The sequence below is a fragment of the Synechococcus sp. R55.4 genome, assembly GCF_047461935.1.
Classification (GTDB): Bacteria; Cyanobacteriota; Cyanobacteriia; order Thermostichales; family Thermostichaceae; genus Thermostichus.
The window spans coordinates 1-56,697 of sequence record NZ_JANSIF010000012.1; the positions used below are offsets into that span (position 1 = coordinate 1).

The 56,697-nt window shown below is 58.4% G+C and carries 51 protein-coding genes, 1 tRNA gene, 1 other RNA gene, 1 pseudogene and 1 CRISPR repeat array (1 of these 55 only partly in view); of the genes and pseudogenes, 29 read left to right on the forward strand and 25 right to left on the reverse strand.

Annotated elements, in window-relative coordinates:
• Positions 1-554 precede the first annotated feature (554 nt).
• The 6 genes from NW842_RS04425 (at position 555) to NW842_RS04450 (ending at position 5,009) form a co-directional block, all read left to right on the forward strand.
• On the forward strand, positions 555-662 hold the full coding sequence (locus tag NW842_RS04425; protein ID WP_414329137.1) for a PetM family cytochrome b6-f complex subunit 7: 108 nt from the start codon (positions 555-557) through the stop codon (positions 660-662).
• Between the two features lie 113 nt (positions 663-775).
• Positions 776-1,750 (forward strand): ketopantoate reductase family protein, encoded by a 975-nt coding sequence (locus tag NW842_RS04430; RefSeq protein WP_414357946.1) that lies wholly within the window; start codon positions 776-778, stop codon positions 1,748-1,750.
• A gap of 199 nt (positions 1,751-1,949) precedes the next feature.
• Complete coding sequence (locus tag NW842_RS04435) at positions 1,950-2,717, forward strand: SDR family oxidoreductase (protein WP_011432494.1); 768 nt, start codon at positions 1,950-1,952, stop codon at positions 2,715-2,717.
• 72 nt (positions 2,718-2,789) lie between these two features.
• Positions 2,790-4,049 (forward strand): sensor histidine kinase, encoded by a 1,260-nt coding sequence (locus tag NW842_RS04440; RefSeq protein WP_414357944.1) that lies wholly within the window; start codon positions 2,790-2,792, stop codon positions 4,047-4,049.
• Positions 4,050-4,203: 154 nt separating this feature from the next.
• Positions 4,204-4,467 (forward strand): helix-turn-helix domain-containing protein, encoded by a 264-nt coding sequence (locus NW842_RS04445; protein ID WP_011432496.1) that lies wholly within the window; start codon positions 4,204-4,206, stop codon positions 4,465-4,467.
• Between the two features lie 281 nt (positions 4,468-4,748).
• A complete protein-coding gene (locus tag NW842_RS04450; RefSeq protein WP_414417554.1) occupies positions 4,749-5,009 on the forward strand; it encodes a hypothetical protein in 261 nt (86 codons plus the stop codon).
• Between the two features lie 79 nt (positions 5,010-5,088).
• On the opposite strand, the gene NW842_RS04455 is transcribed toward NW842_RS04450, so the two are convergent.
• Positions 5,089-5,973 carry an acyl-CoA desaturase gene (locus tag NW842_RS04455; RefSeq protein ID WP_414374769.1) on the reverse strand — a complete coding sequence of 295 codons (885 nt, stop codon included), beginning with the start codon at positions 5,971-5,973 and terminating at the stop codon, positions 5,089-5,091.
• A gap of 310 nt (positions 5,974-6,283) precedes the next feature.
• Here NW842_RS04455 and NW842_RS04460 point away from each other — a divergent pair.
• Positions 6,284-6,439: pseudogene (locus NW842_RS04460) on the forward strand (helix-turn-helix domain-containing protein); the annotation flags it as partial.
• A gap of 539 nt (positions 6,440-6,978) precedes the next feature.
• On the opposite strand, the gene rnpB reads toward NW842_RS04460, so the two are convergent.
• From rnpB to NW842_RS04475, 3 genes are all read right to left on the reverse strand, one after another.
• Positions 6,979-7,409, reverse strand: an RNA gene (rnpB, locus tag NW842_RS04465) — RNase P RNA component class A.
• 32 nt (positions 7,410-7,441) lie between these two features.
• Positions 7,442-8,665, reverse strand: coding sequence for a C45 family autoproteolytic acyltransferase/hydolase (locus NW842_RS04470; protein WP_414417555.1), 1,224 nt, complete (start codon positions 8,663-8,665; stop codon positions 7,442-7,444).
• Between the two features lie 21 nt (positions 8,666-8,686).
• Positions 8,687-9,040 (reverse strand): rhodanese-like domain-containing protein, encoded by a 354-nt coding sequence (locus NW842_RS04475; RefSeq protein ID WP_414357937.1) that lies wholly within the window; start codon positions 9,038-9,040, stop codon positions 8,687-8,689.
• A 111-nt stretch (positions 9,041-9,151) separates the two neighbouring features.
• Between NW842_RS04475 and NW842_RS04480 the strand changes: the two genes are divergently transcribed.
• From NW842_RS04480 to NW842_RS04490, 3 genes are all read left to right on the forward strand, one after another.
• On the forward strand, positions 9,152-10,099 hold the full coding sequence (locus tag NW842_RS04480) for a nucleoside hydrolase (protein WP_414357935.1): 948 nt from the start codon (positions 9,152-9,154) through the stop codon (positions 10,097-10,099).
• A 9-nt stretch (positions 10,100-10,108) separates the two neighbouring features.
• Positions 10,109-11,251, forward strand: a complete 1,143-nt coding sequence (locus NW842_RS04485; RefSeq protein ID WP_414374766.1) for a BMP family lipoprotein — start codon at positions 10,109-10,111, stop codon at positions 11,249-11,251.
• Between the two features lie 242 nt (positions 11,252-11,493).
• Positions 11,494-13,032 carry a right-handed parallel beta-helix repeat-containing protein gene (locus NW842_RS04490; protein ID WP_414374765.1) on the forward strand — a complete coding sequence of 513 codons (1,539 nt, stop codon included), beginning with the start codon at positions 11,494-11,496 and terminating at the stop codon, positions 13,030-13,032.
• Positions 13,033-13,365: 333 nt separating this feature from the next.
• Here NW842_RS04490 and ndhI read toward each other — a convergent pair whose 3' ends face one another.
• The 4 genes from ndhI to NW842_RS04510 are packed head-to-tail and all read right to left on the reverse strand — an operon-like array spanning position 13,366 to position 16,637.
• A complete protein-coding gene (gene ndhI / locus NW842_RS04495) occupies positions 13,366-13,998 on the reverse strand; it encodes an NAD(P)H-quinone oxidoreductase subunit I (protein WP_414374764.1) in 633 nt (210 codons plus the stop codon).
• Positions 13,999-14,036: 38 nt separating this feature from the next.
• On the reverse strand, positions 14,037-15,158 hold the full coding sequence (nuoH, locus tag NW842_RS04500) for an NADH-quinone oxidoreductase subunit NuoH (RefSeq protein ID WP_414331864.1): 1,122 nt from the start codon (positions 15,156-15,158) through the stop codon (positions 14,037-14,039).
• Positions 15,159-15,214: 56 nt separating this feature from the next.
• Positions 15,215-15,418, reverse strand: coding sequence for a hypothetical protein (locus NW842_RS04505; RefSeq protein ID WP_414417556.1), 204 nt, complete (start codon positions 15,416-15,418; stop codon positions 15,215-15,217).
• Between the two features lie 34 nt (positions 15,419-15,452).
• Positions 15,453-16,637, reverse strand: coding sequence for an NAD(P)H-quinone oxidoreductase subunit H (locus tag NW842_RS04510; RefSeq protein WP_041437160.1), 1,185 nt, complete (start codon positions 16,635-16,637; stop codon positions 15,453-15,455).
• 170 nt (positions 16,638-16,807) lie between these two features.
• Here NW842_RS04510 and NW842_RS04515 point away from each other — a divergent pair, with 170 nt between their 5' ends.
• Positions 16,808-17,131, forward strand: coding sequence for a DUF3288 family protein (locus tag NW842_RS04515; protein WP_414374760.1), 324 nt, complete (start codon positions 16,808-16,810; stop codon positions 17,129-17,131).
• 70 nt (positions 17,132-17,201) lie between these two features.
• Here NW842_RS04515 and NW842_RS04520 read toward each other — a convergent pair whose 3' ends face one another.
• Both NW842_RS04520 and NW842_RS04525 read right to left on the reverse strand, forming a co-directional pair.
• The gene (locus NW842_RS04520) at positions 17,202-17,759 is read right to left on the reverse strand and encodes a carboxymuconolactone decarboxylase family protein (RefSeq protein ID WP_414374758.1); all 558 of its coding nucleotides are present in this window, start codon (positions 17,757-17,759) and stop codon (positions 17,202-17,204) included.
• A gap of 143 nt (positions 17,760-17,902) precedes the next feature.
• Positions 17,903-18,157 carry a hypothetical protein gene (locus NW842_RS04525; RefSeq protein ID WP_414331870.1) on the reverse strand — a complete coding sequence of 85 codons (255 nt, stop codon included), beginning with the start codon at positions 18,155-18,157 and terminating at the stop codon, positions 17,903-17,905.
• Positions 18,158-18,217: 60 nt separating this feature from the next.
• On the opposite strand from NW842_RS04525, the gene ureG reads away from it, so the two are divergent.
• The 5 genes from ureG to NW842_RS04550 all read left to right on the forward strand — a co-directional run bounded on the left by ureG (position 18,218) and on the right by NW842_RS04550 (position 22,212).
• Positions 18,218-18,880, forward strand: coding sequence for an urease accessory protein UreG (gene ureG, locus NW842_RS04530; protein WP_414352217.1), 663 nt, complete (start codon positions 18,218-18,220; stop codon positions 18,878-18,880).
• On the forward strand, positions 18,877-19,680 hold the full coding sequence (locus tag NW842_RS04535; RefSeq protein WP_414352216.1) for an urease accessory protein UreD: 804 nt from the start codon (positions 18,877-18,879) through the stop codon (positions 19,678-19,680). Before ureG ends, NW842_RS04535 begins: the two co-directional genes overlap by 4 nt.
• Before the next feature lie 51 nt (positions 19,681-19,731).
• The gene (locus NW842_RS04540) at positions 19,732-21,246 is read left to right on the forward strand and encodes a hypothetical protein (protein WP_414356074.1); all 1,515 of its coding nucleotides are present in this window, start codon (positions 19,732-19,734) and stop codon (positions 21,244-21,246) included.
• Positions 21,247-21,304: 58 nt separating this feature from the next.
• Positions 21,305-21,384: transfer RNA gene (locus tag NW842_RS04545), tRNA-Leu, on the forward strand.
• 216 nt (positions 21,385-21,600) lie between these two features.
• On the forward strand, positions 21,601-22,212 hold the full coding sequence (locus NW842_RS04550; RefSeq protein ID WP_414343408.1) for a Ycf51 family protein: 612 nt from the start codon (positions 21,601-21,603) through the stop codon (positions 22,210-22,212).
• On the opposite strand, the gene NW842_RS04555 is transcribed toward NW842_RS04550, so the two are convergent.
• Entirely contained in the window at positions 22,140-23,021 is an 882-nt protein-coding gene (locus NW842_RS04555; RefSeq protein ID WP_414356071.1) for an alpha/beta fold hydrolase, read from the reverse strand. The genes NW842_RS04550 and NW842_RS04555 overlap by 73 nt on opposite strands.
• A 400-nt stretch (positions 23,022-23,421) precedes the next feature.
• Here NW842_RS04555 and NW842_RS04560 point away from each other — a divergent pair, with 400 nt between their 5' ends.
• Together NW842_RS04560 and NW842_RS04565 are read left to right on the forward strand one after the other, a co-directional pair.
• Positions 23,422-24,174, forward strand: coding sequence for a hypothetical protein (locus tag NW842_RS04560; RefSeq protein ID WP_414417557.1), 753 nt, complete (start codon positions 23,422-23,424; stop codon positions 24,172-24,174).
• Between the two features lie 172 nt (positions 24,175-24,346).
• Positions 24,347-25,096: a YebC/PmpR family DNA-binding transcriptional regulator gene (locus NW842_RS04565; RefSeq protein ID WP_414350786.1), complete on the forward strand. Its 750-nt coding sequence runs from the start codon at positions 24,347-24,349 to the stop codon at positions 25,094-25,096.
• Positions 25,097-25,101: 5 nt separating this feature from the next.
• Here the strand turns inward: NW842_RS04565 and NW842_RS04570 are convergent, their stop codons facing one another.
• The gene (locus tag NW842_RS04570) at positions 25,102-25,413 is read right to left on the reverse strand and encodes a YbjQ family protein (RefSeq protein WP_011431068.1); all 312 of its coding nucleotides are present in this window, start codon (positions 25,411-25,413) and stop codon (positions 25,102-25,104) included.
• Between the two features lie 388 nt (positions 25,414-25,801).
• On the opposite strand from NW842_RS04570, the gene rbsK reads away from it, so the two are divergent.
• Both rbsK and NW842_RS04580 read left to right on the forward strand, forming a co-directional pair.
• On the forward strand, positions 25,802-26,719 hold the full coding sequence (rbsK, locus tag NW842_RS04575; protein WP_414356065.1) for a ribokinase: 918 nt from the start codon (positions 25,802-25,804) through the stop codon (positions 26,717-26,719).
• 254 nt (positions 26,720-26,973) lie between these two features.
• Positions 26,974-27,717, forward strand: coding sequence for a response regulator (locus NW842_RS04580; RefSeq protein ID WP_414356063.1), 744 nt, complete (start codon positions 26,974-26,976; stop codon positions 27,715-27,717).
• A 166-nt stretch (positions 27,718-27,883) separates the two neighbouring features.
• Here NW842_RS04580 and NW842_RS04585 read toward each other — a convergent pair whose 3' ends face one another.
• Complete coding sequence (locus NW842_RS04585) at positions 27,884-29,704, reverse strand: DUF1565 domain-containing protein (protein WP_414374752.1); 1,821 nt, start codon at positions 29,702-29,704, stop codon at positions 27,884-27,886.
• Positions 29,705-29,869: 165 nt separating this feature from the next.
• Between NW842_RS04585 and NW842_RS04590 the strand changes: the two genes are divergently transcribed.
• From NW842_RS04590 to ald, 3 genes are all read left to right on the forward strand, one after another.
• Positions 29,870-31,093 (forward strand): pentapeptide repeat-containing protein, encoded by a 1,224-nt coding sequence (locus NW842_RS04590; protein WP_414417558.1) that lies wholly within the window; start codon positions 29,870-29,872, stop codon positions 31,091-31,093.
• Between the two features lie 108 nt (positions 31,094-31,201).
• On the forward strand, positions 31,202-32,314 hold the full coding sequence (locus NW842_RS04595) for an LptF/LptG family permease (RefSeq protein WP_414417559.1): 1,113 nt from the start codon (positions 31,202-31,204) through the stop codon (positions 32,312-32,314).
• A gap of 100 nt (positions 32,315-32,414) precedes the next feature.
• Positions 32,415-34,879: a CRISPR direct-repeat array (repeat unit 37 nt; unit sequence GTTTCCGTCCCCTTGCGGGGAAAAGGTAGGGATCAAC).
• Between the two features lie 335 nt (positions 34,880-35,214).
• Positions 35,215-36,303, forward strand: coding sequence for an alanine dehydrogenase (gene ald, locus NW842_RS04600; RefSeq protein ID WP_414417560.1), 1,089 nt, complete (start codon positions 35,215-35,217; stop codon positions 36,301-36,303).
• Between the two features lie 37 nt (positions 36,304-36,340).
• Here the strand turns inward: ald and NW842_RS04605 are convergent, their stop codons facing one another.
• The 4 genes from NW842_RS04605 to rpsN all read right to left on the reverse strand — a co-directional run bounded on the left by NW842_RS04605 (position 36,341) and on the right by rpsN (position 39,450).
• Positions 36,341-37,114: an ABC transporter permease gene (locus NW842_RS04605; protein ID WP_414417561.1), complete on the reverse strand. Its 774-nt coding sequence runs from the start codon at positions 37,112-37,114 to the stop codon at positions 36,341-36,343.
• Between the two features lie 65 nt (positions 37,115-37,179).
• Entirely contained in the window at positions 37,180-38,016 is an 837-nt protein-coding gene (locus NW842_RS04610; RefSeq protein WP_414409222.1) for an ABC transporter ATP-binding protein, read from the reverse strand.
• 438 nt (positions 38,017-38,454) lie between these two features.
• On the reverse strand, positions 38,455-39,087 hold the full coding sequence (locus tag NW842_RS04615; protein ID WP_414344670.1) for a ribonuclease D: 633 nt from the start codon (positions 39,085-39,087) through the stop codon (positions 38,455-38,457).
• Between the two features lie 57 nt (positions 39,088-39,144).
• Positions 39,145-39,450, reverse strand: coding sequence for a 30S ribosomal protein S14 (gene rpsN, locus NW842_RS04620; protein WP_011432985.1), 306 nt, complete (start codon positions 39,448-39,450; stop codon positions 39,145-39,147).
• 186 nt (positions 39,451-39,636) lie between these two features.
• On the opposite strand from rpsN, the gene NW842_RS04625 reads away from it, so the two are divergent.
• Positions 39,637-39,951: a hypothetical protein gene (locus NW842_RS04625; protein WP_414417562.1), complete on the forward strand. Its 315-nt coding sequence runs from the start codon at positions 39,637-39,639 to the stop codon at positions 39,949-39,951.
• On the opposite strand, the gene NW842_RS04630 is transcribed toward NW842_RS04625, so the two are convergent.
• Both NW842_RS04630 and NW842_RS04635 read right to left on the reverse strand, forming a co-directional pair.
• On the reverse strand, positions 39,948-41,495 hold the full coding sequence (locus NW842_RS04630) for a YcjF family protein (protein WP_414417563.1): 1,548 nt from the start codon (positions 41,493-41,495) through the stop codon (positions 39,948-39,950). The genes NW842_RS04625 and NW842_RS04630 overlap by 4 nt on opposite strands.
• Positions 41,496-41,575: 80 nt before the next feature.
• Positions 41,576-42,067 (reverse strand): cytochrome c oxidase assembly factor Coa1 family protein, encoded by a 492-nt coding sequence (locus tag NW842_RS04635; protein WP_414356050.1) that lies wholly within the window; start codon positions 42,065-42,067, stop codon positions 41,576-41,578.
• 524 nt (positions 42,068-42,591) lie between these two features.
• On the opposite strand from NW842_RS04635, the gene NW842_RS04640 reads away from it, so the two are divergent.
• A complete protein-coding gene (locus tag NW842_RS04640) occupies positions 42,592-42,912 on the forward strand; it encodes a hypothetical protein (protein ID WP_414356049.1) in 321 nt (106 codons plus the stop codon).
• Positions 42,913-42,954: 42 nt separating this feature from the next.
• Here the strand turns inward: NW842_RS04640 and NW842_RS04645 are convergent, their stop codons facing one another.
• From NW842_RS04645 to pcrA, 3 genes are all read right to left on the reverse strand, one after another.
• Positions 42,955-46,152, reverse strand: a complete 3,198-nt coding sequence (locus tag NW842_RS04645; protein ID WP_414375250.1) for an efflux RND transporter permease subunit — start codon at positions 46,150-46,152, stop codon at positions 42,955-42,957.
• 62 nt (positions 46,153-46,214) lie between these two features.
• Positions 46,215-47,486: an efflux RND transporter periplasmic adaptor subunit gene (locus NW842_RS04650; protein ID WP_414375249.1), complete on the reverse strand. Its 1,272-nt coding sequence runs from the start codon at positions 47,484-47,486 to the stop codon at positions 46,215-46,217.
• A 269-nt stretch (positions 47,487-47,755) separates the two neighbouring features.
• On the reverse strand, positions 47,756-50,116 hold the full coding sequence (pcrA, locus tag NW842_RS04655; protein ID WP_414375248.1) for a DNA helicase PcrA: 2,361 nt from the start codon (positions 50,114-50,116) through the stop codon (positions 47,756-47,758).
• A 312-nt stretch (positions 50,117-50,428) separates the two neighbouring features.
• On the opposite strand from pcrA, the gene NW842_RS04660 reads away from it, so the two are divergent.
• A complete protein-coding gene (locus NW842_RS04660) occupies positions 50,429-50,881 on the forward strand; it encodes a hypothetical protein (protein ID WP_414417564.1) in 453 nt (150 codons plus the stop codon).
• A gap of 130 nt (positions 50,882-51,011) precedes the next feature.
• Entirely contained in the window at positions 51,012-51,656 is a 645-nt protein-coding gene (locus NW842_RS04665; protein ID WP_414417565.1) for a hypothetical protein, read from the forward strand.
• Positions 51,657-51,659: 3 nt separating this feature from the next.
• Here the strand turns inward: NW842_RS04665 and dapF are convergent, their stop codons facing one another.
• Together dapF and psbN are read right to left on the reverse strand one after the other, a co-directional pair.
• Positions 51,660-52,529, reverse strand: a complete 870-nt coding sequence (dapF, locus tag NW842_RS04670; protein ID WP_414356040.1) for a diaminopimelate epimerase — start codon at positions 52,527-52,529, stop codon at positions 51,660-51,662.
• A 26-nt stretch (positions 52,530-52,555) separates the two neighbouring features.
• Positions 52,556-52,687: a photosystem II reaction center protein PsbN gene (psbN, locus tag NW842_RS04675; RefSeq protein WP_011432995.1), complete on the reverse strand. Its 132-nt coding sequence runs from the start codon at positions 52,685-52,687 to the stop codon at positions 52,556-52,558.
• 217 nt (positions 52,688-52,904) lie between these two features.
• Here psbN and psbH point away from each other — a divergent pair, with 217 nt between their 5' ends.
• Positions 52,905-53,108: a photosystem II reaction center phosphoprotein PsbH gene (gene psbH, locus NW842_RS04680; RefSeq protein WP_011432996.1), complete on the forward strand. Its 204-nt coding sequence runs from the start codon at positions 52,905-52,907 to the stop codon at positions 53,106-53,108.
• 94 nt (positions 53,109-53,202) lie between these two features.
• On the opposite strand, the gene NW842_RS04685 is transcribed toward psbH, so the two are convergent.
• The gene (locus NW842_RS04685) at positions 53,203-54,399 is read right to left on the reverse strand and encodes a PQQ-dependent sugar dehydrogenase (protein ID WP_414417566.1); all 1,197 of its coding nucleotides are present in this window, start codon (positions 54,397-54,399) and stop codon (positions 53,203-53,205) included.
• A 172-nt stretch (positions 54,400-54,571) separates the two neighbouring features.
• Between NW842_RS04685 and NW842_RS04690 the strand changes: the two genes are divergently transcribed.
• Positions 54,572-56,697: the 5' portion of a glycoside hydrolase family 31 protein gene (locus NW842_RS04690; protein WP_414417567.1), read on the forward strand. It continues 271 nt past the right edge of the window; 2,126 of the gene's 2,397 nt are visible here — the first part of the coding sequence; its start codon is at positions 54,572-54,574; its stop codon lies beyond the right edge, outside the window.

Genomic DNA, 56,697 nt, shown 5'->3' on the forward strand with positions numbered 1-56,697 from the left:
CTGTCGCGCTTGAGCCAGTCATCGACGATGTCGAACCATCCTCGCTCCTGACGCACGCGCCCTACCGCTATGGTCATCTGAACTACTCCTTAAAGACATCTAAATGAATGAGGACGTTAATGAAACTACAAAGTTTGCCTCTTCGAAGCAAGAGCGGAGCCTAGGTATAAAGACTCAACCCTCGGGTCTTTTGCCTCAGTTTCTTTGAACGGCTCTTTGGCGAGAACTGCCTGGGAACTTTCCAGTGGGTTAGAATTCCCAGCGCTCCAAGACCCTATCGAGAACCGTTTCCAGGGCTCACGAGGCCCAACAGAGCATTCGAGAGCCACCGGACAAGTTTTACGGCTGTAGGCATTACAATTTAGCCTATGCCGGTAAAGACTTGTAAATTGCTTTCATTATAGAGGTGGATAGCCGGATCTTATCAAGTCCAAGAGAACGCCTGTTTTTCCAGGAGCTAGGTTTGGGTCGCTACACCGCTGGAGTGAAGGCCAGGGCTGGGGATCCGATATCCTGAGAAGGCGATGTATCCCATTTGCGAGGAAGCTGAATCTATGGCTGGCGAGATCTTCACCATTGCTGGACTCTGCATTGTGCTGACCCTGGTGGGCGTGGCACTTGGATATGGGATCCTAAGGGTGACCCAAGGGGGGGCAGAGTAAAGCTGTCGAGGATTTCTCCCGGGCCCGGTATCGGGCCTTGTTACAGCTCCATGTCAATTCCATGTCAATTGGCCACCTGGATATGAGGTGGGTGGCGGAAAGATGATAAACTCATGAAGATTTGTATCGTTGGTGCTGGGGCGGTGGGAAGTCACTTGGCCATATGCCTGGCTCGGTCTGGCTTTCCCGTCAGTGTCGTGGCCCGTGGAGCTCACCTGCAGGCCATCCGCACCCAAGGTCTAAAGCTGATCCGGCAGGGGGATCCCTCCCAAACCTGGGTGGAGCACTTGACGGCCACCGACGATCCGGCTGCCCTGGGCCCACAGGACTGGCTGATAGTGACGGTCAAGGCCCACAGCTTGCCGCAGCTTGCCCCTCGACTGGGATCCCTGTGTGGCCCCGACACCCCCATTGTGATTGCCCAGAATGGTATCCCCTGGTGGTACTTCTACCGGCATGGGGGCGAGTTTGAGGGGCATTCCCTGACTTCCGTGGATCCAGAAGGGGTTATCGCTGCCCATCTGCCGATAGAGCGGGTGATCGGCTGTGTGGTGTATATCGCCGTGCAGTTGGCAGAGCCAGGAGTGGTCTTGCACACAGGGGGTGGGCGCTACATTCTGGGGGAGCCGGATGGATCCCTGTCAGGACGGCTGCAGTCCTTGGCCGCCATCTTTGAACAGGCGCAGCTTTCCACCACCCTCACCTCGCAGATTCGGGCCGAGATCTGGCAGAAACTGTGGGGCAATGCCGCCTTCAATCCCATCAGCGCCCTCACCCGGGCTGCTCAAGATGAAATTGCCCAATACCCACCCACCCGTGCTTTGGTTCGGTCGGTGATGCAGGAAGTTGAGGCTGTGGCCCAAGCTCTGGGGATCCGGCTGCCGGTCTCTTTGGAAGAGCGGCTAGAAGATGCAGCCCGCGTGGGATCCCATCGCACCTCGATGCTGCAGGATATTGAGCTGGGGCGACGGACGGAGATCGAGGCCATTGTGGGAGCCATCACCGAGCTGGGGCGTTTAGTGGGCGTGCCCACTCCCCATTTGGATACCCTGTACGCTTGTGTCAAGCTGCTGGAGCGCTCTCTTTAAGGAGCTTTTGCAGGAAGCGGTAGCGTCGCTACCGAACAGCAGCGAAACGATTCGTTTGCTGGATCCCAGGCTCCCCCCTGGGGAAGTGGCTCGAACTCTAGAATGGCTGTAGCCTCGAACTGACGAGGAAGCTGAAGGTGGCTGTCCATTTTTCTCCGACTCAACCCAACTGAAATCACAGCATTTGAATTAGCAAATAATGATGCTTGAAAACTCCATCGTGCTCATCACCGGAGCCAGTAGCGGCATTGGGGCCGCTTGTGCCACCCTTTTTGCCCGTTCTGGAGCCCGCCTGATTCTGGTGGCCCGCCGTCAGGATCGGCTGCAGGAACTGGCTGGGGAATTGCAGCAGGCTTACGGCACTCCTTCCTACCTGCTGGCTTTGGATGTGCGGGATGGGGCAGCCGTGCAGCAGGCGCTTCAATCTTTGCCCTCGCCGTGGGCCAACATCGACATCTTGGTCAACAATGCCGGTTTAAGTCGTGGCTTGGACAAGCTCCACATGGGGGCCTTGCAAGACTGGGAAGAGATGATCGATACCAACCTCAAGGGTCTGCTCTATGTTACCCGCGCCGTTTTGCCCGGCATGGTGGAGCGAGGTCGAGGCCATGTGGTGAACATCGGCTCCATTGCCGGTCGGCAGACCTACCCAGGTGGCGCTGTGTATTGCGCTTCCAAGGCCGCTGTGCGAGCCATCTCTGAGGGGCTGAAGCTGGATTTACTGGGCACCCCCATTCGCGTCACCGAGATTCAGCCGGGCCTGGTGGAAACCGAGTTCAGCCAAGTGCGCTTCCGTGGGGATCGCGCCCGCGCGGCAGCAGTGTATCAGGGCCTCACCCCCTTGACGGCGATGGATGTGGCTGAAGTGGTGGTGTTTGCGGCAACCCGTCCCCCCCACGTGAACATCAGCGAGATCTTGCTTGTGCCCACCGACCAAGCCAGTACCACCCTCGTACATCGTCGATAAGAGGCCGGCAACCGGGCTTTCGCCTCCACTCTTGCTTCCCTGAGCGACAATGGCAGCAAAGGTGGTGGGAACATGGGACTGGAAGCCGGGATCCTGATCGGGTTGGGAATCGGTTTGCTTTGCACGTTGCTCCTGCTGTGGCAAAGTCGGCGTCGTTTCAGCCGCGAATTGCAACGGTTGGGATCCCTGGTGCATCTGGCCATGCCCCTCCACTCCCTGGAACAGATGCTCAGCTTGCTCAGCCGTTATCTTCGCCAACAAGATCTGGATTGGGCCAACCAAAAACAGCAACTGCAAAACTGGCAATACCTGAGTCAGCGGCTCCCTTGGGGATATCTGCGGGTAGACGAAAACAACGTGGTGCTGGAGTGCAATCCTGCCGCCCAGCGCCTGCTGCGCATCAGCCAATGGCAGCCGGGCATCAAGCTCTTGCTGGAATGGGTGCGCTCCTATGAGTTGGATCAGCTCATCGAGGCTACCCGCCGACAGGAGACCGCTGCTCCTGTCCAAAGTCGCGAATGGATTTTCTACCCTTCCGGTGGGGATGGCAAACCGATTCCGCTGCGGGCTTGGGGGTTGCTCCTGCCGCAAGCGCACGTGGCCATTTTTTTGGAAGACCGGCTGGAAGCAAAAATGCTGGCCCAACAGCGGGATCGCTGGGCTTCGGATGTGGCTCACGAGCTGAAAACCCCCCTCACCTCCATTCGCTTGCTGGCCGAAACTTTACAAAGCCGGGTCGATGCCGCTCAGGCAGTCTGGGTAGAACGATTGCTAAATGAAACTCTGCGCCTGAGCCGTTTGGTTCAAGACTTGCTCGAACTCAGTGCCCTCAATCTGGGAGCCGCATCCCGCTCTCAGTGGCGCTGGGTGGATCTGGCAAGTCTGGTGCAGGAAGCCTGGCAAAGTTTGGAGCCGTTGGCCAAACCCCGCCACCAGGAACTGCACCTGAGCGGATTGTCCCAGATTTACCTCTGGGGAGATGAGCAACGCCTATACCGCCTCATCCTCAATCTCTTGGACAACGCCGTCAAGTATGGCAAGCCCGACTCTCCTATCCATGTGGTGCTTTCGGAGCAGGGATCCCAGGTGCAGTTAGAGGTGTATGATCACGGCCCCGGCCTGCCAGAGGATCAATTTGAGTTGGTCTTCCAGCCCTTTTACCGCACCGACACTGCGCGGGCCCGCAGCAAAGGCGGAACCGGCCTAGGGCTGGCAATTGTGCGGCAGATTGTCGAGGTTCATGGGGGCACCATCCAATTGCGCAATCACCCACAAACCGGTGGGCTGTGGGTTCAGGTGGAACTGCCCCGGAAGCACTTGGATCCCTTGTGAAGCCTATCCGAAAACGCTCGCATCAGTGGCCTGCAGCCGGAGTCTGGCCGAGAATCGCTCAAGATTTCCCTGCTGCAGGGCTATCCATCTCAGGGGTGATCCCCTAGAATTGGGGTAGGTAATCTTTACAGTTCATCTTAAGCAGGCATTCGGAATGGGTACTGACTATCATTCCGCAGACTTGTTGTCCGAACGGGAGCTGCAGGTCATTGAGTTGATTGCAGCAGGACTGACCAATCAGGACATCGCGGAACGCCTAGAGATCAGCAAGCGCACCGTTGACAATCACATCAGCAATATTTTGAGCAAGACCCGAACGGCAAATCGGGTGGCCTTAGTACGCTGGGCCTTGCAATGGGGAAAGATTTGCCTGGATCAGGTAAACTGCTGCACTTTGGTCGATGACAAAATTGCTTAGTCCCATCCCATTTTGCCGGTCAAGTGTCCAGCAAAGAGTGTTGAGCGGGGGGGTTTTGGTGACTGTATTGCCCAGAAGTTATAGTCATTTCAATGAGGAATGAAACTGTTCCGTTGCAGTGCTTCCTAGCTCTTCTCTCTCTTAGGGAGAGGGATTGGGGGGCTCGCGGAAGTGATGCGGAGCATTTGGGCGACACCGCGGAGTAGTTAGGAAGCGTCTTAATCTAACTTGAAGTGACTATACTTGAGTTGTTTTGAGCTACGTTGATCGGGCTGTCATTCGTGAGCACTCCCAAAATGAAGCGCTACGCTATTCGCTACGATTCTATGCCCCTGATGGTTTATCGGGAGGTGGCTGCTCATTTGGCCTGTGTTTCAGGGGTGAAAACGGAGCTGGAGTGGAAAAAAAACTCCACCTTTCGCTACCAAGACAGCCAAATAGAGGCATTGCATATTCATCAAGAACCCGATGCCGACATAGAACAAATTAAGCGTATTCTTGACCACTATGGAGCGTGGCAGTATAGCCCCTTAGAAGACTAGCTCTCTCTGCAACCCAAAAGGGATCCCCAGGGATAGGGATCCCCGGATGATTCCTCTGCAAGGTCTGGGAAAAACCAGTTCAGCGAGCAGCTTGGCCTTGGGCAGGCAGGTGCAGCTTACGAGCCAGGCCCAATCTCGCCAACAGCCAAATGGCCCAGTAGGTCATGTCGATCTCCCACCAACGCAAACCGGCCTTAACGCACTTCGGGTCGGCATGATGGTTGTTGTGCCAGCCTTCACCATAGGTTAGAATGGCCGCCCACCAAAGGTTACGGGCATTGTCGTTGCTCTCGAAAGTCCGGTAACCCCAGAAGTGGCTGGCCGAGTTGATTAACCAGGTGCAATGCAGTAGCAGCACTGTCCGCACGAAGATACCGTACACGACGAATGACCAGCCCCCCAGCAGGTAGAGTATCGCGGCCAATGGCAGCTGCAGAAGCAGGGCGTACCTATCCAGCCAGCGGTAGAAGGGATCCCGAGCCAAGTCGGGCGCAAAGGCAGAATACTTCTCAGGGTTGAAAAATTCTTCGCGGTGGTAGATCAGCCAGAGTATGTGGCTCCACCAAAAGCCCTTACGAGCAGAATAGGGATCCCTCTCCTCATCTTCGGTAAAGGCGTGATGCTGACGGTGGCCACCCACCCAAAAGATCGGCCCCCCTTGAACGGCCAGGGCACCGAGAGTCGTGAAGACATATTCCAGCCACTTGGGCACCTGGAAACTACGATGGCTGAGCAGGCGGTGGTACCCCAAGCAGATGCCTAAGCTGCCGAAACACCAGTGGAGAAACAGGGCTACCCCCAGAGCAGGCCAGGAGAAGAAGAAAATGCCTCCCACCAAAGCCACCACGTGAAAAATGGCAAAGAAGAGCACATGTTCCCAAGCAAACCGAAAGGACTCTTGGGGCTCGGGCCGATTGAGCGGAGCGGGATGATTCAGCGATTGGCGAGAAAAAGAAATGGTCATGGACCCACAAAACCTCAGAAGAAGAAGTAGACTAGACTGACTAGGAAAGAGCCAAAACACAAAGCCCAAGTTAAGGCCGCCGGATAACAGCGGCCCAACGTGAAAACGGAGTCAAACCCCTGAAGACACCGCCATAGCCAGCGGTGACTTGCTATGTGCTCCGCTGTGATGAACTTGGCTACACAGGAAGAAGAGGAGCAGAGGCAACGCTGCAGACATCCTCTCGCTTGACATTAAGCCTAGCGGTATTCCACCGTAAATGCAAGCGTCACTTGCAGCCCGCCGCAATTCTTCAGGTTTTCTCCTCACTATGGCACGTCCTTCTTCTCGGCAAAGGCTGCTGAATGCGGCTCGGGAGCTGTTCGTTCGTCAGGGCATCACCCAGACCACCACCCGTCAAATTGCGGATTTGGCCGGAGTGAATGAGGTCACCCTGTTTCGGCACTTCGGCACCAAGCAAGGGTTACTCCTGGCCGTATTTGGGGAGCTGGGGGTCTTTTCCGGCATAGCCGATCTGCCCCTGAAGGCGGATCCCGCCCCCTCTCAAGGCTCTGGGTTACAAGCCATTCTCCTGCGCTACGTCCACACCTGTTTTCGGGCTTTGGCCGATAATCCTGAACTGGTGCGCTCCCTGGTCGGGGAGGCTGGCCTTTATTCTGAGGAACATCGTCGCGCCTTGCGGATGGGTTTTTCTCAGGCCCAAGAACAGCTGACAGAGTATTTGCGGCGATTTCCCAACTCTGAGTTGCAATCTGTCGAGCCAGATCGCCTTTATGCAGCCGTTGGGGTTTTGCATGTAATGATTTTGGGAGCAGCAATGTTGGCGGTAACTGCCGAGTTGCCTTCCGTTGGCGCCGACGGAACCGAGCCCTCTGTTGAGGGGCAGCTATCGGATGAAAAATCTAAAAAATCAGAGAAAGGCGCCGAAACCGCCAGGATCCCCCCCCTTCTGCAAGCCTGCGTGGAGCTGTGGATGGCAGGCGTGACCCAACAGAGACCAGATAGAAAAGAGAGGAGGTTGTAAGCCGGGTTCTGTAGTGCAGAGTTGCACTGGCGATCATCCATCTGGGAGTGATGTTGCCATCACCCTCTAGCGGCTCACCACCATCGAGAGCACCCTTCCCCGCTTTGGGTACCGTGATCTCGATGCAGCCAACAGGGGCGAAGAACAGCCATGATCCTGCGGCTGCGGCCTTGCTTTCCACCGGGGTTTACCGAGCCAACGCCTCACGACGTTGCTGGTGGGCTCTTACCCCACCTTTGCACCCTTACCTGTGCTGGGATCCCAGCCATCGGCGGTATGTTTCTGTGGCACTATCCTCGCGGTTACCCGCACTGGGAGTTTCCCCAGCGGTGTGTTCTTCTGAAAGCCCGGACTTTCCTCATCCCGCTGTCTGGTGGCGACAGCAAGGACGCGATCGCCTGCCCCTCCTCTCTCTTCAGCTCGATCCTACTGCATCTCCCAAACCTAGAAAATCCCGGAAATCGGTACAAACTCCACTTGATCGGGAATGTTGGGGGCCAGGTGTAAGATTTGCCGGTTCAAATCCATCACCACAGCCGCCACGCTTTCGGTGCGATCCCAGACGGGCAGATGGGGATCCGGATGGCGGCAGATGCAGTGGGGGGCATTCGTCCGGTCTTGTAGGATTTTTTGAAGAGCGACCGCGTCTAGGGTTCCCGTTTGAGCACTCTGGCGAAGCAAATGATAGGCCCGTTCTAGCCTTGTGGAGGATCCTATATGGGGGGGCAGCTCATCTTCTCGCAAGGCCGGATCCAGGAAATGATTGGTGTGGGCGAGGATCCCTCCTTGAGGGAGATGCAGGCCAATTCCTCGTGGACTGATTTCAAAGCTGGTCGCCTTAGCGGGCTGTAGGCCTGTCGCCTGTCCTGTAATACCGGCAACGCTGACACAAGAGGAGGCGGTGTAGGGGTAGGATCTCACCCTCTCCACAGCTTGCTGCCACTCCTCACACTCCAACAACAAGCGCAATAGCAAATGCACCGGCATTCCCTCGGTTTGCCCATCTAGGGTAGAGCGCAAGAGGTTGAGGGCTACGGCCAACCCTGCTTGATTGAGGCCAATTTTGGCCAGGATCCCAGCTTCGGTCAGGGTGAGGTAGGCAGGGTGGGTATCGGAGTGAACGCGCAACAGCACACAGGCCCTGCGCTGCTCCCCAAGCCAATCCCAGGTTTGGGCCAAGTAGGTGTGGTGGGTGGAGGTAGCCTGGGGCAAGGCCGCTAGGGTAGTACATTCTCCCCCATCCGGGTTGGCTTGGGCTGGATCGATGAGATCAATCCCCTTGAATTCATGAGCAGGATCCGGTGGGTGCTGGGGCACCCCGTTTTGGAGATTGTGTTCCAGAGCAGCGGCGCAGTCGGGATGGGATCCCCTGGGAACCGATCTGGATAAAATTTCGGTGCGCAAATTGAGGGCCAGAATCTCGGCGAAACGGAAGCCACTCCCCGCGGCAATGCCTTGGATTTCTTCCAGCAGGTGGGGCACGTGGCGCTCTAGCCAGGGCAGGGATCCCTCTGCTTGGGTCTGGGCCTGCTGCCAGGTGAGACCACAGCGGTAGGCAAATTGGCGGGCGTAACTAGCAATGCTGTGGCGAATGAGTTGGGCCGCCTGGGATCCATACTGTTGGCCTCGTTGTTGGGGATCCCCCTGCAGATGAAGAATGGGGAACATGGTGCTGGTTTGCCCGTGACCTCAATAGGTGGGCAGGGAGGGATCCACCTCACAAGCCCAAGCGTGAATGCCGCCGCTGATGTTATAAACCTGGGTGAACCCGTTGGCCTGTAGCCACCGGCTCATCTGAGCAGAGCGGATGCCATGATGGCAGAGCACAAAAGTTGGCTGATTCGGATCCAGCTCTGTGAGGATCCGTTCCCTCCATTCCTCGTACCGGCTCAAGGGGTAGTTGCGAAAGCCTAAAGCATTCAAATTCACCAGCTCCAGCTCTGCCGGTTCCCGCACATCGATCAATTGCAGAGGCCCAGCCTCGGGATCCCGTAGGTGTTGGGCCATCTGTTGCGGCGTAATGGAACGGATGGAAGAGGACATCAATCGACTCAAGCCTACACGGATCCCCTCTCAAGATACACCGGCTCAATGGCTGCCCTGAGACTGCCTGCAAGGGTTAAGATGACACCTTGATTTGGGCTTAGCCTGTGTATGGCTGTGCAGCGCTTTTTGATCGACACGGATACGGCGGGAGATGATGTCACCTCGTTGCTCTTTGGGTTGCTCTGGCCCAACAGCAGTGTGGAAGCGATCACCGTCTGTGCTGGCAATTTGCACCTGGAACAATGCGTTGAAAATGCTCTCTATACCCTGGAGGTGGCGGGAAAAGCTGGGATCCCGGTCTATCCCGGGGCCAGCAAACCCCTGGTGGGCAAGCTGGTTACAGCGGCCTACGTCCATGGAGAAGACGGCATGGGCAATTCTTTTTTCCCCAAGGCCAGGCAGCGCCCGGAATCGCTTTTCGCCCCGACAGCCATTGTGGAGCTGGCCAACCGCTGGGCCGGAGAGCTGCAGATTATCGCCCAAGCCCCCCTGACGAACCTGGCTCTTGCCTTGGCTCAGGATCCCAACCTACCTCACAAAGTGAAAAAACTCTGGATCATGGGTGGCACCAACCATGCTCTCGGCAACATCACACCGGCTGCCGAGTTCAACTTTTACGTGGATCCGGAAGCGGCCAAAAAGGTGTTGCAGGCTGGATTTGAGGTGGTGCTGTCCCCTTGGGATCTGGCGGTCAGCGATGGCTTTTTGACACGAGAAGAGCTAGAACCGATCCTCTCCCTGGATACTCCCCTCAGCCGCTTTTACTTAGCGGTGAACCGGGTGGCCTGGGAGTTCAACCGCTCCCATCCTGAAGGGGGAGGTCTTGACGGCATCACCCATCCCGATTCTTTAACCATGGCCATGGCTTTGCAGCCGGAACTGATTGGCCAAAGTTCCCGTCACTATGTGGACGTGGAATGTTGCGGAGAGCTAACTCGCGGCTATAGCTTGGTGGATCGCCTAGGCATTCTGGGTCGGCCTGCCAATGCTGAGGTTGTGCTCAGAGCGGACAAAATGGCTTTTCGAGAGATGCTAATCAAGCTACTGGGGCGATAGGAAACCATCATGATGCGCAAAACCTTGGGGATCTCTTGGGTATTAACGGGGATATTGACGGGGCTGTTCGTTCTCAGCAGTGCCGCTCAGCCTCAAATACGGGTGGGTATTGCCTTTGGAGAAGGGGGCAAAAACGATCGCAGCTTCAACCAATCGGCGGCAGAAGGGGCGGAACGCGCCAAGCAGGACTTTGGAGTGCAGGTGTTCGACTTTGAGCCGACGGATCCCTCCCAACTGGGGCCGGGGGTACGCAAGTTTGCCGAAGAGGGGTTTGATGTAGTGATTGGGGTGGGCTTTGCCCTGGAACCGGCTGTTACCGCCAGTGCCGCTGAGTTCAAAGAGGTGAAGTTCGGCTTGGTGGACGCAGTTTCCCCCGAAAAAGACAACGTGGCCAGCCTCCTCTTCCGAGAACATGAGGGATCCTTTTTGGTGGGCTACATTGCCGGCAAGCAAACCCAAACCGGTGTAGTCGGCTTCTTGGGGGGCATGGACATCCCCCTGATCCACAAGTTTGAGGCGGGCTATCGAGCCGGGGTGGAATATGCCTGCGCCGAAGACGGCATCACCTGTCGCGTCATTGCCAACTATGTCGGGACTACGCCCGCCGCCTGGAACGATCCGGCCCGAGCCAAAGAGATCGCTGCTGCCCAAAAAGCCCAAGGGGCCGACATCATCTATGCCGCTGCCGGGGGATCCGGCCTGGGGTTGATCGACTTTGTCAAGCAAGAGAGATGCCTCAGAGCCTCCGATCTGCCCGCCGGGGTGAGTTTCATTCGGGATCCCTTTGCGGAAGTGCCCAAGCCCGCAGATTATGCCAGCCTCTGCAGTGGGGATACCCGTCCGCTGTTCTTTATCGGTGTGGATGCTAACCAAAACTACCTGGGGGATACCGATAACAACCCTGCCACCCTCAACCACGGTCTCACCTCGATGCTGAAGAGGGTGGATGTGGCCACCTATGAAGTGATTCGCAGCGTGGTGGAAGGCAACTTTGTCGGCGGCATTCAAACCTTTGGCCTGGAGAATGAGGGTGTCGGCTATGCTCTGGATGAGTACAACCAAGCCTTGCTCCCGGCAGATTTGGTGGCCGCCGTGGAAGCGGTGAAGCAGAACATTATCGCCGGAACCCTCCAAGTTCCTGAAGAGCGCTAGATTTTTGAGATTTTTGTTGCCGATTGATGATTGATTGCGGATCCCTTGCGAAGCCTTGACTGAGGAGGGGATTCGTTAGAGGATGCTTTTGCTGAGGGCATTGGATCCCAGCTTGGCCATCTGTACCTTGACCCCGTGGCAGTTGTTTGTTGCTCTGACAACCTTGACCGCTAAGCGCTTGAAAGGGCTTTCCACCTATGCTTGGCCAAGTATCCAAATCTGGTTGGGGGATCTGTTCAGCCTTGCTGCCTCTGTTGGCGGGGGTTGCCCTCGGCTGTGGGGGTGGCGGCGGCAGTTCTCCACCTCTTCCTCCGCCAGGTGGCGGGCCCATCATCCTGAGAGTGGATCCGGCCAGTGGCCCCTTTACCAAACTGGCAGACGCAGTTGCAGAGGCGCAGCGACTTCAGACTGCCACAGCCGGCCTGGAGGTGCTGATCGAGATTTTGGGGACGGGCAGGGAAACTTTGCAAAGCAACCTGGCCCTGGATGGCGGCGATGGCACCAACGGCGGTCGCATTCGCATCACCAGCTCCACCGCCTATGAGATCCTGACCGGGCTCTTTGACGTGATTGTAGCCGGCCAAACCAGCCTGCAGGGGGTGGACGTGGTGCTGGGAGGTGGACGGGTGCAGGTGAACAACGGTACCTTTCAACCGGGCAAGGTCACCCTTAACGACCCCCGCTCCAACATCTTGGTCAACGGCAATGCTGCAGTTCTGGAGGGGGCCTTGGGTCAGTTAGCCCAGATCTTGTGCCAGCAATTTTTGGATCCCTGTGTGCAGATCTCTGGGAATGGCCGGGTCAGCCGTGTCTCGCCGATTGTCAGTAAAACGGGTGGGGTGGGCATAGGCACTGTGCCGGGCAGCAATCCCACCATTGAAAACAACACGATCCTCCTCCAGGCTTTGGGGGCTTTGGCCGTTCGCTATGGTGACAACTCCGGCGGGATCTTCCGCAACAACCAAATCGAAGGGGATCCACCCACGGCTGGAGCCGGCTTGGTACTGCAGGCGCGGCAAGCAGGTACGAGTGGCACTACCGGGATTCAGCTGGATGGGGCAGGCTCAATTCCATCCATTCAATCCAACCGGATCGGCGTGGGTGGGATAGCCGGGAGCGTCGGCATTCGCATTTTGCAAGGAACACAAGCCCGTACCCTTTCTGGAAATACATTTCTGGCTCGGGGCGAGGGCATAGGGATAGCAATTCAAGCAGCCCCCGGCACCCCAGATGCGGTAGTTGCAGCCTACCTGGCCGACAACACTTTCCAAGGAAACTTTGCTCAGAGGGTCACTGGGGAACCTGCGCCCACGCCAACTCCTACCCTGAGGCCACCACCAACTCCTGCACCGACACCCTCTCCCACTCCTGCACCGACACCCTCTCCCACCCCCACACCTCCAGTATTGGGCACCGGCCCCATTCAAGTTACCTTGAGTTGGAACACCATCGATGACCTTGACCTGTATGTTACGGATCCCACGCAGCAGACCGTGTTTTTTAACAACCGAATTGTCCCTTCTGGAGGACGGCTGGATGTGGATGCCAATGCCGACTGTGTTGCCGTAACCCAAAATGCTGTGGAGAATGTCTTTTGGGCTTCCACCCCGCCCTCAGGGCCATACTTCATCGAGGTGAGATTGTTCCGGCGCTGCTCCCAATCAACTGCTCCCATTCCCTTTACCGTAACGGTTCGCAAGAGCGGAAACGTCGCGCAGACTTTTAGCGGCTTGGCCACATCCCCTGGCTTGGCGGGTAGGTTTACGTTTTCCTTCCCCTGAAGTTAGCCAAGGCTGGCAGCCATCTGCCCTGCCCACGTATGGCCATTTTGGTTCAGACTAGGACACCACACCTATACTCATACTCAGATCTTTGATTGCAGATCGCAGGGTTCAGAAGACCTTATTTCTGCGCCCCAGGCATCTCATTCCCACTAAGGACAGCTCCAACTTCGCGGCCTCGACGCTTTTTCTGGCCATCACCTTGCGGCAGCGGGCGATGCTGGAAGGCAGTCCCACAAGTTCAAACAGTCACATCCCCTGGGAAAGGGGCTAGGGGTGGCGGACAGCGGCGCGGAGCGCTTTGCGTCAGCATGAGTGCGGGAGTATGTCACGCTATTCCGCAGCAGCCTTGGCTGCTTTCGCTTCGGCTTCCTTAGCAGCTTTGGCCGCTCTCATTTCCGCCAGAATCTCCTCCGGTCGTTTGCCAGCCCGCTGGGATCCAGCAGGCAAGTCGTGGGGATCGATCACCCCTTTGGGCAGATAGGCAAACTCCCGCAGTGGGGTCACCATTGGGTCCTCAGTTACCTTGGAGGGCAGACGGCCCATCGCCACCTGATGGTAGTTGAGGTCATGGCGGTCGTAAGCGGCCAGCTCATAATCCTCGGTTACCGAGAGGCAGTTGGTGGGGCAAAACTCCACACAATTGGCGCAGAAAATGCACACCCCGAAATCAATGCTGTAGCTGTAAAGCTCCTTTTTCTTCAGCTCTGGGTTGTAGGCCCAATCCACCACCGGCAGGTCAATTGGGCAAACTCGAACACAGATCTCGCAGGCAATGCACTTGTCGAACTCGAAGTGGATGCGTCCCCGAAAGCGCTCAGAGGGGATCAGCTTTTCGAAGGGGTATTGCACGGTTACCGGGCGCCGGCCCATGTGGTCGAAGACAACCCCCATCCCTTGGCCGATGTACTTGGCGGCTCGGAAGGCATCGCCCACATATTCTTTGACACGCCTGAGAAACGTCATGACCTATGTTCTCCCTCTCTTGCCTCTTTACTTCTCATTCAACCCCCAAAAAAGGTGGGGAAGGCGAGCTTTAGGGCTGCCGTCAGCAGCAAGTTAACAAAGGATACAGGCAGCAAAAACTTCCACCCCAAGTCCAGCAGTTGGTCAATGCGCACCCGCGGCAAGGTCCAGCGCAGCAGGATGGCCAAGAAGATGAAGATAAAAGCTTTGACCATCGTCATGACAATGCCTAAGGCCGCCGCGCCGATCTGCAAGAAAGGGTTATCCAAAGGAATCCCGGCAAGTGCAGCAATCGTTTCCACCGGCACCACAAACGACCAACCCCCCAAGTACAGCACTGCCGCAATCAGAGAAGCCAGCAGCAAGTTGGCGTAGGATCCCAGATAAAAGAGGGCAAACTTCATGCCGGAGTACTCCGTTTGGTAACCGGCCACCAGCTCTTCTTCTGCTTCCGGCAAATCGAACGGGATCCGCTCCGTTTCCGCCAGAGCCGAGATCAAGAAAATCACAAAGCCAATGGGCTGCCGCCAGACGTTCCAGCTCAGAATGCCCAGGCCGCTCTGCTGCTCCACGATCCCCACCGTGTCCAGACCGTTGCTCATCAGCACCACGGCCAACACTGACAGGGCCAGCGGCAGTTCGTAGCTGATCGATTGAGCTGCCGCTCGTAGCCCACCCAGCAAGGAGTACTTGTTATTGGAACCGTAGCCCGACATCAACAAACCGATGGGTTGCACGCTGGAGGTGGCGATCAGGAAGAACACGCCAATGGCAATGTTGGAGATCAATAGGTTCTGGCCAAAGGGAACCACCAGGTAGCACAAAAAGACGGGCAGGAAAACCAATATCGGCCCCAGCGTAAACAAGACTGGGTCGGCCAAGATGGGCAGAACATCTTCTTTGGTCAGCAGCTTGATGCCATCGGCAATCGGGATCAGCACCCCCTGAGGGCCGGCCATGTTGGGGCCAATCCGCTGTTGGGCTGCTGCCGAGATCTTGCGCTCCAGCCAAGTCATGACCATCACCCCCAAGGTGGCGGCGATGATCAGCAGCAACATCGGCAGGGGCATCCAGAGGGCATGGGCTGCACCTGCTCCCAAGCCTAGGTTCTGTAGGGCAGTCTCGAAGCCAAGTTGTAGGTCGATACCAGCGTTTGTCATGGGGGTGAGTAGCTCCCTAGAGACGGTTGGTCAGGTAAGGTTCGGGATCCCTGTAGCTAAGTTTTCCCGTTGGGATCCGATTGGGGGGGACGGTTGCGGCGGCGTAGCTCCTGCTGGATGATGGCCTGAAGGCGAGCATCAGATAGCTCTTCCGCGCGGCGGCGCCTTTCCTCTTGGTACTTAGCCCATTGCTTGGGGCCGATAACCGCAGCAATGATAGACACAATCAACAGCGGCAGAACCAAGATCACCCAGGCCATCGCCTTTGTCCTCGCTTTCCGTTCTTAGCGATTCCTAGCGATCCACCTCGCCCATGATGATGTCAATGCTGCCGAGGATGGCGATCATGTCGGCTACCTTCATGCCGCGAATGAGCTGAGGCAGTACCTGCAAATTGACAAAGCCGGGGGGGCGGATCTTCCAGCGCCACGGGCAAACGTTGTCGTCTCCCACGATGTAAATGCCCAGCTCTCCTTTGGCGCTCTCCACGCGCACGTAGGCTTCCCCTTTGGGGATCTTGAAATTGGCGGAAGGCTTTTTGCTGATGAACTGGTAGTCCCCTTTGTTCCACTCCGACTTCGGCCCCTCCAGCATCCGCTTGGCTTCCAGGTTTTCAAAGGGGCCTCCTGGCAAAGCCTTGACGGCTTGCTGCACGATCTTGCAGGACTCCCGCATCTCTTTCATGCGCACCCGATAGCGGGCCAGGCAATCCCCTTCGGGGTAAACGGCCACCTCCCAGTCGAAGTCGTCGTAGCACTCGTAGTGATCCACTTTGCGCAGATCCCAGTTGACGCCGCAGGCCCGCAACATGGGACCCGACAGACCCCAGTTGATGGCGTCTTGCTTGGAGATGGCTCCCACCCCTTCCAGCCGCCGGCGGAAAATCGGGTTGTCGGTAACCAGCCGCTCGTATTCATCCACTTTGGGCAAGAAATACTCGCAAAAGTCTAGGCATTTTTCCGTCCAGCCGTAGGGCAAGTCCACCGCCACGCCGCCTACCCGGAAATAGTTGTTGTTGATCAGGCGCATGCCGGTGACGGCTTCAAACAAGTCTAGGATCCACTCCCGCTCCCGCATGGCGTAGAGGAAGGGGGTTTGGGCGCCCAAATCCGCCAAGAAGGGACCAAACCAAAGCAGGTGGTTGGTGATGCGGGTCAGCTCCAACATGATCACCCGCAGGTAGCTGGCCCGTCTGGGCACGCTGATCCCGGCCAGTTTCTCAACGGCATTGACGGTGATGGCCTCGTTGAACATGCCGGCCCCGTAGTCCCAACGGGAGACGTAGGGCAGGTATTGCACCACCGTGCGGTTTTCGGCGATTTTTTCCATGCCGCGGTGCAAGTAGCCAATCACCGGTTCGCAATCGACGATGTTTTCGCCATCTAGGGTGACTAGCAAACGCAAAACCCCATGCATAGAGGGATGGTGCGGCCCAAAGTTGAGCAACATCCGGTCGGTACGGGTCTCGATCATGGGCATGGGCATAGCCGCCGCCTCCGCAACTGAAGAATGTTCATGGTCTGCAACATTTGCAGTATAGCGGTTTTCTTCTGCCTTCTCGGGATCCCATGCCATCAAGGATCCCAATCCTCGATATTGAAAGTCTCCAGGGGAACTCAACTAGAGTGAGAGAAAAAGGAGGGAGACCGATGGCTATATCCCGTTCACCCGCGAATGGCCCATCCCGGAGAGAGCAGCAACATCCGCAGTATGCCACCGACCGGGCTGTGCTCGATGAGCTGATGGTGCAGGCTCAGGAGAGGCCCCTCTCCGAGTGGGTGCTGGCGGAAGTTGCCCGTTTGCGCATCCGTTACCACGGTTTCCCCGGTGCCTGGGATCTGCAGCGGGATTTGGATCAGATCTTGGAACAGTGGGGCATGAGCGAAGAAGAGCTGTTCGCCCAGACCCGCCAGATCCATGCCCGCGGCCAGGTGTACAACCGCAGCTTTAGCACGCGAGACGACTGGGCCTAGAGGCAGGCTGGGGGGCGGGATCCCTCACCCCCATCCCCTCTCCCTCTGGGAGAGGAGAGCCCGCCGCTACCTAAGAGACGTGAAGTTGCTCGGCAAAGACGGGATCCAAAGGCACATCTAGGGCGGCAATCACCTTGGTCCAGAAGTTCATAAAGCCAATCCAAGCCGATAGCTCCACCAGATCTTCATCTGACCAAATGGCTTTTAGCTGGGCAAAGAAGCTATCGGTGACCACCATGCTGGGCACGGTCATCCGCTCAGCGTACTCGATAGCCAGCTTTTCCGCCTCGGTGTAGAGGGTGCTGGTGCGGGCCTGGGCCACCGCCGCAATTTTGGCCGGGGTAGCTCCGTACTTTTGCGCCTGCAGGGTGTGGTAGGGAAGGCAGTAGTGGCGGCAGCCGTTGATTTGGGCAATGCGGATGCTGACCAGCTCCTTCAGCTCTTCAGGCAAGTTGGGGTTTTGGGTGTGCAGCGCCCCGTACAGGTTCATCACGGCTCGCATCAGTTGGGGCTTGTGGGCCATCACCTGCAGGGGGTTGAGGGCGGTGCCGTAGGTTTTCTCCAGGCTTTCGTAAACCTTTTGCAGTTGCTTATCGGCTTTCTCTGGGGTAACAGGAGGGATCCGCATGGGCAGTCTGTAAAATTGCAGCATTCTCGACTTTAGCGCGTCTGGGGGATCCGCCCAAGCCTGAGGGGCGCTTCACGGTCTGGGGGAGGGATCCCTTCTCCGCCTGAAGCCAGGCACCTGCCTCCCTTCTTACTTGTCAAGGGTCAAGGATTGCCCAAGGATTGCTCAACGGCTTCCACCTGCTGCTGGGTGGCTGTGGCCCCTTGGTTGAGGGTTTGCTGCAGTTGATCCCGCGATTGGTAAATCTGCAGCGGCCCACCTTGAGGGATCCCCTGCTGGGCAGCTTCCGGGCTGGCTTGTTCCGGCCTTGGCTCCGAACTCAGCGGGTTGCGATAGAGGCGGTTAACCAGCAAAAATCCCACCAGCACCACAGCAGTTGCCACCAAAAGCCGAACCATACTCGGATCCCTTGCAAGCTTCTGATTCTAGAATGCCCTCAAAGAGCATTAGGTGGTCAGATGTTGGGCAAAGTTGTGCAGGCTTCCCAGCCGGTACGGGTTGGCATTGGCGGCCCGGTGGGATCTGGAAAAACCGCTTTGGTGGAAAAGCTCTGCTTGGCGCTGCGGGACCACCTGTCTTTGGCGGTGGTGACCAACGATATCTATACCCGCGAGGATGCCGAGTTTTTGGTGCGGGCCAAGGCCCTGGAGGCAGAGCGGATCATTGGCGTAGAGACCGGCGGCTGCCCCCACACCGCCATTCGGGAAGATGCCTCCCTCAACCTAGACGCCATTCAGGAGCTGGAGCGCCGCTTTTGCCCCCTGGATCTCATCTTGGTGGAATCGGGGGGGGACAACTTGGCAGCTACCTTCAGCCCGGAGCTGGTGGACGCCTGCATTTACGTCATCGACGTGGCCGAAGGGGACAAGATCCCGCGCAAAGGCGGGCCGGGGATCACCCGCTCCGACCTGCTGGTGATCAACAAGATCGATCTGGCTCCCTATGTGGGAGCAGACTTGGGGGTGATGGAACGGGATGCCCGTCGCATGCGGGGAGATAGGCCCTTTGTCTTTACCAACCTGCGCACGGGTGAGGGGCTGGAGCAGGTTCTCAGTTGGCTGGAGCGGGAGGTGCTGTTTCGCCCCATCAAGGCCGACCCCCCCTCGGTGAGCCGCCTGTGAACTTCGGTAAGGCCATCTTGAAGGCAACCCGCCGAGGCGACCATACCCACATTTGGGAGTATTCTCAGGCTCCCTTGCAATGGCTGGGATCCCCTGGGGAGCCACCTGTGTACTACCTGCGCAACCCCAACGGCGGCCTGCTGGGTGGGGATCGCCACCGGATCGAGATCGGGCTGGGGCCAGGCTCGGCGCTGGAAATTCGCACCCAAGGGGCAATGCGGCTACATCCCGGCTTGATTCGGCAACAGGTCAAGGTCAAGCTGGCCCCCACCAGCCAGTTGATCTGGATCCCTCACCCGACCATTCCGGGGGCAGGGGCAGACTTTCGCCAGCAGGTGCAGATCGAACTGGATCCCACAGCCCGCCTGGCCTATGCCGAGATCTGGACTGCCGGACGGCTGGCCATGGACGAACGCTGGCAGTTTGAACATCTTGCCAACTGCTTGCAAGTTTGGGTCACTGCTGGGATCCCATCCTCCCCCGAGGGGAGAAAACTCTGGCTGCAGGAACACATAGACCTGCACTTTCCCCATCGGCAGGTCTCCGCCGCGTCAGTGCTGGGATCCCATCTCTGTTGGGGATCCCTGTACTTGCTGGGGGATTGGCCGGAACCCACTTGGCTGACCGTTCACATCAGCGGAACGGAGTCCCCATACTGGCTGGTCAAGTCTCCGGATCCTATCTGTAAGGGTTGGATTCTGCGCCAGGTGGGGCCACAGGCAGAGGCCATTTGGCGGCATTTTGGCCAGGTTGCACTACAGCTTGCTCAAGCCAAGGGTGGCTCACCCCAGGGGTGGTAGACTAAGGCTGACTCAAACCAACCGGTTGACCCAAGGCCGGGACGGAGTCCTTTGAACGCTGCTCAACGGATTCTCAGACGCTCTGTCCTCAGGGGGCGAAGTCGCTGGCTGCTCCTCTACGAGAAGGGGATGGCCCTGCTGGCCCTGAGCAACCTGTGCTTGGTGCTCTTCGACATGAGCTATGTGCCTGGGCGAGATTTTTGGCTCCAGGGTCGGGTGCAAATTTTTGGCGCCTTTGGTCCTCCCATTCCGCTGCCGATTCTCTCCGAAGAAACCAGCCGTTCCCCGGTGACCGACCTATACGATCCCATCAAAGGTATCGAGCCCAACCCCGAAACCCAGCGCTACTTGGCCTTGGTGGATGAGCTGCGCCAGGTTACCCTGCGGTTTGGCGTGGAGTCGGAAGCGGCAGCACCGATCCTGGCCCGCTTGCGGGAGCTCAGCGACGAGATGATTGAGACCAATCCCTTTCAGGGCGCCAACAAAACTGGCCAGTTTGTGCGTATCCTCAATTTGATGCGGGAGCACATCCCAGAAGCCGACTCTGCCAGAGCCGCCTTTGCCCGCTTTTGGACTGCTGAGTACTTGGCCGGCGCCGATCCCGCAGATGGAATTGAATTTTTCCAGACCCGGCTGCGCCCCCTCTTTGAGACCAACTATTTCCGCCCCATTGGTGAGAGCGGTAACCCTGTTGACTTTTTCCCGGTGCTGGATTTTCCCTTCGTGCTTCTGTTTGGGCTGGAATTTTTGCTGCGCACGGTGGCCATCAGCCGTCGCTACACCGGCGTCAATTGGCTGGATGCTATGCTCTGGCGTTGGTACGATGTGCTGCTGCTGCTGCCCTTTTGGCGCTGGCTGCGGGTGATCCCCGTCACCATCCGGCTGGGACAAGCACAGTTGCTGGATCTGGAGCGGGTACGCGCCCAGGTGAGCCAGGGCTTTGTTACCAACTTCGCCGAGGATCTGACGGAAGTCATTGTTGTGCGGGTGATTAACCAAATCCAGGTATCCATTCAGCGGGGATCCCTGCCCCTGCTGCCGGCAGCGCGTACCCAGCGCGACTACATTGACATCAACAACACCAACGAGCTGGAGGCGATTGCCAACCTGGTTTTTCGCATTGTTCTCTACCGCGTTTTGCCCCAGGTGCAACCGGAATTGCAACAACTGCTCCGCTACAACCTGGATGGCCTGCTCAAGCAGTTGCCTGCCATGCAAACTCTAGAACAGCTTCCCGGCCTGGGATCCCTGCCTGGCCAACTGACGGAGCGCCTGGCCAACGAGCTGACCACCACCACCTACAAAACCCTGACGGGCAGTTTCGAGGATCCCGTCGGCTCCAAGCTGGCAGCGCAACTGATGCAGCGGTTTGGTGAAGTCTTGGCACGAGAACTCACCCAGGAGCACGCTTTGGAGGAAATTCGCTCTCTCCTGCAAGACTTGCTGGAAGAGATCAAGATCAACTACGTCGAGCGGCTATCCCACGAGGATCTGGAGGAGGTGATGGAGCAAACCCGCCAGCTTCGGCAAAAGGCCCAGCAACTGGAGAAAGACCGCCGCAACTAGGGTTGGGAGGATTGGTTGACGAGGTTTCGCCAGTTCAGTAGGATAATGTTTCCAGGTCGGGCGAGTGGCGAAACTGGTAGACGCACCGCACTCAAAATGCGGCGGGAAACCGTGTCGGTTCGAATCCGACCTTGCCCATGATTTTTAGTCTGCTGTGACGAGCTGTAAGGCTCGCTGCTTTCTGGGTTTGGTAGGTTGATCCGTCTTGCCTCTTCTCACAGGGGTTTGGTGATAGAACCAGCCAAGCCCTTCTGGAGCAGGGTGCCAGCGGGACGGAGTCCTTAGATAGGGCAGCCAGAATCGGGCTCATCCTGCATCCTAGAGATGAAGCTCTAGCCGCTAAACTGGGGAATCATGGATGCAACTTTGGAATCTTTCTTTGCCTCTGCCACCCAAATTGGGCTAGGTCTAGCAGGCTTGCTGGCTGTGCTCACCCTGCTGGCCTGGATCCGCAATTGGCCCTTGAAGTTTGCGCTGGTGGGCTACACGGCGTTTGCGCTGGTTTTAACAGCGGGATGTTTTGCCCTCAGCTTGGGGCCGATCTTTCGCTCCCGCATTCCCGGTGCTGCCCCCTACACCACCGTCTATGACCAAGGGGCGGATCGAGCGGTTATTGCTGTCAGCCCGGATATCACCCCAGAGCAACTGATCCTCACCCTGAAGCAGGCGGCCAGCGATTTGGGATCCCCGGGCCGCTTCTCCACCGGTTCGCCGGTGTTCACCTTGCGGGCCCGCACCGTCATCCATCCCGAGCCGGGAGTTTCCGAGCCGTTGCTCTTGGGCACGCTGCAACAGCCGTTGGGAAAGCGCCTGCGCACCCCAGAAGAACAACAGCAGCAGCAGATCCATCTGGAGGAAGAGGCCTTTGCCCGGCTGCGGAAGTTGGCCCAGGGTCAGGCTTCTGCCGCCTTGTCTGCAGAGGGAGCGGAAGAGCCAACCACCGGGATCCCACTTGCCCAGTCTTGAGCGCTGAGCCAGCGGCGCAGATCCTGTCCCACCCGGTCGGGGATCTCCCAGGGAAAGAGATGAGCCACGTTGGGATAGACAATGCAGGTGCAGTGGGGCAGGGCGCGGGCTGTGGCCAGGCTGCTGTTGGCGGTGATGTGGCAATCCTGCTCGGCGGCCATGAGCAGTACCGGGATGCGAATTCGGTGCAGATCTCCCTCGCGGTTGTAGCCCCGTTGCAAAGCGGCGCGCAGAGCTTGGCGAGCCTGGGGGGAGGTGTGCAGATAGGCGGGCAAGGCCATGTGCGCCAAATACCGATAGGCCGTTGGGGTCTGTTGCTGCATCAGGTAGCGGTAAAGGGAGCGACGGCCAAAGGTCTCGATGTTCCATTCCCAGCCGGGCCAAAGCCAGTTGAGCAGCGAGGCAACGCCGGTGTTGACCTGATCCCAAAAATCGGTGGGGGGATGGTTGCTGCGGGGGCAGGCGGCACTGGCCACCAAGACCAAACCCTTTACCCGCTGCGGCAGACGCAAAGCCAACTCCAGGGCCAGGATCCCGCCCAAGGACCAGCCCAGAACCAGACACTCCTGCCAGCCCAGGCGATTGAGCAGTAATTCCAAATCCTCCAGGTGCTCCTCCATCTCGAAGGGATCCACCACCTGCGAACGTCCATAGCCGCGCAGATCTGGCGCCACACAGGGGTGCATTCCCGCCACTGCCTCTGCAAATACCGCCATGCAGTCGGCATTGCCCGGATGGCCGTGGAGCATCAAGATTGGGAGGGAGGGGATCCCTTCTCCCCAAGTACGATAGTGGAGCTGCAGGCCCATCGCTTGACATTCTCCCTGCCCTAAATGGCAAGGATTCTTTCCCAGGTTGCAGGATGACTCCTAACTTTCTGAGCTACACCACCCTTGCAAGTGGTGGGGGATGCTATGACGCCACCTACTGGGATGAACTCCCAGATACTTTCCCTGTTGACACTGCGCCCTATTCAAGTTGGCGGAGTTCGTTCAACACCATAGCACAAAGCCGCCCTGGTCGCGTCAGCGGGCCGTAGGCCTTAGGGCGGGGCTTGCAACCCAGTTTTCTTGGTCAAAGCTTCTCTTCTGCCCCTGTTTTGAAACTGATCCGAGGCCAATACCCTATTTTTCTCCCTGCCTAGTGCCTCTCTGGCCGATGTCGGGTAGATTTGGCGGTAGCCATCGCTGAAGAATCGGTCAACGCTTTATGAACAGCCCGATCCAGGATTGTGAGCCCCCCGTTTCACCTCGCTCTGAGCAGGGCAGTCTGGGTTGGAGCCTTCCCCTGAAAGGCTTGGGATTTGGCTTGTTTTTCGGATCCCTAGTTTGGGCAGGATGGGCAAGTCAACTCCAGCTATGGGCCCAGCCGGTCGAACAGCAACCTCAGGAAGAAGTCCTTGTGCCGGGGCGCAATCTGGATCCTGGGCCGCAAATCCGGGTGCGTAACGAGCTGGTCAAGATCTGTGGGGACTATCGTTGCGAAGGCTATCGCTTTTCGGTACGGGTACCGATCAGCCCTGAAGACACCCTGGAAACTCTGCTGGGGCGGCTGGATACGGAGATGCTGCGGGAGGTGGATCGGGTGTTTCAAACTCGGCCCGATTTGAATCGAGTCATTGTCGATGGCTACGTCTTCTCGGGTACTCCCGCTTTTGTCAGCCGGGAAGTGCTGCTGCAAACAATGTTTGTGCCCCGTCACCGTTGGGAAGTGGGGCGCTTTGGGCCAGAGCAAGATGCGATTTTCTATGCCGAGCTGTTGGGACAGGTGACGCCCTTTCTAACTCCATCCCCAACCCCCACGCCTACACCTGGGCCTGTGCCTGGAGAAGGTGTGCCCCCTCTGCCCCCGCCTCCTGGGGAAACTCCTCCCATAGAGGCAACGCCTACCCCTCAAGAAACCCCAGCCCCTCCGCCTCCGCCCCAAGGGGATGTGATCCAGCGGCAGCCGATTCAGCCCTGAGGGGGTTATGGGGTGGCTAAGTCTGGGTTGTGAGGGATCCTCAGGATCCCTTGTTTTGTGACCAGGCCAGTGCCCTCCCAGTTGTCGCGGGGTTGAGTCCTGAGCCGAGGTGATCTAGGCTTCAAAAGTGGAGGGATCCCTCCAATTCATTGCTTGACTGGTGTGTGGCGGCATGGCAGGACACAGCAAGTGGGCCAACATTAAACGGCAAAAGGCCCGTGTAGATGCCAAAAAGGGCAGCCTCTTTACCAAACTCTCGCGGGCCATCATCGTGGCAGCTCGCAACGGCTTGCCAGATCCGGATGGGAATTTTCAGTTGCGGGCGGCAGTGGAGAAAGCCAAAGCAGCGGGGATGCCCAGCGAAAACATTGAACGAGCCATTGCCAAGGGAGCCGGCAACTGGAGCGACGACAGCCCCCTGGAAGAAGTTCGCTACGAGGGCTACGGCCCCGGTGGGGTGGCTGTGTTGATCGAGGCCATGACCGACAACCGCAACCGCACGGCTGCCGAGGTGCGAGAAGCCTTCAGCAAAACCGGCGGCAGCTTGGGAGAAGCCGGCTGCGTGAGCTGGCTGTTCCGGCAAAAAGGGGTGATTAGCCTAGAGGGGGTGACAGATCCCGAAGCTCTGCTGCTAGCGGTAGCCGAAGCAGGCGGGGAGGATCTCAAGGTAGAGGGAACCGACGCAGAAGTCTACTGCGATTACACCCTGCTGGAGCAGGTGGCCACCTACCTGAAAAAAGAGGGCTACCCAGTGCAAGATGCGGCCATCCGCTGGATCCCCTCTACGGAGGTGCATGTGGAGGATCCCGATACGGCCAAGTCAGTGCTTGCCCTGATGGAGCGTCTCGACAACCTAGACGATGTGCAGAATGTCTATGCCAATTTCGAGATCGACGAGGCGGTGATGGAAAGCCTGGCCTAAAGGTTCTAGCGCAGCTTGACGGCGGTGCCGGCGGCGGTAACGAGGATCATTGTCGCGCTCATGTTGGTATGAATGCTAACGCCTAGGATGCCATTTGCTCCCAAACGTTTGGCTCGCTGCTCCAACTCTTCCAAAACCTTTTTCTGGGCATTCTCGAGAACTTCTTCATAGGTTCTTGTGCGTCCCCCGATGATGTTGCGGAGGCTAGCAAGGAAGTCCCGTAGAACATTGGTGCCATAAACTACCTCGGCGGTAACAATGCCCAAGTAACGCTCAACCTCTCTACCTTGGAGCACGTCTGTAGTGGTCAGCAGCATGGCTTGCTTCCTGGGTCAACACCCACCAAGATAGTCGGGATCCTCAACCTTTGGAATCGGGTTCTTGCCCTGTGTTTTCAGCAGAGTGGCGATATGTCGAAGGGCGACCAATCCCTACAGATAACCGTTCCACAACGCATAGTCATTTATCTCACCGTTGAGGTGAAACAAACGACCGGTTGCTTCCTGCTAAGGCCTCCGGCCCGCTAGCGCGATCAGTTGAAATAGATGGTAATAAAAACCACGACTGCTATCAGCCCTTGCCGCGTGGTAGGGCGCTCGAGGGGATCCCTGGCCAAGACCGGCGGCTGATACAATAGCTGCCCAGGGATCCAAACCAAAGATCTCTAGATCTCTGCTTTTCCAACAGGATTTCCCCACAAGCCCGATGGCAGGCCCAATCCGAGTGGTGGGTAGCTTGAACATGGATTTGGTGGTGCGGGTGCCCCATCATCCCGGCCCTGGCGAAACGGTGCTGGGATCCGACTACGCCACCTACCCTGGCGGCAAAGGAGCCAATCAAGCGGTGGCAGCGGCGCGGGCGGGAGCCCAAGTAGAGATGTGGGGAGCAGTGGGATCCGATGGGTTTGGGCATCTGCTCCAAGAAAACCTGGAGCACAACGGCGTGGATACCCGCCACCTGAGGCAGTTGGAGGGGCCCAGCGGCCTAGCTTTGATCACAGTGGATCCCGGCGGGCAAAACAGAATCGTGGTCAGCCCTGGGGCCAATGGTCGCTATATGCCGGAGCATTTGCCTCCCTTTACCCCGGCGGCCCTGCTCCTGCTGCAACTGGAAATCCCCCTGCCCACCGTGCAAGCTGCAGCAGAACAAGCCTTTGCCCAAGGGATCCCGATTTTGCTCAACCCTGCGCCCATCGTGCCATTGCCGGGATCCCTGTTGCGCCAGGTTCGCTACTTGGTGCTCAACGAAACCGAAGCGGCTGCCCTTGCCCAATCCCCTGTGGAGACGCCGGAACAAGCCCAAAAGGTGGCTCAAGAACTGCAGAAACACGGGATCCCAGCCGTTATCCTCACCTTGGGAGGGGCAGGGCTGGTCTGGGCAGATGGGGAAGAAAGTGGCCATTGGCCCGCTCATCCTGTGGAAGTGGTGGATACCACCGCTGCCGGAGATGGGTTTTGTGGGGCCTTAGCTGCTTGTTTGGCTGCCGGGGGATCCCTGAGGGAAGCCCTGCGTTTTGCCAATGCCGCCGCTGCTTTGGCCGTAACCCGTGCGGGAGCCCAACCTAGCTTGCCCCAGCGCTCTGAGATTGAGGCATTTTTGGCCTCTGCCGTAGAAACAGCATAGACTGCTGCTTATCAAAAGTTTTCGACGTCTGCGGTGGAGAAGTTCATTGGCCGTTTGCGTGGGTGCTAGGGGAAACCGCACCGTCCACAGGACGAGAGCGGGACGAACTCCTTTTCCTGAGCCGCTACTCATCGCCGGTGGAGGGGATCCCTTGCTCCTTTTGAGTACTGCTCAATAGTGCCTTGCCTTCCCTTGTGGGTGTTTTTAGAGTTAGGAAGTGAAAAGAAAGTATTCGGTAACTCTGATAAAGGCCTGTGAGTACCCTCCTTGCTGAAGATGACGCTCTTTACCGTCAGCATGTCCATAGCCTACTGACGCAACATTTGCCTGAGTTCGGCCCGGTATACATGGCCTCGAATGGCCGAGAGGCGTTGGAACTTTACCGTCAGCACCACCCCAACTTTGTGTTGATGGACATTCGCATGCCTGAGATGACCGGGATCGAGGTAGCGCGGCAGGTTTGGTCAGAGTGCCCCAGCACGCGCATCATTTTTTGGTCGCATTTTGCCGATGAAGTCTATGTGCGGGAGCTGCACAAGATCGTGCCTCCGCAAACCGTCTATGGCTACCTTTTGAAAAATTGCACCGATGAAAAATTGGTCAGCGCCATCCAAGCGGTGGTGCAGGATGAGCAATGCGTGATCGACCGAGAGGTGCGCGGGGTCGATTCCCGTTCACAAAACAAAATCACCGGTCTCAGCGATGCCGAGTACGAAGTGCTGATCGACATTGCCCTTGGCCTCACCGACCAGGCCATTGCTGCACGGCGCTTTTTGTCCCGCCGAGGGGTAACCAACCGTCTGCGCAACCTCTACGACAAGTTAGAAGTCAGCAACGACCAAATTGAGAGCGACGAGTGGGGAACCACTTTCAGCTTGCGGGCCAGAGCCATCCGCCTTGCTTTCAAACGGGGGTTGATCAACGCCCAACTGCTGGATGAGGAGGAAGTGCATTTGGATCACTGGCTCAGCCGCTACCGACTGGATCCGCTGGACTAGAGAGGGGGTGTTCGAGCCGTCATCGCTCTTGGCAAGCACTTGTAGTCAATTCCCTTGCCAGCGACCAAGGAGACTTGGGCTCAATGGCTGGCCACCCCGCCAAAGAACTGGGATCAAGGCTCCCTCGTACCGCTATGGAGAAGCAAGCCGGCAGTGTGGGGGGTCGCTAGCGGAAAATCATCTCGGCAACCGCCTCAAAGCCGGCATCCAACAGCCGATCCAAGACCGACTGGGCCTGGCTGCGACTGTCGTACAGGCCCGCCTGCAACACTGTTCTGCCGTTGAAAACCGTTTCCACCGCCTCGGGGATGAGCTGCCGCAATCGGTTCAAGTCATCGCTGCTTTTGGGGGTCACCAACACGCGAAATTGAGTTGCCGTTCGCGTTGGCGAAACGGAGTCGTTACCCACAGCAACCACAGGGGGGGCAACTGGAGTTGTAGTGGGAGCAGAGGGAGTAGTTGGGATCCCCGTGGACGGGCGACGGGCCGGCGGAGGCAGGAGGGTGGTGATATCCGTGAGGGGAGCCGACGGTGGCCTGGGAACAGGGTCAGCCGGCTGGGCAGGTGTGGTAGAGCCATCGGGGGTGAAGGGGACAGCCACAAACTGCTCCCCCGGAGGTTGGGGCTGGGGAGTTGCCTGAGGGCTGGAGGGATCTGGCAAGATGCGCCCTCCGGATCCTTGGGGCGGAGAGGGGGGAACCGGGGCAGTAGACTGGGGCACCGTTAAAACCGGCAAGGTGGAGGGGGTCTCAGCGGCTGGCCGGGGATCCCTGGGAGTAGCCGGCTGGGCCGGAGCGCTGGGCAGAGCCAAAGTGCCAGGGGCAATGGGGCGGGGAGCGCTGTCGGGAAGGGCGGCAACGGTGGTTTGACCGGACAGATCCAGATCCCCTTTGACCTGGCCCCGCAGTTGGTTGCCGTTGGCATTGAGGCGCAGGCCGCGGGTGGCGTTGTTGATATCGTATTGGCCGTTGCCCTCAAAGATGTTGTTGCCGGGATCCGTGGCCGTGCCCAAATCCGGCTGGGCAGTGGTGATGGCGGTGAGGCCGGTCTCCAAGTTCTGGGCGATGAGATTGTTGCGCAGGATGGGCCTGGAGCTGCCCCCGACGATCACGCCGGTACGGTTCTGCAGGATGCGGTTGTTGCGCACAATAGGCGCCGAGCGCTGGTCGATGGTGATGCCAAAGCCGGTCTCCTGGAACAGGTTATTGATGATGGTGGGCTGGGAGGTGCCCAAGACGGAAATGCCGTTGGCCCCGTTTTTATAGAAGCGGTTGCCCTCCACCCAGGGATTGGAAGCGCCGGCAATGAAGATCCCATCGTGGATGCTGCCCACAAAGCTGTTGTTGAGAATGCGCGGGGAGGCAGATTCCACCCAGAGGGCATAGCCGCGCCGCCCCTGGTTGCGCAGGGTAACTCCTCGCACTTCTGCGCCGGTTTCTGCCAGCAGAGCAACATTTTGTCGGCCTAGGGTCGGGCTCATGTAGGTACCGCCGCCAGTGATGAGATAGCCCTCTCCCAAGGTGGACTCGTCCCCACGCAAGGTGAGGCCGGCTTTCAGACGGATGGGGAAGGTTTCGCCGCTCTCCTCGCTATATACCCCGGGAAAAAGCTGAATGACGCTGCCAGCCTCAGCCCGCTGAATGGCATAAGTAATCGTCTTGAAGGGGTTATTGCGGGATCCATCCCCACGGGTATCGCTGCCGTTGGCTGCATCCACGAAAATGGCCGGGCGATTGTCCGGGAGCGGGGGAGCTTGAGGCAGGGTCTGCTCACCGGTAATGCCGGTGTCCAGGGAAGTTTGCGCCCAGCCGGGATCCAACTTTGCTGTCAGCAGTAAGGTGGTGCCAAGCATCAGAGAGGTTGCCAGCCGCGTCAGCATTGCAGAACGATGGCGCTGCGCCCGCAGGCCGGGCAGGACTGCTGTAGATTGGTGTTCGCCGGATTTCTGCAGACCAATAGGCAGTAAGGACAATAGGGAAGAGATCATGGTGGTTATCCTCACACCAGGCTGGGCTAGAGAAGAAAGGCCGAGGTTATCCTACCAAACTGAGCAGGCAGGGGCCTGCCCTATTCTCCAACTCTAAATACGGACTAACGCAGGCTTTTTTTGCAAGTCTAACACTAGCCCTAGAGTAACCTCCCTGCTTGCGCCATGACCTACAAAACCCTTGCCCCCGAACATCTGCCCCAAGAGCCGTCGCTGCTTGAATCCGGGATCCTGCTGTCTCCGGTCTCACCGTGGCAACCCCTGATTCATCTGCTGCTGTTGGGGATCCCGGCCTTCTTGCTGCTCTTGGGAAAGCTGATGGCTCAGCCGGTCTTGGGCTGGGGGGCGGTGCTGGCTTGGCTGGGCCTGGCGGGCTGGTGGGGGCGATCGCTTTGGGCTCAGATCGGACGCGACCTCTGTCGGTGGCTGACCACTTGGCCTCAATTGGCCTGGGCGGGAGTGGCCCTCAGCTTGGCCGTGATGGGAGGGATTGCCGGGAGCGGGCTGTTTTCTGCCTTGGGATCCCTGAGTTGGGAAGCAATTGGGGCTTTGGGAGAAGTGTTCGGGGCCACAGGCCAAATCTTGATTGCCATCCTGGCCGCCTACATTGCCTGGCGGCAGTACATTATCTCCCGCGATCTCACCATTCAGCAGAACATCATTACCCAGCAGCAGACCATCGACGCCTACTTTGAAGGCATTTCCAACCTGGTCTTGTCTCCCGATGGGCAGTTGGACGATTGGCCCCTGGAGCGGGCCATTGCTGCCGGGCGCACGGCTGCTTTGTTGAACGGGGTGGATCGCTTCGGCAAAGCCAAGATCCTGCGCTTTCTCTCCACCGCTAACCTGCTCAGCCCTCTGCGGCGGGATCAACACCTGGGCCGACCCATTCTGGACGGCAAAGGGGGTTACCAGCGGGATCGCGTGAACGGCATCCGAGTGGTCAACCTGGGCACGATGCTGGAGGGAGCCGACCTGCATGGCACCCTGTTGCGAGCGGTGGATTTCAGCGAAGCCAGCCTGGAGAGAGCCAACCTGAGCAGCTGCGATCTCAGCCACACCAATCTGTGCGGAGCTAACTTGCGGGATGCCGACCTGCGCGGGGCCGATCTCTACCGCGCTTTGCTGTTTGTGGGATCCCCTCAGACGGCTTCCCCCGCTCAGCCGGGGCAAAAGCCCGATTTTAAGACCGGAGCCTACACCGGCGCCATCGTGGCAGGGGCAGATTTCCGCCAGGCTCGCCGCCTTTCCCCCGAACAGCGGGCCTACCTGGTCACCTGGGGTGCCGAGCTGGATCCCGCGTCCGAACCTCCCCTCAACTCTCCTCAGCCGCGTTTGGATCCTGCCGACAAAACGGAGTCGTTTCCCCCACCTGCCCCAAGCCCTTGAGCGAGAATAAATCGATAAGCCTGGTTCAGGGCTTTTGCCGCCGATTCTTCGGCTATTGCAACTCGCCTCTCCCTTGGGGAGAAGGGCGATCCCCTTCGATTCTCAAACATGGCACGGTTGCTCACCAAGTTCTGGCTGCTGGAGCGCTATCTATTTGGGCAGATGCTCACCCCAGTGCTGACCGGTGTTGCGGGGGGAACCCTGCTGCTGCTGGTGGGCCGGTTGTTTACCCTGGCCGAGCGGCTGGTCGAGGGATCCGTCCCGCCTCTAACGGTGTTGCGTCTTTTGGTTTTGGATCTGCCGGAGATGGTGGTGCTGGGCATGCCCATTGCCGCCTTCTTTGCCACCATGCTCACCTTGGGCAAGCTGAGCGGCAACAGTGAGATCACCGCTATGCGGGCAGCCGGGATCCCGTTTAGCCGGATTTTCCGGCCCCTGCTGCTGGTGGGGTTGGCCATGAGCTTGAGCGCTTTTTTCATTAGCAACGTGCTGCTGCCGGCCAGTAAACAGCAAATCCGCCAGATCGATCAGCAAGCTTTGCTGGCCCAGGCCACCACCCCGGTGCAATACGATGTCTTTTTCAAAACCGAAGACAACCTCTGGTTCTTCATCCGCCAAGTGGATCCCCGGTTAAATACGATGCAAGATGTTACGATTTTGCGGGTGGATCCCTTGCCGGGGGGCAAATACCAGTTGGCGGAAGTGACCTTGGCCGCTCAGGCAGTGTGGAATGGACTGGAGTGGAGCCTCAGCGAAGGAGCGACCCACCTTTACGGCCCCACGGGTCTCAGCATTGCCGAGCAAACGTTTCATCGCAAGCCGTTGCAAGTTTCTCAGGATCTGGCTACCCTAATGCAGCCGCCGGTTCCCCCCAGCGAGTTGAGCTTACCGGAGCTGGCGGAGCGGATTTCCCGCCTGGCCCGCTCCAATCTCAATACTCAGGCTCTGCGCACCGAGTTCCACATGCGCTTCTCCCTGCCCTTGGCCAGCTTTTTTGCCGTGCTGATTTCGCTACCCCTGGGATCCACCACCGCGCGGCGGGTGGGACGCTACGGGGGCGTCGTCTTCGGGATCCTGTTGGTGTTTGCCTACTACGTGGTGCTCAGCGTGTCTCGCAGCTTGGGAGAAGCCGGCGCCCTTCCCCCCTGGGCAGCGGCCTGGAGCTTCAACATCCTCTTCGGCGGCCTCGGCCTGCTGCTTTTGGCCCGCTTCTTGCGCTAGGGATCCACCCTAGAATCCGCCAGTCTCAGTTCTCAAGGATGTCTCGAAGAAGGCAGGGATCAACTTTCCTTTCTCTCTCCTCTCGCCTCGCGTAGCTCAGGTTTCCGTCCCCTTGCGGGGAAAAGGTAGGGATCAACGCAACGACCCGAAAATGACCGGTATTCAGATCCCGGAGGGTTTCCGTCCCCTTGCGGGGAAAAGGTAGGGATCAACCTGGGTAGCCTGTCGGTCAAGATCAAGCCCTCGCAAATGTTTCCGTCCCCTTGCGGGGAAAAGGTAGGGATCAACATTACGATGAGTACTTATTATACTGCACGCTTTACGAAACGTTTCCGTCCCCTTGCGGGGAAAAGGTAGGGATCAACGCTGTCTCGTATCCCAAGGTGCTCCGGGGGCTTCTTGGCGTTTCCGTCCCCTTGCGGGGAAAAGGTAGGGATCAACATGAGTGTTGGAAAGCTCTGCAGGAAAAGTAGTCTAGGTTTCCGTCCCCTTGCGGGGAAAAGGTAGGGATCAACGTGGGACAATTATCCGCGTTACCGCGGTAGGACGATGGGGTTTCCGTCCCCTTGCGGGGAAAAGGTAGGGATCAACCATAAAAGCAAAAGCGAAAAGTCAGACACCTGACCAAGTGTTTCCGTCCCCTTGCGGGGAAAAGGTAGGGATCAACTGTAAACATTGCATCCCGTCTTGGCATTGAGATTCCGAATGTTTCCGTCCCCTTGCGGGGAAAAGGTAGGGATCAACTGGACATTTCGGCTAAACTGGGCGCTTTTCCCAAGAGCGCAGAGTTTCCGTCCCCTTGCGGGGAAAAGGTAGGGATCAACCTAAAAAGACTCAAATCTTTGAGCACAAACTTGACCGGGGGTTTCCGTCCCCTTGCGGGGAAAAGGTAGGGATCAACCCTTCTTGTCCTCACTGACGGAGTGGACCAGGCTCCGCCAGTGTTTCCGTCCCCTTGCGGGGAAAAGGTAGGGATCAACAGAAGATCATCGAAGGGCAACGCAAGACCTTAAAGCTGACTGAGTTTCCGTCCCCTTGCGGGGAAAAGGTAGGGATCAACACATTAGACGAATGGTCGACACCATATTGGCATCGATCTAGAGTTTCCGTCCCCTTGCGGGGAAAAGGTAGGGATCAACGGGTTGAAAGGTCTCAGCCCAGCGGGCCTGAATGTGCGGTTTCCGTCCCCTTGCGGGGAAAAGGTAGGGATCAACAACGGTGCGGTTCTAATCGAAATCTAGGGGCATTACAGGTTTCCGTCCCCTTGCGGGGAAAAGGTAGGGATCAACGTCAGTACATTCGCGACATTGCGAAGATCCTCGGAAAAGTGTTTCCGTCCCCTTGCGGGGAAAAGGTAGGGATCAACAACCAACGCCCGAGAGGGGTTGGTAAGGCAGTATGAGGCGTTTCCGTCCCCTTGCGGGGAAAAGGTAGGGATCAACGAGGAAGAATAGCATGAACTAACTTTCTTTCAAACCACGTTTCCGTCCCCTTGCGGGGAAAAGGTAGGGATCAACCCCGGATCATCTCGGTAGAGTTCGGGTACGAGAAGGACCGTTTCCGTCCCCTTGCGGGGAAAAGGTAGGGATCAACATTGCCGAAAAAGTAGTAAGCTTGGTAGTTAATCGCCGTTTCCGTCCCCTTGCGGGGAAAAGGTAGGGATCAACCACGTTCTACCGCGAGTGGAGCAAGTTGATGTTAACTTGCAGTTTCCGTCCCCTTGCGGGGAAAAGGTAGGGATCAACTCTTATTGATTTCACACACCTCCACCCTGTTTGCGTAGAAGTTTCCGTCCCCTTGCGGGGAAAAGGTAGGGATCAACTATTTATATGCATTGGTGGAGCACTAGTTTGGCTAATGTGTTTCCGTCCCCTTGCGGGGAAAAGGTAGGGATCAACGGCGAAGTAGCCGCAAGCATCGGTCGGTTAGTGAAACCGTTTCCGTCCCCTTGCGGGGAAAAGGTAGGGATCAACGTGTTGTTTTATCCCTTTGAAGGGAGGTACACATGATTGTTTCCGTCCCCTTGCGGGGAAAAGGTAGGGATCAACGGCGAAGTAGCCGCAAGCATCGGTCGGTTAGTGAAACCGTTTCCGTCCCCTTGCGGGGAAAAGGTAGGGATCAACGTGTTGTTTTATCCCTTTGAAGGGAGGTACACATGATTGTTTCCGTCCCCTTGCGGGGAAAAGGTAGGGATCAACGTAAAGGGAGGTTTGGTCATGAACGTGTTTAAGTTCGCGTTTCCGTCCCCTTGCGGGGAAAAGGTAGGGATCAACAGTACAGGGGTACGTGGGTGATCCCACCGGAGATCTCAGTTTCCGTCCCCTTGCGGGGAAAAGGTAGGGATCAACACCTGTTGAATCGTCGTGAAGCCGACAAGGTTCGGGTTTCCGTCCCCTTGCGGGGAAAAGGTAGGGATCAACCATCTGGATTAAACGTAGACAAGTTTGGTACTTTAGGTTTCCGTCCCCTTGCGGGGAAAAGGTAGGGATCAACAATTGAATAGCATGGCCACTCCGGTTGCGGCCGACGTTTCCGTCCCCTTGCGGGGAAAAGGTAGGGATCAACCCTACCCCCGGAAAAGCTTGAATCCATGCAGTTTTCAAGGTGCGTTCGCGAGGGAGTACGGAGACTTCGTGACATAGATATTAACATTGCTCTTGGGGATAAGCGCAAGCAAGAAAATTGGGCTTTCTGAGGCTGTTATGTCTTGTTTTCGTGCCAATCATGGCAAGAGATCTAGGTTTGCCCTTGAAATCTTGAGCTAACAAAATTAGCCTGGCGATTGCTTGCCCCGACAGATCGCGCACAAAACTTTACAATTTTCGCTCTCCTGCTCAGGCCAGGGCTCCCATCGGGGAGAGAGTCTGTCTAGACTGGAAAGCAGCCCTACGGGGATCCCTATGCGAATTGGCGTGCCCAAAGAGATCAAAGAGCAAGAGTTCCGTGTCGGGCTGACGCCGGCAGCGGTGCGGGCCTTGACCGAGCAGGGGCACCAGGTGTGGGTGGAGACCCAAGCGGGCCAGGGGGCGGGATTTAGCGACGAGGACTACCAAAAAGCGGGGGCCAAGCTGGCTGTCACTCCTGAGGAGATCTACCGGCAGGAGCTGGTGGTGAAGGTAAAGGAGCCCTTGCCTGCCGAGTATCCTCTGCTCCATCCCGACCTCATCCTGTTTACCTATTTGCACTTGGCCGCCAGCCGCGAGCTGACCCAGGCGCTGTTGCAGTCGGGGGCCACCTGCCTTGCCTATGAAACGGTGGAATTGGCAGATGGATCCCTGCCCTTGTTGATGCCCATGAGCATGATTGCCGGGCGGCTCTCGGTGCAGTTTGGCGCCCATTACCTGACCCGACAGCAGGGGGGGCGAGGCGTGTTGCTGGGCGGGATCCCGGGGGTGCCGCCGGGGCGGGTGGTGATCCTGGGCGGGGGAACCGTGGGCACCGAGGCGGCCAAAATGGCCGTAGGCTTGGGGGCACGGGTGCAGATTTTGGACATTAACCTGCAGCGGCTGAACGAGCTGGAGCTGATTTTTGGCTCGCGGGTAGAGCTGCTCTACAGCACTGCCCAAAGCGTGGAAGAGTGTGTTCGCGAGGCCGACCTGGTGGTGGGGGCAGTGTTGGTGCCGGGAAGGCGGGCGCCGGTCTTGGTGGGAGAAGAGTTGGTGGCCCAGATGCGTCCTCGCTCCCTCATTGTGGATGTGGCGGTGGATCAGGGGGGGTGCATTGCTACCACACGGGTTACCACCCATGCCCAGCCGGTTTACGAAGCCTACGGGGTGCTACACTACGGCGTTCCCAACATGCCCGGAGCCGTTCCCTGGACTTCGACCCAAGCGCTGGTCAACGCCACTCTCCCCTACATCCTCAAGCTGGCCAACCTTGGCCTGGCCGCTGCTTTGGAACAAGACCCGGCCTTGGCCAAAGGGCTAAACGTCAGGGCAGGCAAGCTCATCCACCCGGCGGTGCGGGCCACTTTTCCAGATTTGGGCTAGCTTGTTCAGGCATCGGTGGGATCCCCTGGAGCAGATGCTACTGTCGCCAGGACAGGACATAGCGCTCCAGAGCCGCGAAAAAGGTGTAGAGCAAAATGCCCATAATGCCGAGGGCAACCAAACCCGCAAAGGCCAAAGGCACATCAAAAGAAGAGCTGGCCGACACGATCAGGTAGCCCAGCCCCTGGTTAGAAGCCACCGTCTCCGAGATCACCGAGCCGACAAAAGCAAAGGAGATGGCCACCTTCAACGAGGCAAACAGGTAGGGCATGCTGTGGGGTAGCCCCACCTTGGTGAAGATCTCCCAAGAGCTGGCCCCCAACGAGCGCAGCACATCCCGCATTTCGGCTTCCACCGTCTCCAGCCCCACCGCCACATTGACCGCAATGGGGAAAAAAGCCAGCAAAAAGGCCGTGATCACCGCCGGGATCGTGCCCAAGCCAAACCAAATCGCCAGCAGCGGCACCAAAGCCACCTTCGGGATGGTGTTAAACCCCACCAGCAGCGGGTACAAACACAGATGGGCCAGGCGGGAGCTGCCGATGATCGATCCCAGCAATATCCCCCCCACCAAAGCCAGCGCAAAGGCCAGCAGCGTCGAAGTGAGGGTGGTTAGGGAGTGACGCAGAATCACCGGGCTCCACTGGTTCATGGCTGCGAGGATCTGGGTGGGCGCCGGCAGAATGAAGCGAGGAACGTTGAACAGCCCCACCCCCACCTGCCAGAGCACAAGGGTCAAAACGATGGTGGCAGCAGGTAAAACAACAGAAGCCGCTTTGGTCTGCAAAAATCGGTCAAATGATTTTTTCATCGGGATCCCTCGGCAGAGTTGGGCAGTAGTCTATCCAGGCTTGACTAGGCCAATGGCTGTTTAGCCTAATAGCTGCGCCGAATGTGCTTGCGCACTTCCGAGACCAAGTGGTGAAACTCGTCCGTCAGGCAGATCTCCAGCGGGCGTGGACGGGGCAGATCCACTTTGAGGGAAAAGATGATCTCGCTCGGTCGTGGCCCCATCACATAAATGGTATCGGAGAGGAAAACTGCTTCTCGCAAGTCGTGGGTGATCAGAATAGCAGTGCAGCCGGTGCGCATCCACAGCCGTTGCAACATTTCCCACATATCCTCGCGGGTAAAGGCATCCAGAGCAGCAAAAGGTTCGTCCAACAGCAGCAGCTCCGGCTGATGGATCAAAGCGCGGCACAAGGAAGCCCGCTGCCGCATTCCCCCGGAAAGCTGCCAAGGATAGGCTTTCTGAAAACCCTCCAAGCCCACGGTGGCCAGCAGCTCCAGCGCCGACTTCTCGTGCTGGGCCAGGTTTTGCTTGAAGGTACGCTTGTAAGGCTCCACCACCTCCAACGGCAGCAACACGTTCTGTAAGGTCGTGCGCCAGGGTAGCAGCACCGGGTTTTGAAAGGCCATGCCCACACTCTTCAGGGGGCCGGTGATGGGCTGCGACTGGAAGTAGAGGGTGCCGCTGTAGTTGGTGTTCAGGCCGGAGACCATCTTCAGCAGCGAGGTTTTGCCACAGCCGCTCGGCCCCACGATGGAAACAAACTCCGAGTGCTCCACGGAAAAGCTGAGGTCGCGGATGATCGTGACCGGGGATCCCTTGCCGGGGTACTGCAGCGAGACGTGGCAAAACTCCAGAACAGGCTTGCCTGGGATGCTGGGGGAAGATGACCCACTTTGAACCACCCTTTGCGACTCCAACATCAACTCAGCTCCAATGGTTTTCACAGTGGCCCAAGTGAGGGTTACTCCCCTTGATCTGGACAGATGATGGCCGGAGCGATGGGGGCTGCAAGCCGGTTTATCTCGAGAAGCCCATTGGTACGACCAGCCCCATCCTCACTACATCAAAGAGAAGGGCGGCCAACTGTGTTGGCAGATACTTTATGCGCCGGTGACGTATCCCCATTTTCAGCTTCGGGAGAGGGGGGATCCCTGAGAATCCGGTCATCCAAAAGAATATGGTCATTTCGATGCAAACTAAGACACTGCACCCACACTAAAACGTTGGTCGCGTCGTCGCGCCAGCGTTGCGGAGCAATAATGCACGAAGCCAGAAAGCCTTTCTCAGTAGCCCTGGCGTCTCAACCTAACCTGAAACGACTATAACTATCTATAACTATCTATCAAATAAGACTCCGACTACTGATGTTCAAAGACGTTACTGAAGCCCAACAGATCCAGCTCGACCAAGGTGGGCAAATGTTGGAAACAGCGCTGTGCCAACTCCCAGCGTTCTTCCCGCCGTAACATCTCCGCCAGCTTGTGGCGAACCGGAATCAAATAGCGAACATCGTTGGCGGCATACTCCAGTTGTTCGGCGGATAGCGCGTGGACGGCTCCCCAATCGGAGCTTTGGGCAGTTTTGTTGAGTTCGACCCCGCACAGCTCGCTCACCACATCCTTGAGGCCATGCTTGCTGGTGTAGGTGCGGGCCAGTTTGCTGGCAATTTTGGTACAAAAGACGGGCCACGCCCGGATCCCCAGGTGATAGCGCAGCATCGCCAGGTCAAAGCGGGCGTAGTGGAAAATCTTTTCAATGTTGGGATCCGTCAGCAGCCCCGCCAGAAGGGGGGCCTGCTTTACTCCACGGCTCAACCGCAACAACACCACCTCGCCGGCAGGGTTGGCGATTTGCACCACGCAGAGCCTGTCCCGCTGCGGGATCAACCCCATCGTCTCCGTATCCACGGCCAAGTGGGGTTCCCCGGCCAGGGCCTTTGCCACTGCAGGGGTGAGATCTTCGTCGCAGAGCTGGAAAGGTTGCAGGCCCACTCAGGATCTCTCAAAAGGATGTTTTGGCCGTTCAACCAAGCGGCGAAGGTCGGGTAGCTACCAGCTAGACTTAACTACGCCTGGCAGTAAGCCTCGGTGGGCCATTTCCCGCAGGCTGTTGCGACAGAGGCCGAAATCGCGGAAATAACCTCGGGGACGTCCGGTTTTCCAGCAGCGGTTGCGCAGGCGTGTGGGCGAGCTGGCCCGAGGGAGTTTTTGCAGTTGGGCGTGCAGCTCCATGCGGGTGGCCTGGTCGATGTTGGGATCGGCCATGGCCGCTTTCAGTTGTTGGCGCTTCTCCCGATACTTCTCGACCAAGCGTTGGCGCTTTTTCTCCCGCTCGATCATGCTCTTTTTAGCCACGGCTCACTGTTTCCCCAGATTTTTCAGCTTTACTAGAATAACGGGGAGCAGCGGCCCCAAGCAAGGGGATCCCAGGCCCGCCCACGGCCATCCTTGCCCATGTTTTTCCGGTCTCCGTGGGATCCCTGAAGTCAGCCCTTCGGCTTCGGGGCAATCTACTTTTATAGGCGAGGTTGGTGTTGGGTGATGGCCATTTCCAAAGTGATCTCGTTTATCGCCGCCAAGTTTAGGGTTTCCCCAGAGCAGATCGAGGCCACGCGCGTGATTCTCCACAAGCCGCCGGCTCTGTTGGCAGTGCTGAAGTCGGCCTCTCCACTGCCCAAAGAGGTTTTGCAGGATCCCAGTTTGGCCTATATCTATCCTGCCGCCTTCATTCAATGGTCGAAGTGCATGCATGGCTTGGCGGATTGGGACACTGGGCCGGCACTGAGCTACGCCGATTATGTGGCGCAAATGGAGCTGGCCTTTATGCCGACCGATATTGCCCTGAGCGGCCATTAGGGATCCCTTGGGTTGGCCATCCCATTTCGGAAGATGCGCCGGGAAGCCTCGCGGACAAACTCTTTGAGCCAACCGGATTTTTGGGTATTTTGCACCTGGGCTTTGACCACCGCCTGCATCCCCCCTTCTCCCCAGCTTTGGTTGTGCTGGAAATACTCAATGAAGCTCTTGCCGGCAATGCGGGTGAGATAGCCAGCACTGGCTGCCTGAATGGGGGCTGTCGCCAGAAAACCGACGACGCTCACTTCGGCAACGGTGGCCAAGATCCCCGTGGTCAGTTGGATCGCCCCTTCCACCAAGCCCAAGCCGGCTAAGGTTTTGGCCAGAGACAAGGCCAGCTCCCGCCCCTGCTGCAGGTTCATTTTGCAGCCGTAAAGGGATCCCAGTTCCACCACCATCTGGGCGTTGATGGCGGCAATGGCCAGCAGATCCACCGCCGGGATGGGGTTGGCGAACACCACTCCTGTAACAATCCACTGAAAGCGATCGATCACTTCCTCGGCTTGGCGGCGCAGTTGGGCTTGGAGAATCCGCTTGGCCTCTTCCCCCAACTGTTGCGATTGCAGCAGAGCATTGTCCAAGGCCAGGGATCCACCTTCGGCATAGAGCACTGCCTGCACGCGATCCCGCACGGCGGCCACATCCGGCTCCGGTCGCCAGGTTTGGGATCCCACCCGTACAGGGGCTGGAGCAGCGGCAGCCATCAACACATCCTGAGGTGGGATCAGGGGATGAACCCGCTCCCGCAGGCGTTGCAAGAGGATCTGCCGTTCTTCTGAGGTGTAGCGATCTGCTTTGTTCAGGATCAGCAAGGCCCGTTTGCCCAGGGCGATCAACCGGCGCAAGGGATCTACCTCCGACTGGCGCAGATCCCCATCCACCACCACTAGGAGCAGATCGGCAGCTTGGGCTTGGGCTTGCGCCTCCTGTTCCCGCATCACCCCTGCCGGGCCGATCTCCAAAATGCCGGGGCAATCCACGATCTGCACCGGCTGCGGGATCCCGGGCAAGTTCCAATCGTAACAAGCTACCGCCTGGGTGGTGCCCAGAGTGGCCCCCACCGCCCCCGCCCGCCGCCCCAGCAGCGCGTTCACCAGAGAAGTCTTGCCCGCCGACCCGGTGCCGAAGACCACCACCTTCAGTTGGGGCTGGGCCAATTGTTTGGCCAGTAGGGCCGACCGTTCTGCCAGCGCTGCCCGCGCCACCTGATCCTGGATTTGCGCCATCTGCGCCTCCAGTTGGGCCAAGTTCTGTTGCGCCGCTTTCCGCTTGTCCAAGGCCGTCTCCGGCAAGGCAAGGGGTTGGGTAATTTCCCTCCTGCTGGGGGCGGGTTGGCGAAACAGAAACAAGTAGTAGATGGCAGCGGCCAAAAACACCAGCAGCAGCAGCAGCAGCACCCCGATCAACAGCCCCCCCAAAATCGGGTGGTAACGGGTGGCGTAGTACAGATCGAGAAACGATTGGATTAGCCAAACGATCAGGCCGGTGAACGAGGCCAACAGCGCCAACAACAGCAGCAAGCGCAGGTAAGGGAGCGACCGCATAGGGATCCAAGGCCACAACCGTTCGCGTCAGCGGGACGGAGTCCTTTTGACTCTACCCGCGGCTGAGCCTATTCGGCTACCTAGATGTCGCCCTCTGGCTGCAGGGGCAGGGCTTCTCTATCCGGCTCTTCCTCTTCACAGCGGGATCCCCCCTCAATGACCGGAATGGCCTGCGGATCCCCGTCAACTTTCACCTGCAGATGGCGCAACTGCCATGCCGAGCCCGCCATGCCCCGCTCCGATTCCACAACCACATCGCCGGTGCGCTGGGCCCCTGTAATCAAAAAAGACAGACACACCCAGCCCGCTTCCTCATTTTCCTGAAAACGCAGCCGCGAGGGCCATCCCGGCCTCAAGGGTTCCCCCAGACGTTCCACCACCACAGCATTTTGTTTGAGCTGCTCCACCGCCAACTGGTAGGTGCGATAGGCACCCGAAGTGCGGATCCCATTCCAGATCAGGATCCCTGCCCCCGCCAGCCCCAAGCCCAACACCGCCAGCAGGCCCAAACAGCCGCAGCCACAGCAGCCCAGAGGGACAGCACAGCCGACTGTTTGTGGAGTTTCCGACACGGCCAATCGCCACTACAGAATGCCCCCACACTAACACAACACAAAGCTGGTGCTCATCCTCTATGCCTTCATTGCCGACAAGGTACAGACAAAAAGCCAAGCAACCCTACGCCATTTGTCGGTGACGAACATCGCTTCTCAGTTCCGTATTGCCACAGATATCTGTTACGGCCTCAAACAACAGCTCGAAAAATCATGGGATCAGCACCTCTTTGGCAAGTTCAAGCAACTCACTGTTGAGTCTAATTTTGTACTGCAGTGAGGATTGGATCCCTACGTATCCAATTGTTGGCTCTACTCCCACTTCGATTGGAAAGGCTTGTGAAGCAAGGATTTCAAGCTTTTCGCCTGAATAGGATCTGGATGGATCAGAAAGTCAATGGATACCTGGAAAGCCCTATTTCCTGAACATTGGGAAAGATGACAAAGCGCGCATATCGAATCCGCTATTTGGCGGAGTAAATATCAGGGGGATTTATCGAGAATAAGAGCAGCAAAAGGTCTCAATCCAACCGCATAAACCTATGGATGAAGCGACGACCGTGACCGTGCAGCAGATCATTCAAACCGCCATGATGACCGGTCTGCTCACTGCTGCTCAGGAACACGAACTCAACGTGAGGCTATTCCGAGAGGAGTGCTCCGAAGCCGACCTGTTTCTGCTGCGCCGTTTGCACCGCTGCCTACGCCAGGAATCCATCCGCCAGATCCCGGCTTTGCACAACACCATAGCGGTTGGCCGCTTTGGCCCGCCCCTGCGCCTGGTACCGGACAGAGCCGAGGACGCACAGCCCCAACCTTCTGGGCTGAAACTGGTGCCTAAGCCTAACCCCAAGGTCAGCTAACCGAGATCAACAACGCCAATCCATCAGCAACGCCAACCACAGCTACTGACCGGAAGTCTCGGACAAGGCTGGGGGTGGGGCAACCGCTAGCTGGGGAAAAGAGGGAGTTGAGGTTTTGCTTTCCCCGCCATGCAGCAGCACATAAAAGCAAGGGATCACCAACAACGTCAGCAGCGTCGCCAGGGAAAGGCCGGAAAAGACCACAACCCCCAGCGGCTGTAGCAGTTCGGATCCCTCTCCCCAGCCCAGGGCCAAGGGAAACAGGCCCAGCACCGTCGTCACGGCGGTCATCAGGATCGGGCGCAGCCGCTGCGGGGCAGCCTCTAGCATGGCACTGCGGTAATCCAAGCCCTGTTCCTCCCGGATTTGGTTGGCCAACTCCACCATCAAAATGGCGTTGTTGACCACAATGCCCACCAGCAGCACCGCCCCCACCAGCACCGTAGCGCCCACAGCCGTGCGGGTGAGGAACAAGCCCAGGATCCCGCCGGAGAGAGCCAAGGGCACCGTCAGCATGATCACCAGCGGGTCGAGGAGGGAGTTATACTGCACCGCCATCACCACAAACACCAAAAAAGCTGCCAGGGATCCCAGCAGCAGCAGGTTATTGCGCAGCTCCCGGTTGTTTTCCAAAGCCACGCTGGGCAGGCGGGTCACGCCGGGGGGCAACTCCAAGCCGGATAAGATCCCATCCAGCTCGGCGATGGCGGCACTTTGGCTGGCCCCGGCCCTAAGACTGCCGTTCAAAATGACCACCTGCCGTTGGTTGAGACGGCGAATTTCCCCAGGGGCCTCCCCCATCTGCAACCTGGCCACATCCCCCAAGCGCAGGGGCTGCCCATTCTGCACAACCAAGGGCAGGCGCTCCAGTTGCGAAGGCTGGGTGATGGACGTGGCCGGGCGAACCCGCACATCCAGGAGGCGGTCTCCCTGCTGCAGTTGGGCGGGCACGGATCCCTGCACTGCCGTCTGTACCACCCGGCCTATGTCCTGAAGGCTGAGGCGCAAGGGGGCGGCCCGCTCCCAATCGGGCCAAATCTGGAGTTCCGGTTGGCTGTCATCCGCCTCGGGGCGGAAGGTGGAGAGGGTGGCCTGTTCGTCCAAGGCCCGCAACACTGTGCGGCTGGCCTCTTGAAGCGCCTGGGTGCCTTCCCCTTGAAGCACCACATCCACTTCGGCATTGATGGCAGAGTTACGGGCGGAAAGGCCGCGTACACTGCCCGGAGACAGGCGGATGCGGGATCCCACCAGGTTGAGTTGGCTGACCAGCTCATTCATCCGATCCACAAAGGGCCGCACTGCTGTGCCGGGCTTAAGGGTGATGGTGCTGGTGCCCCGCAGGGGGTTTTCAAAGGTGCTGCCCCCGAAGGCAGATCCGCCTGCGGTGGTGAACACATACTCCACCTCAGGCTGTTGCAGCAGAAGGCGATCCACCTCCTGCATAATGCGGTGGTTGGTATCTAGGGTGGTGCCGGGGGCAAAGTTGGCAGACAGGTTCACCTGCCCGGTGCTGATGCGGGGCAGCAGCTCCTGGTTCAGTTGCCCGGCCATCCAGTAGCTCCCTCCGCCCAGGAGAAGAAATGCCAGCAAGATCGGCAAGGCAGGTCGTTCTAACAGACGGCTCAGCAACCGTTGGTAGGCGTAGGTGCCGCCCAGCATCGCCCGCGCAAAGCTGCGGATCGGGCCCCACTGCCCCAATCCACTGCTGCGGCGAATCGTCAACAGGCGTGAGGTGAGCATGGGCACCACCGTCAGGCCCACCACCAGGGATCCGGCCACAGCAAAGCTGATGGTCAAAATCAGCTCGTTGAAAATCAGCGAAACAAACCCTCCCACCAGCAAAAAGGGCAACACCGACACCAAGTTGGTGGCCGTTGAGGCCACCAGGGCCGATTCCAACTGGCGGCTGCTGCGCTCCGCCTGCTCGAGCACCCGCTGCCCAAACCAACGGGCATCCTGCCGCGGGATCCCTTCTGTTCCTTTAGCGATGGCTTCCAACATCACGATGGCGTTGTCCACCACGATCCCCACCCCCAGGGCCAGGCCCCCCAGGCTGATGATGTTGATGGAAAGGCCGAACAGGCCCATCAGCAACACCGCCATCAGGGTGGCCAGAGGAATGGCCGCCACCACGATCAGGGTCTGGCGCAGGGATCCCAAAAACAGCAGCACCGCCAGCCCGGCCAGCACCCCCCCACTCACGCCGGCAAGAGCCACACTTTGAATCGAGCTGCGGATGAAGCGGGACTCGTCGCCGGTGGGGATCAGGGTCACCTCCGGCGGGATGAGGCCAGCGGCCCGCAGTTGCTCCAGGCGGCGACGGATCCCGTCCACCACGCGGATGGTATTGGCATCGGGCTGCTTTTGAATGCTCAGGCGCACCGCCGGCTCTCCATTCAAGGTTACCCGCACCCCTTCGGCGGCAGGGCGAACAGCCACCGTGGCAAAATCGCGCAGGTGCACCGTTCCTCCGCTGGGGGTGTTGAAGCGCAACGCTTGAATGTCTTCTAGGCTGCGGAACCGGCCCATTGTGCGCGTCAAAGGCTCCAACAGCTCGCCGCGGATCCGACCACCGGCAAGATCCTGGTTGCGGGCTTGCAGTTGGCCGAGCACATCCGCTAGGCCCAGCCCCAGGGCCTGCAGCCGCTCCAAGTCCAGATCCACCTGCACCTCTTCAAGGGTGCCCCCGGCCACATCCACCGTAGCCACCCCCGGCACCACTCCCAGCTCGCGGGCCAACTCTGCTTCAGCAAAGCGGCGCAGCTCCACGCCCGTCAGCCCAGGCGCGCTCAGGGCAAACTCGTAAACAGGCAACTGGGAGGGGTCAAACTTGAACACCGTGGGAGCCGAAACCCCATCCGGCAGCCGCCCTCTGGCCCGGTTCACCGCTGCCGTGGTGTCGTTCAGGGCTTGGTCGATGTTCCCCCCTGGCGCAAAGAAGAGATCCACCCGAACCTGCCCTTCGCGGGTGGTGGAATAGAGCTGTTCCACCCCTTCCACTGTGGAAAGAGAGTCTTCCAAAGGGCGGGTGATCTCCTCAACGGCCACCTCTGGGGTTACTCCCGCCAGCTCCACCCGCACGCCAATACGGGGATAGACAATCGAGGGCAGCAAGTCCACCGGCAGGCGGGTGAGGAAATAGAGGCCCATGACGATCACTGCCAAGGCCAGCATCAGGGTGCCGATGTGGCGGCGGATGGCCAGGCCGCTGAGGCTGAGTCCACTGTTGGCTGGGGTCATGGGTTTGGCTTCCTTGCTATTCAAACTTGCTATTCAGAAACTTGCTATCCAGAGTATTCAGATCAAAATCGTTCGGAGATGACACTCAACTGCACTTCCTGCCCATCTTGGAGAGGAGCAGAGCTGCGCACCACAAACGGTTCGCCAGCCTCCAATCCCGACACAATTTCCACCCGTCCATCCCGCTGTTCTCCCAATTGCACCGGGCGGGCCAACACCCGCGTTACTTCTCCCTGCCGCTCCACCACAAAGACCGTAGCAGAACCCGGCCCATTCTGCTGAATCGCTGTTGCGGGAACGATCACCCGTTGAGCCGCCGGCCCCGTCAATGCCACCCGCGCCAGCAGCCCACTGCCAATGCGTCCGTTGGGATTGGCGATCACCACTTCAACCGGGATCAGACGGGCCTGGGGATCCGCAGCCGGGGAAATGCGGACAATTTGTCCGGCGAAGCTCTGGCCGGGAAAAGCGTCCAATTCCACCCGAACGGCTTGGCCCACCTGTACGCGCGACAACTCCAACTCGGAGAGGGGAAACTCCACCCTCACCTGGCTGAAATCGGCCACCGTCAGTACATCTGCCCCTGAGTTCAAAAAGCTGCCCGGATCCGCCTGCCGGGAGAGCACCACCCCACTTAGGGGTGCTCGCAACTGTGTGTAGGAAAGGCGCTCTTGGGCCTGAGCCACCAAAGATCTCTGCGCTTCCACCTGGCGTTGGGCGGCGATCACGGCTTGTTCTTGGACGCGAACCTGGTCTTCCGCAGAGCGCAAAGCCTGGGCGGCGGTGCGGGCCGCAGTACGAGCTTGCTCCGCCTGCTGGGCAGAAACAGCTCCCTCCTGTGCCAACCGTCCTAGGCGCTCGGCATCGGCTTCCTGTTGTAGAAGATTCAGACGGGCCTGCTCCACTTGGGTGCGGGCATTGCTGAGCTGCGCTTGTGCCTGTGCCACCTGAGATTCTTGCGCTGCCAGTTGGGCCTGGGCCTGGAGAAGAGCAGCCTGCAGCAGCGTGGGATCCAGTTGGCCCAGCAGTTGCCCCTCTTGGACGGGATCCCCGACCTCCACCGATAACTCCAAGAGCAATCCTTCGGTACGGGTTCGCAGCGTGGCTTGCCGCAGGGGCTGGGTAGTGCCGGTGTAACGCAAGTCGGCCCCCAGGGATCCCACCTGGGCTCTGGTCACATCTACCGAGACAGGACGCGGTGCTCCCATCCCTGCTGGACGCTGGGCCCAAAACATCTGGGCATAGACGACAGAGCTAGGAACACCCAAAAACAGCACTAGGCTGAGTGTGCAGGCGTGAGGAAGCTGCCATTGGGGAGAGTAAACCCGGCTCACAGGCACAAGAGAACGACTTGTCGGTTTGGACTGCCCACCTAGCGAAATGGTTCAAACCCAGACGGTGAACTCGTGAACCTTTCAGGGGCTTTACTCTGGCAGACCTTCACAGTTCTACACGATAAAAGGGATCCCTGCCAACCCATTCTCCAGAGAGCCTTTCACCAGCACAAGAGGTTCCTGCAAAGGCAATCTCGAATGAGCTACAGACTTCTACACCACTTCCCCTTATCTCTCTTCATCACTGGGTTCCTTCCGAGTTCAGCCGCTTAGCTGAGCTTTTGAATGGGAGCAATACGGGGATCCAGGATTTTCTGTTGCCCAATACCGGGAAACCTCACCGCAATCGTGACCCGTTCACCGCTGCCGAACACATGGGTAATCTGGCCTTGTCCAAATTGGGGATGTTGCAAGCGATCGCCAATCGCCCACTGTTCTGAACGGCCTTGGCCGGGATTGGGCTTGGCCTTGTGTGCCGTTGCAAGGGGCAGCCCACTGCCGTGGGAAAGCTGTCGAGAAGGGGCTCCGCGCCTGTCGGACTCGATCAACTCTTGAGGTAGCTCACTTAAAAATACGGAAGGAATGGCCGGTTCTCGGTTGCCGTAGAGCATCCTTTCCCTGGCGTGGCTGATATACAACTGCTCACGGGCACGGGTAATGCCCACGTAGCAAAGGCGTCGCTCTTCTTCCAAAGCAGCGGGATCCTCCAAAGCCCGGAAATTGGGAAATAGACCCTGTTCCACCCCCACCAAGAACACAACAGGAAACTCCAAACCTTTGGAAGAGTGCAACGTCATTAGCGAAACTTTCTCAGCGCCTTCCTGAAGGTTGTCCAAGTCGGAAGCCAAAGACACATTGCTCAAAAAAGCCTCAAGGCTGGGATCCTCCTGTTCTTCCTCGAATTGGCGGGCGGCATTGTAAAGTTCCATCACGTTGGCCGCTCTTTCTTCGGCTTCGTCTGTACCCTGTGCCTTGAGATCCTCCAAATAGCCGGAATCCCTTAGCAACCCTTCGATAAGGGTGGCGGCTGAAGTCTGAGAAGCCTGTCGATGCCAATGCTGAATCAACTGAGCAAACTGAATGACAGGCTTAGCCGAACGGCCCGCCAAGCTACTTACAGAGGTTTCATCGCTGAGAATTTCCCACAAAGGCACGTTGAGAGCCGCCGCCGCTTCGGTCAGCTTGTCCAGAGTAGATTTGCCGATGCCACGGCGCGGCACGTTAATAATTCGCAGCAGGCTAAAGGAGTCGGCAGGGTTGGCCACAACCCGCAAATAGGCTAGGACATCCTTAATTTCTTTGCGGTCGTAAAATCGCAGTCCGCCCACCACGGTGTAAGGGATCCCCCACCGCAGCAAGACCTCTTCAAAAGGACGGGATTGAGCGTTGGTGCGGTAGAGAATGGCAAAATCTCCCCAGGAAAAAGCATTGGCATTTTGGCCGTGTAACCGCCGGATGGTATTGACAACAAACTCCGCCTCTGCAATCTCGTCATCCGCCTGATGAAGAAAAATCGGATTTCCTTGCTGACGGGTTGGCCTGAGAACTTTATCAATGCGCTCTGTATTTTTCTCGATGAGAGCGTTAGCTGCCTGCAGAATGGTAGCTGTAGAGCGATAGTTCTCCTCCAGCTTGATCATGGTGCGGGTATCATCATCCGGGAGACCATCTCCAAAGGTCTCTTGAAACTCCAGCAAAATGGTAAAATCTGCCCCGCGAAACCGATAGATGCTTTGATCGGCATCTCCCACCACAAAGATCGATCGGTTTCTCCAATCCAACCGAGATCTGCAGGTCTCGCCGTTGGTGGCCAACAGACGAATCAACTCATACTGAGTGCGGTTGGTGTCTTGGTATTCATCCACCAAAATGTGTCGAAATCGTTGGTGCCAGTAAGCCAACACCTGCTCGTTTTGTCGAAAAAGCTGCACTGGTATCCAAATCAAGTTATCAAAGTCCAGAGCATTGTTGGCTGCCAGTTGGTCTTCATAGATTTCGTAAACTTGGGCAATGGTACGGCCACGGAAGTTGGGCTGATTGCGCTCCAGGTCGGCAGGAGTCCAACCTTGGTTTTTGGCATTGCTAATGGCGTAGCGTACCGACCTTGGGTCAAACTTGCGCTCATCCAAGTTCAGTTGCTTGGTTACAATCTCCTTCACCAGAGATTGAGCATCTGATTCATCGAAGATCGAGAAGTGGCGAGTCCACTTGCGCCCCTTGGGATCCTGATATTTTTCGATCTCCAGGCGCAGGATCTGGGCAAATAAGCTGTGGAAAGTGCCGATCCAAAGGGGTTTAATCAGCCGATGGTAAACGCTGGATTTCAGCCGGGTGACTTGGGCTGGCTCCAATTGCTCCAGCGGGATCCCAAATTGTTCTTGAGCTTCTTGCTCGGCAAAGAGCTGCTCAATGCGCTCTTTCATCTCACGGGCAGCCTTATTGGTGAAGGTCACGGCCAAAATTTCTCCTGGATCCACCCGATAGTGGCGAACCAGGTAGGCAATGCGGTGGGTGAGGGCGCGCGTCTTGCCGGAACCTGCCCCCGCCACCACCAGCAGCGGGCCACAAAAGTGTTGCACCGCTTGCCGTTGAGAAGGGTTGAGGGCATCCAGCAAAGAGGCGTGAGTCATGGCCAGCAAACCAGAAACTGCCTTCCATTATGGGCACCAACCCAATGGGGATGAGAAGCCGAGAGGTCATTTTGGAACGCCAAAGATGAAGATCGGTTAAGATTTGGCCGGCCCGCTCCAGAACTCCCCGCCATGAACCGAGTGCTGTCCTGCTGCTGTGCCCCGGCTAACCGCTGCTGGCTTTGCTTGCCAAAGAGACTTGTCGCTTCGGGGTTTGTCACCCTTGTCCTGCTTTTGGCGGGCGCGTTCGATCCCGTTCAAGCCGGCAACTGCCCCAGCAATGGTAACCGTGATGAATCTCTGGCTTTCAAAGTGGAGAGCGTTTTCGGAGGGCAGCTTGACTTAAGTCGGTACGACGGCATTCAAGCGCTGATCCTGACCAACAGCCAAACCCGCTCGCAATCGGAAGCCCTCTCCAAAAGTTTGGCCCTGGAGTTCGGGCGAAACCCCCGACTGCGACAGATTGTGCTGGTAGATGGTAGGGGGCTGCTGTTGGTGCGAAATTTGGTTTTGCAGGTCATCCGAGAGAGCGTGCCGACGGATCCTCGTTTGGTTTCTCCATTTGTGTACGTCTCTGTCGATTTTGAGGGAGAAACCATCCAGAAGCTGCAAGAAATAGCCGCTGCAACCTTGCCTGGGATCAATTTTCGCCAACAGGCCGCTTTGCTGCTTTTGGACGGCCAGGGAACTCTTCTGAGCGGATTTGCCGACTTGGAGCGATCCAACCTCAGCATTCGCCGGTGCATTCGCACCCTCATCGGATAGTCCCACCTCCTTTTCACACCGGGAACGTCTCTTTTCTGCCGCTCTGGCCCAACCGTTAGACTGGTCATACCGGTCATGTTGAAGCTTTGAGTCAACCGGTCGAACGACGGCTCTCTGTTCGCGGGATCCCATGCGCCGCCAGCTCAAAACTTTGAACCAAATCCTCGATTACAAGCTTGCCGACTTGCGGCTGTTTGGCCGAGCCGAGCTGAAGGGGCCTGTTCTCAACGTGCTGCTGGAACGGCTGCCAGGCGATGTGGTGGATACCCTGCAGGTGATGGAGGTGGTGCGCAATGCAGTGGAGGCCTCTCTGCTGCAGGGGTTGCGCAAGGTCAACGTTTACCTTTGGTGCCGCGGACAAACCGAAGAAGCGCCGGAGTGGAGCGAAAGTTTTGCCGTAGAGCCATTGGTCTTGGCCCACCCCAAAGAGCCCCGGAATCTGGCTTCCAGCTACCGACAAGACTATCCCGGTATGCGGGTGCTGTTTTTCTGCTTGGGCATCTGTCTGGGCGGCCTTTACCTGTTGGGGGGCTGGGAGCAGACAGGTTGGATCGATTGGATCCCCGTAGGACTGGCCTTCGCCTTGGGGGTGATCTTCCCCTGGCTCAAACGCTCCCTCAGCCAGTTTGTACACCCTCTATTTCTCCGCCTTGGCCTGGGCTTGGGCTTGGTCTTATTGGGCCTGGCAGTGGCGCTGATCTGGCGGCAGGGCTGGAGCGTTGCCTATGGGATCCTCGGCCTCCTGGCCATCCTCCTGTTGGGTCTGGGAGCCTAGTTCTCAACCGGCAGTGGTGCCGCTGAAGACGTGTAGGGCAGGGCCGGTCATCCACACGTGCTGTGTGCTCGGATCCCAGCGAATTTCCAGATTTCCTCCCGGCAGTTCCACCGTAGCTTGCGGTTCTGCCCGCTCTTCCAAGACAGCAGCCACCAAAGTGGCACAGGCACCCGTCCCACAGGCCAGCGTTGCCCCTGCTCCCCGTTCCCAAACCCGTAGGCGCAGACGAGTCGGGCTGAGCACCTGCACAAATTCGGTGTTGGTGCGCTCAGGAAAGGCCGGATGATGCTCAAACAGGGGGCCCACAGCTGCCAAGTCCAGCTCCTCCAGGGATCCCTCTTCTTCCAGGAAGACCACACAATGGGGGTTGCCCATGCTCACCGCCGTCACCCGCCACTCTCGCCCGGCCACTGCAAGCGGCTGCCGAATGACCTTCTCATCCGGTTCGACCAAGGTGGTGGGGATCTGCTTGGCCAAAAGGCGAGGGATCCCCATGTCCACTGTGACCAGCCCATCTGCCCGCACCTGCGGCACGATTCGCCCCGCCAAGGTGTGGATCTGGTAGGCGCCATCCCGACCTGGGATCCCCAAGTCCTGCAGAAAGCGGGCCAAACAGCGGATCCCATTGCCGCACATCTCCGCCTCGGAACCATCGCTGTTGAAGAGGCGCATGCTAAAGTCCGCCCCCTCCTGCCCTGGCAGCAGGAAAATAACTCCATCGGCTCCTACCCCAAAGCGGCGATCGCAAAGGGCGACGGCCTCTTCCGGGCTCAAGCAGGGCTGAGACTGCCGGCGGTTGTCCACCAGGATAAAATCGTTCCCCAAACCCTGGTACTTGTGAAAAGAGAGATGGGGGATCAGCCGAGCAGACATTTACCCAGATATCCCAACGACAAGCTTTAATCCTCGTGCATCTCGTAGGGATCCTGCAAGTCCTTGGAAGGGGGGCCAAAGGCCGTGTAGATGGCAAACGCGGTGATGCAGATGGTGACTGCCGCAATCGCCACAATTAGGGAAAAGGTGGGTTCCATATCTAAGTCTGAGTCCTCAGATCCTGAGAGCGTTCGACTACAGTATTACACAAGTTTACAATTCATTGCTCAAGGCAAAAGGGGTTGGCCAGATTCTGATAGCGTGATTTTAATGGGGTGGCTGTCTGGGCGGTGCCGAGCACCAAGGATCCACCGCCCGGGTTGGTCATCTTCGACTTCATCAATGTGTTCTGTTCCTAACTTACTGCGAGAACCTATGGCCATTCGTACCAGACTGGGCGATCTGCTGCGTCCCCTCAACTCGGAATACGGTAAAGTGGCTCCCGGCTGGGGCACCACGCCCCTGATGGCGGTCTTCATGGCCCTATTTGCCGTCTTCCTGTTGATCATCCTGCAGATTTACAACAAGTCGCTGCTCTTGGAAGACATTAACGTCTCCTGGGAGAGCCTCAGCTTTTGAGTTCCCAGGCCCTACTCTGGGGAAAGTCCCTGTCCCGCCAAAGAGCTGCCCAGCGGGAGCAGGATAGTTTCCGTCATCTCCTAAGCCGATGCCTTCAGGGTGCTGGCTCCAGGCGCAGCAGGGATCCATTCGGGGCGTCCGTCAACAGGTAAAGGAGTCCATCCGGCCCCTGCCGCACATCGCGAATGCGGCCCACCGCCCCCTCTAAGAGACGCTCTTCTGCCACCACGCGCTCTCCATCCAGTACCAGACGGGCCAAGTGTTGCCCGGCCAGCGCCCCCACAAACAGGTTGCCCCGCCATTCTGGGAAAGCCTCTCCCGTGTAGAAAGTCATGCCAGAAGAAGCGATAGAGGGCGTCCAGTGCAGCAGAGGGGAAGCCAAGCCGGGAGCTGCCGCCAGTCCTTGGCCGACGGGTTCTCCCGTATATTCTCGACCGTGGGTGATTAGGGGCCAGCCGTAGTTGACGCCGGGGGCCAAGATGTTGATCTCGTCCCCACCCTGCGGCCCATGTTCATGGGACCAAATTGCCCCTGTTTCAGGGTGGCGGGCCATTCCCTGAATGTTGCGGTGGCCATAGGTAAAAGTTTCCGGCAAAGCCCCTGCTTGGCCGACAAATGGGTTGTCCGCCGGGATCCCGCCCGCATCCGTAATGCGCAACACTTTACCGGCAGAATCCCCCAAATCTTGGGCTCGATCCCGTTCTCCCCGGTCTCCGGTGCTGATGTAGAGGAATCCTTCTTCGTCAAAGACCAAACGGGAGCCAAAGTGCTGCCGGGCAGGGGTTTTGCGCTCCATATCAAAAATCACTTCCAGATCCTGTAGGCCCCCTTCCCCCAGACGGGCTCGCGCCACCCGCGTGCCTCCCCCACCGGGCCCAGGCGCTGCATAAGACAGATAAGTCCAGCCGTTCTCTGCATGGTTGGGGTGCAAGGCGATGTCCAGCAGGCCCCCCTGCCCCTGGGCAAACACCTCGGGCACACCGGCTATTGGCTGGGGATCCAATCCCTGGGGGGTAACTCGGCGCAGCCGCCCTGGGCGTTCGGTAACCAAGAGAGTTCCATCCGGCAAAAAGGCCATCCCCCAAGGGTGCTCCAAACCCTGGGCCAAAGTAACCACCCGAAACGCTTGCTCCGTTCTGGCCCTGGGCAAGGCTTGGGCATGATCCCCCTGTTGCAGGGTCATCACCATCTCCGGGCTGACCGGGTAGGCCGCCACGACAGCGGGGACGGACACCCCCCCAAAAAGCAGCAGTGAGGAGAGAAGCTTGATCGCCGGGATCCTCATGGCCATTGCCGCCTCGTTTTCGCGATGGATTCTGGGATCTGAGCTAACCGATTATTGCCGCTGCTCTTCTGGAGAGGGGTACCGATGAGGGTAAAACCCACTGCGGACCAGAGTGGGCAACCCCCTGTCCCCTCCTGGCCATAGGCTAGCCTTGAGAGCAGCAATCTGTCTCCAAAGCATGCTGGAACCTGGCGAGATCTTGGGACTCGATCCCGCGGGCGCGAACGGCCAATCCCCCGCCCGCCCACCCCAAAGGCCAACCTGCGGATCCCTGCAGCAGCTCCAGCCCCACTCCAGAGGGATCCACCTCATCTGTGCCCAGGGCCGCTGGTCTATGCAGGTGCTCACCCCCCGTCTGTTTCGGCTGCGCTTTAGCCCCAGCGGAGCGTTTTTGCCCCGTCGTTCCTGGGATGTGGCTCCAGCCGATGAAGAGTGGCCCCCGACTTCCTTTCAACTGCAGGAAAGCCCTGCCCAAATCCACCTGTCCACCTCCCAGGTGCAAGTTCAGATCGATCGGGATCCCCTCCGGTTCAGTTTTCAAGACTCTCAAGGGCAAGAGTTTTGCGCCGATGTCTCCTCTGGGCTTACCTGGGGATCCGACGGGATCCGCCTCTGCAAACACCTCCACCCTGCCGAGCACATCTGTGGCCTAGGGGAACGGGCGGGGCTACTCAACAAACGGGGTCGGCGCTACAGCCACTGGACTCGCGACTGCTGGAACTACGACGCCCACAGCGACAATCTCTACCAGGCCATTCCCTTCGCCCTGTTTCTTCGCCCCAACCTCTGCTACGGGCTCTTCCTGCACTGCACCCACTGGAGCCAGTTCGACCTGGGCCAGATCGATCCCGAGCAGTGGGCCATCGAGGTGCGCGCCCCCGAGCTGGATTACTACCTGATCTACGGCCCCACCCCGGCCTTGGTGCTCGAGACCTACACCCAACTCACTGGGCGGCCTCCCCTTCCTCCCCTCTGGGCCTTGGGCTACCAACAGTGCCGCTGGAGCTACGCCAGCGCCGCCCAGGTTCAAACCGTTGCGCAGCAATTTCGCCAGCGGCAGATCCCCTGCGACGTCATTTACTTGGATATCGACTACATGCGCGGCTACCGCGTCTTCACCTGGGATCCCCGCCGCTTCCCCGAACCGGCCCGGCTCATGGCCCAACTCCACGAGGCTGGCTTCCGGGTGGTAGCCATTGTGGATCCCGGCGTCAAGTTCGAGCCCGAAGCCGACTACGCCGTCTTCGACGAGGGCTTGGCCCAGGATTTCTTTATCCGCCGCGCCGACGGCCACCTCTTCCATGGCTACGTTTGGCCAGGCAAAGTCCTCTTTCCCGACTTCTTGCGCCCCGGAGTGCGGCAGTGGTGGGGATCCTGGCAACGGGTTCTCACCCAAGCCGGTGTGGATGGCATCTGGAACGACATGAACGAGCCGGCCCTCAACGACCGCCCCTTTGGAGACGGCGGCCAGATCGTCGATATCCCCCTCGATGCCCCCCAAGGCCCACCCGACGAACCCACCACCCACGCCGAAGTTCACAACCTGTACGGCCTGCTGATGACACGCGCTTCCCGTGAAGGCTTGGAACAGCTCAACCCCAACCGGCGCCCCTTCGTGCTGACTCGCTCCGGCTTTGCTGGGATCCAGCGCTGGGCTGCCGTCTGGACAGGCGACAACCAATCCTCCTGGGAACACCTGGAGATGTCCCTGCCCATGCTCCTAAACCTGGGCCTGTCGGGAGTTAGCTTTGTCGGCGCGGACATCGGCGGCTTCGGTGGCAATGCCACTCCCGAGCTGTTTGCCCGTTGGATGCAAATGGGAATTCTTTACCCCCTCATGCGCGGCCACAGCGCCCTGGGCACCCGCCCCCACGAGCCCTGGAGCTTTGGCCCAGAGATTGAAGCCATCTGCCGGCAGGCCATTCAGTTGCGTTACCAGCTGCTGCCCTACCTCTACAGCCTCTTTTGGGAGTCCAGCCAAACCGGATCCCCCATCTTGCGCCCCCTTCTCTACGAGTTTCCCGACGATCCGCAAACCTACGAGATCTCAGATCAAGCCATGCTGGGATCCGCCCTCCTAGCTGCCCCTGTGGTTCGGCCTGGCGTGCGGTGCCGCGCTGTTTACCTACCCCAGGGCACTTGGTTTGATTGGTGGACAGGTCAGGCCCACACCGGCCCCCGCTACATTCTCGTCCCTGCCCCTCTCGAACAACTGCCGCTGTTTGTGCGGGGTGGCTCCGTTCTGCCTTTAGCTCCCCCCTGCCCGTCCACCGCCCACCTGCGCCGTGACCAACCGCACCTCAA

Bases quoted from the DNA above. Each gene is read 5' to 3' on its own strand.
- NW842_RS04425 (WP_414329137.1), top strand. From the start codon at position 555: ATGGCTGGCGAGATCTTCACCATTGCTGGACTCTGCATTGTGCTGACC.
- NW842_RS04430 (WP_414357946.1), top strand. From the start codon at position 776: ATGAAGATTTGTATCGTTGGTGCTGGGGCGGTGGGAAGTCACTTGGCC.
- NW842_RS04435 (WP_011432494.1), top strand. From the start codon at position 1,950: ATGATGCTTGAAAACTCCATCGTGCTCATCACCGGAGCCAGTAGCGGC.
- NW842_RS04440 (WP_414357944.1), top strand. From the start codon at position 2,790: ATGGGACTGGAAGCCGGGATCCTGATCGGGTTGGGAATCGGTTTGCTT.
- NW842_RS04445 (WP_011432496.1), top strand. From the start codon at position 4,204: ATGGGTACTGACTATCATTCCGCAGACTTGTTGTCCGAACGGGAGCTG.
- NW842_RS04455 (WP_414374769.1), bottom strand. From the start codon at position 5,973: ATGACCATTTCTTTTTCTCGCCAATCGCTGAATCATCCCGCTCCGCTC.
- NW842_RS04470 (WP_414417555.1), bottom strand. From the start codon at position 8,665: ATGTTCCCCATTCTTCATCTGCAGGGGGATCCCCAACAACGAGGCCAA.
- NW842_RS04475 (WP_414357937.1), bottom strand. From the start codon at position 9,040: ATGTCCTCTTCCATCCGTTCCATTACGCCGCAACAGATGGCCCAACAC.
- NW842_RS04480 (WP_414357935.1), top strand. From the start codon at position 9,152: ATGGCTGTGCAGCGCTTTTTGATCGACACGGATACGGCGGGAGATGAT.
- NW842_RS04485 (WP_414374766.1), top strand. From the start codon at position 10,109: ATGATGCGCAAAACCTTGGGGATCTCTTGGGTATTAACGGGGATATTG.
- ndhI (WP_414374764.1), bottom strand. From the start codon at position 13,998: ATGACGTTTCTCAGGCGTGTCAAAGAATATGTGGGCGATGCCTTCCGA.
- nuoH (WP_414331864.1), bottom strand. From the start codon at position 15,158: ATGACAAACGCTGGTATCGACCTACAACTTGGCTTCGAGACTGCCCTA.
- NW842_RS04505 (WP_414417556.1), bottom strand. From the start codon at position 15,418: ATGGCCTGGGTGATCTTGGTTCTGCCGCTGTTGATTGTGTCTATCATT.
- NW842_RS04510 (WP_041437160.1), bottom strand. From the start codon at position 16,637: ATGCCCATGATCGAGACCCGTACCGACCGGATGTTGCTCAACTTTGGG.
- NW842_RS04515 (WP_414374760.1), top strand. From the start codon at position 16,808: ATGGCTATATCCCGTTCACCCGCGAATGGCCCATCCCGGAGAGAGCAG.
- NW842_RS04520 (WP_414374758.1), bottom strand. From the start codon at position 17,759: ATGCGGATCCCTCCTGTTACCCCAGAGAAAGCCGATAAGCAACTGCAA.
- NW842_RS04525 (WP_414331870.1), bottom strand. From the start codon at position 18,157: ATGGTTCGGCTTTTGGTGGCAACTGCTGTGGTGCTGGTGGGATTTTTG.
- ureG (WP_414352217.1), top strand. From the start codon at position 18,218: ATGTTGGGCAAAGTTGTGCAGGCTTCCCAGCCGGTACGGGTTGGCATT.
- NW842_RS04550 (WP_414343408.1), top strand. From the start codon at position 21,601: ATGGATGCAACTTTGGAATCTTTCTTTGCCTCTGCCACCCAAATTGGG.
- NW842_RS04555 (WP_414356071.1), bottom strand. From the start codon at position 23,021: ATGGGCCTGCAGCTCCACTATCGTACTTGGGGAGAAGGGATCCCCTCC.
- NW842_RS04560 (WP_414417557.1), top strand. From the start codon at position 23,422: ATGAACAGCCCGATCCAGGATTGTGAGCCCCCCGTTTCACCTCGCTCT.
- NW842_RS04565 (WP_414350786.1), top strand. From the start codon at position 24,347: ATGGCAGGACACAGCAAGTGGGCCAACATTAAACGGCAAAAGGCCCGT.
- NW842_RS04570 (WP_011431068.1), bottom strand. From the start codon at position 25,413: ATGCTGCTGACCACTACAGACGTGCTCCAAGGTAGAGAGGTTGAGCGT.
- rbsK (WP_414356065.1), top strand. From the start codon at position 25,802: ATGGCAGGCCCAATCCGAGTGGTGGGTAGCTTGAACATGGATTTGGTG.
- NW842_RS04585 (WP_414374752.1), bottom strand. From the start codon at position 29,704: ATGATCTCTTCCCTATTGTCCTTACTGCCTATTGGTCTGCAGAAATCC.
- NW842_RS04590 (WP_414417558.1), top strand. From the start codon at position 29,870: ATGACCTACAAAACCCTTGCCCCCGAACATCTGCCCCAAGAGCCGTCG.
- NW842_RS04595 (WP_414417559.1), top strand. From the start codon at position 31,202: ATGGCACGGTTGCTCACCAAGTTCTGGCTGCTGGAGCGCTATCTATTT.
- ald (WP_414417560.1), top strand. From the start codon at position 35,215: ATGCGAATTGGCGTGCCCAAAGAGATCAAAGAGCAAGAGTTCCGTGTC.
- NW842_RS04605 (WP_414417561.1), bottom strand. From the start codon at position 37,114: ATGAAAAAATCATTTGACCGATTTTTGCAGACCAAAGCGGCTTCTGTT.
- NW842_RS04610 (WP_414409222.1), bottom strand. From the start codon at position 38,016: ATGTTGGAGTCGCAAAGGGTGGTTCAAAGTGGGTCATCTTCCCCCAGC.
- NW842_RS04625 (WP_414417562.1), top strand. From the start codon at position 39,637: ATGGCCATTTCCAAAGTGATCTCGTTTATCGCCGCCAAGTTTAGGGTT.
- NW842_RS04630 (WP_414417563.1), bottom strand. From the start codon at position 41,495: ATGCGGTCGCTCCCTTACCTGCGCTTGCTGCTGTTGTTGGCGCTGTTG.
- NW842_RS04640 (WP_414356049.1), top strand. From the start codon at position 42,592: ATGGATGAAGCGACGACCGTGACCGTGCAGCAGATCATTCAAACCGCC.
- NW842_RS04645 (WP_414375250.1), bottom strand. From the start codon at position 46,152: ATGACCCCAGCCAACAGTGGACTCAGCCTCAGCGGCCTGGCCATCCGC.
- pcrA (WP_414375248.1), bottom strand. From the start codon at position 50,116: ATGACTCACGCCTCTTTGCTGGATGCCCTCAACCCTTCTCAACGGCAA.
- NW842_RS04665 (WP_414417565.1), top strand. From the start codon at position 51,012: ATGCGCCGCCAGCTCAAAACTTTGAACCAAATCCTCGATTACAAGCTT.
- dapF (WP_414356040.1), bottom strand. From the start codon at position 52,529: ATGTCTGCTCGGCTGATCCCCCATCTCTCTTTTCACAAGTACCAGGGT.
- psbN (WP_011432995.1), bottom strand. From the start codon at position 52,687: ATGGAACCCACCTTTTCCCTAATTGTGGCGATTGCGGCAGTCACCATC.
- psbH (WP_011432996.1), top strand. From the start codon at position 52,905: ATGGCCATTCGTACCAGACTGGGCGATCTGCTGCGTCCCCTCAACTCG.
- NW842_RS04685 (WP_414417566.1), bottom strand. From the start codon at position 54,399: ATGGCCATGAGGATCCCGGCGATCAAGCTTCTCTCCTCACTGCTGCTT.